The organism is Polyangium sp. 6x1 (genome assembly GCF_029946515.1).
Taxonomy (GTDB): Bacteria; Myxococcota_A; Polyangia; order Polyangiales; family Polyangiaceae; genus Polyangium.
Map to the genome: position 1 here is coordinate 1 of NZ_JARZHH010000001.1, position 57671 is coordinate 57671.

At 66.0% G+C, this 57671-nt stretch carries 44 protein-coding genes (1 of these 44 running past the window's edge); 26 read left to right on the plus strand and 18 right to left on the minus strand.

Going from position 1 to position 57671, the window contains the following annotated elements:
- Positions 1-311 precede the first annotated feature (311 nt).
- The 14 genes from QHF85_RS00005 (at position 312) to QHF85_RS00070 (ending at position 11970) form a co-directional block, all read left to right on the plus strand.
- Positions 312-578, plus strand: a complete 267-nt coding sequence (locus QHF85_RS00005; RefSeq protein WP_281324904.1) for a hypothetical protein — start codon at positions 312-314, stop codon at positions 576-578.
- On the plus strand, positions 575-2017 hold the full coding sequence (locus QHF85_RS00010) for a hypothetical protein (RefSeq protein ID WP_281324905.1): 1443 nt from the start codon (positions 575-577) through the stop codon (positions 2015-2017). Before QHF85_RS00005 ends, QHF85_RS00010 begins: the two co-directional genes overlap by 4 nt.
- Positions 2014-2472: a transglutaminase domain-containing protein gene (locus tag QHF85_RS00015; protein ID WP_281324906.1), complete on the plus strand. Its 459-nt coding sequence runs from the start codon at positions 2014-2016 to the stop codon at positions 2470-2472. Before QHF85_RS00010 ends, QHF85_RS00015 begins: the two co-directional genes overlap by 4 nt.
- 4 nt (positions 2473-2476) lie before the next feature.
- A complete protein-coding gene (locus QHF85_RS00020) occupies positions 2477-3202 on the plus strand; it encodes a hypothetical protein (RefSeq protein WP_281324907.1) in 726 nt (241 codons plus the stop codon).
- A 66-nt stretch (positions 3203-3268) separates the two neighbouring features.
- Positions 3269-3892, plus strand: a complete 624-nt coding sequence (locus QHF85_RS00025; RefSeq protein WP_281324908.1) for a hypothetical protein — start codon at positions 3269-3271, stop codon at positions 3890-3892.
- Positions 3831-5681 (plus strand): hypothetical protein, encoded by a 1851-nt coding sequence (locus tag QHF85_RS00030; protein WP_281324909.1) that lies wholly within the window; start codon positions 3831-3833, stop codon positions 5679-5681. The genes QHF85_RS00025 and QHF85_RS00030 overlap by 62 nt, the downstream gene beginning before the upstream one ends.
- 209 nt (positions 5682-5890) lie before the next feature.
- A complete protein-coding gene (locus tag QHF85_RS00035; protein ID WP_281324910.1) occupies positions 5891-6547 on the plus strand; it encodes a hypothetical protein in 657 nt (218 codons plus the stop codon).
- A 207-nt stretch (positions 6548-6754) separates the two neighbouring features.
- Entirely contained in the window at positions 6755-7039 is a 285-nt protein-coding gene (locus tag QHF85_RS00040; protein ID WP_281324911.1) for a hypothetical protein, read from the plus strand.
- Positions 7040-7080: 41 nt separating this feature from the next.
- Positions 7081-8280, plus strand: coding sequence for a hypothetical protein (locus tag QHF85_RS00045; RefSeq protein ID WP_281324912.1), 1200 nt, complete (start codon positions 7081-7083; stop codon positions 8278-8280).
- 12 nt (positions 8281-8292) lie between these two features.
- A complete protein-coding gene (locus QHF85_RS00050) occupies positions 8293-8691 on the plus strand; it encodes a hypothetical protein (protein ID WP_281324913.1) in 399 nt (132 codons plus the stop codon).
- Complete coding sequence (locus QHF85_RS00055; RefSeq protein WP_348652700.1) at positions 8688-9362, plus strand: hypothetical protein; 675 nt, start codon at positions 8688-8690, stop codon at positions 9360-9362. Before QHF85_RS00050 ends, QHF85_RS00055 begins: the two co-directional genes overlap by 4 nt.
- A gap of 52 nt (positions 9363-9414) precedes the next feature.
- Positions 9415-10113, plus strand: a complete 699-nt coding sequence (locus QHF85_RS00060; RefSeq protein WP_281324914.1) for a hypothetical protein — start codon at positions 9415-9417, stop codon at positions 10111-10113.
- An 82-nt stretch (positions 10114-10195) separates the two neighbouring features.
- Positions 10196-10513, plus strand: coding sequence for a hypothetical protein (locus tag QHF85_RS00065; protein ID WP_281324915.1), 318 nt, complete (start codon positions 10196-10198; stop codon positions 10511-10513).
- A gap of 161 nt (positions 10514-10674) precedes the next feature.
- The gene (locus QHF85_RS00070) at positions 10675-11970 is read left to right on the plus strand and encodes a hypothetical protein (protein WP_281324916.1); all 1296 of its coding nucleotides are present in this window, start codon (positions 10675-10677) and stop codon (positions 11968-11970) included.
- Here QHF85_RS00070 and QHF85_RS00075 read toward each other — a convergent pair.
- Complete coding sequence (locus QHF85_RS00075; RefSeq protein WP_281324917.1) at positions 11967-12986, minus strand: hypothetical protein; 1020 nt, start codon at positions 12984-12986, stop codon at positions 11967-11969. The genes QHF85_RS00070 and QHF85_RS00075 overlap by 4 nt on opposite strands.
- A 146-nt stretch (positions 12987-13132) precedes the next feature.
- Between QHF85_RS00075 and QHF85_RS00080 the strand changes: the two genes are divergently transcribed.
- The 3 genes from QHF85_RS00080 (at position 13133) to QHF85_RS00090 (ending at position 16124) form a co-directional block, all read left to right on the plus strand.
- On the plus strand, positions 13133-14125 hold the full coding sequence (locus tag QHF85_RS00080) for a sigma-70 family RNA polymerase sigma factor (RefSeq protein ID WP_281324918.1): 993 nt from the start codon (positions 13133-13135) through the stop codon (positions 14123-14125).
- 146 nt (positions 14126-14271) lie between these two features.
- Positions 14272-14568: a helix-turn-helix transcriptional regulator gene (locus tag QHF85_RS00085; protein ID WP_281325528.1), complete on the plus strand. Its 297-nt coding sequence runs from the start codon at positions 14272-14274 to the stop codon at positions 14566-14568.
- A 416-nt stretch (positions 14569-14984) separates the two neighbouring features.
- Positions 14985-16124, plus strand: a complete 1140-nt coding sequence (locus QHF85_RS00090; RefSeq protein WP_281324919.1) for a hypothetical protein — start codon at positions 14985-14987, stop codon at positions 16122-16124.
- Positions 16125-16179: 55 nt separating this feature from the next.
- On the opposite strand, the gene QHF85_RS49750 is transcribed toward QHF85_RS00090, so the two are convergent.
- Positions 16180-16353 (minus strand): helix-turn-helix transcriptional regulator, encoded by a 174-nt coding sequence (locus tag QHF85_RS49750; protein ID WP_348652709.1) that lies wholly within the window; start codon positions 16351-16353, stop codon positions 16180-16182.
- 200 nt (positions 16354-16553) lie between these two features.
- Here QHF85_RS49750 and QHF85_RS00095 point away from each other — a divergent pair, with 200 nt between their 5' ends.
- The 4 genes from QHF85_RS00095 (at position 16554) to QHF85_RS00110 (ending at position 23300) form a co-directional block, all read left to right on the plus strand.
- Positions 16554-16949, plus strand: coding sequence for a helix-turn-helix transcriptional regulator (locus QHF85_RS00095; protein WP_281324920.1), 396 nt, complete (start codon positions 16554-16556; stop codon positions 16947-16949).
- Between the two features lie 285 nt (positions 16950-17234).
- A complete protein-coding gene (locus QHF85_RS00100) occupies positions 17235-19397 on the plus strand; it encodes a kelch repeat-containing protein (protein ID WP_281324921.1) in 2163 nt (720 codons plus the stop codon).
- Positions 19398-19831: 434 nt separating this feature from the next.
- Entirely contained in the window at positions 19832-20206 is a 375-nt protein-coding gene (locus QHF85_RS00105) for a hypothetical protein (RefSeq protein WP_281324922.1), read from the plus strand.
- A gap of 391 nt (positions 20207-20597) precedes the next feature.
- On the plus strand, positions 20598-23300 hold the full coding sequence (locus tag QHF85_RS00110) for a hypothetical protein (protein ID WP_281324923.1): 2703 nt from the start codon (positions 20598-20600) through the stop codon (positions 23298-23300).
- Here the strand turns inward: QHF85_RS00110 and QHF85_RS00115 are convergent.
- Genes QHF85_RS00115 through QHF85_RS00140 form a run of 6 tightly spaced genes read right to left on the minus strand, consistent with a single transcriptional unit; the run spans position 23266 to position 39330 of the window.
- Entirely contained in the window at positions 23266-24435 is a 1170-nt protein-coding gene (locus QHF85_RS00115; RefSeq protein WP_281324924.1) for a PD-(D/E)XK nuclease family protein, read from the minus strand. The genes QHF85_RS00110 and QHF85_RS00115 overlap by 35 nt on opposite strands.
- Before the next feature lie 2 nt (positions 24436-24437).
- Complete coding sequence (locus tag QHF85_RS00120) at positions 24438-30206, minus strand: DEAD/DEAH box helicase (RefSeq protein WP_281324925.1); 5769 nt, start codon at positions 30204-30206, stop codon at positions 24438-24440.
- Positions 30203-31201 (minus strand): hypothetical protein, encoded by a 999-nt coding sequence (locus QHF85_RS00125; protein ID WP_281324926.1) that lies wholly within the window; start codon positions 31199-31201, stop codon positions 30203-30205. The genes QHF85_RS00120 and QHF85_RS00125 overlap by 4 nt, the downstream gene beginning before the upstream one ends.
- Before the next feature lie 18 nt (positions 31202-31219).
- Complete coding sequence (locus QHF85_RS00130) at positions 31220-33448, minus strand: hypothetical protein (RefSeq protein WP_281324927.1); 2229 nt, start codon at positions 33446-33448, stop codon at positions 31220-31222.
- Positions 33445-36288 (minus strand): site-specific DNA-methyltransferase, encoded by a 2844-nt coding sequence (locus tag QHF85_RS00135; RefSeq protein WP_281324928.1) that lies wholly within the window; start codon positions 36286-36288, stop codon positions 33445-33447. Before QHF85_RS00135 ends, QHF85_RS00130 begins: the two co-directional genes overlap by 4 nt.
- A gap of 3 nt (positions 36289-36291) precedes the next feature.
- Positions 36292-39330: a DEAD/DEAH box helicase family protein gene (locus QHF85_RS00140; protein ID WP_281324929.1), complete on the minus strand. Its 3039-nt coding sequence runs from the start codon at positions 39328-39330 to the stop codon at positions 36292-36294.
- A gap of 185 nt (positions 39331-39515) precedes the next feature.
- Between QHF85_RS00140 and QHF85_RS00145 the strand changes: the two genes are divergently transcribed.
- Together QHF85_RS00145 and QHF85_RS00150 are read left to right on the plus strand one after the other, a co-directional pair.
- Positions 39516-41783: an AAA family ATPase gene (locus QHF85_RS00145; protein WP_281324930.1), complete on the plus strand. Its 2268-nt coding sequence runs from the start codon at positions 39516-39518 to the stop codon at positions 41781-41783.
- Entirely contained in the window at positions 41780-43114 is a 1335-nt protein-coding gene (locus QHF85_RS00150) for a hypothetical protein (protein WP_281324931.1), read from the plus strand. Before QHF85_RS00145 ends, QHF85_RS00150 begins: the two co-directional genes overlap by 4 nt.
- 444 nt (positions 43115-43558) lie before the next feature.
- On the opposite strand, the gene QHF85_RS00155 is transcribed toward QHF85_RS00150, so the two are convergent.
- The 10 genes from QHF85_RS00155 to QHF85_RS00200 all read right to left on the minus strand — a co-directional run bounded on the left by QHF85_RS00155 (position 43559) and on the right by QHF85_RS00200 (position 54679).
- The gene (locus QHF85_RS00155) at positions 43559-43888 is read right to left on the minus strand and encodes a hypothetical protein (RefSeq protein ID WP_281324932.1); all 330 of its coding nucleotides are present in this window, start codon (positions 43886-43888) and stop codon (positions 43559-43561) included.
- A gap of 220 nt (positions 43889-44108) precedes the next feature.
- Entirely contained in the window at positions 44109-44741 is a 633-nt protein-coding gene (locus QHF85_RS00160; RefSeq protein WP_281324933.1) for a hypothetical protein, read from the minus strand.
- A gap of 367 nt (positions 44742-45108) precedes the next feature.
- On the minus strand, positions 45109-46296 hold the full coding sequence (locus QHF85_RS00165) for a hypothetical protein (protein WP_281324934.1): 1188 nt from the start codon (positions 46294-46296) through the stop codon (positions 45109-45111).
- A gap of 2 nt (positions 46297-46298) precedes the next feature.
- The gene (locus tag QHF85_RS00170) at positions 46299-47522 is read right to left on the minus strand and encodes a tetratricopeptide repeat protein (protein WP_281324935.1); all 1224 of its coding nucleotides are present in this window, start codon (positions 47520-47522) and stop codon (positions 46299-46301) included.
- Between the two features lie 34 nt (positions 47523-47556).
- The gene (locus QHF85_RS00175; RefSeq protein WP_281324936.1) at positions 47557-48465 is read right to left on the minus strand and encodes a sigma-70 family RNA polymerase sigma factor; all 909 of its coding nucleotides are present in this window, start codon (positions 48463-48465) and stop codon (positions 47557-47559) included.
- 100 nt (positions 48466-48565) lie between these two features.
- Positions 48566-48811 (minus strand): hypothetical protein, encoded by a 246-nt coding sequence (locus tag QHF85_RS00180; RefSeq protein WP_281324937.1) that lies wholly within the window; start codon positions 48809-48811, stop codon positions 48566-48568.
- A 13-nt stretch (positions 48812-48824) separates the two neighbouring features.
- Positions 48825-49262: an integrin alpha gene (locus QHF85_RS00185; RefSeq protein WP_281324938.1), complete on the minus strand. Its 438-nt coding sequence runs from the start codon at positions 49260-49262 to the stop codon at positions 48825-48827.
- Positions 49263-49576: 314 nt separating this feature from the next.
- Positions 49577-50515, minus strand: coding sequence for a hypothetical protein (locus QHF85_RS00190; protein ID WP_281324939.1), 939 nt, complete (start codon positions 50513-50515; stop codon positions 49577-49579).
- Between the two features lie 20 nt (positions 50516-50535).
- A complete protein-coding gene (locus QHF85_RS00195) occupies positions 50536-53313 on the minus strand; it encodes a hypothetical protein (RefSeq protein WP_281324940.1) in 2778 nt (925 codons plus the stop codon).
- A 1030-nt stretch (positions 53314-54343) separates the two neighbouring features.
- Positions 54344-54679 (minus strand): helix-turn-helix transcriptional regulator, encoded by a 336-nt coding sequence (locus QHF85_RS00200; protein WP_281324941.1) that lies wholly within the window; start codon positions 54677-54679, stop codon positions 54344-54346.
- Between the two features lie 228 nt (positions 54680-54907).
- On the opposite strand from QHF85_RS00200, the gene QHF85_RS00205 reads away from it, so the two are divergent.
- The 3 genes from QHF85_RS00205 to QHF85_RS00215 all read left to right on the plus strand — a co-directional run.
- On the plus strand, positions 54908-55510 hold the full coding sequence (locus tag QHF85_RS00205; RefSeq protein WP_281324942.1) for a DUF4291 domain-containing protein: 603 nt from the start codon (positions 54908-54910) through the stop codon (positions 55508-55510).
- A 1454-nt stretch (positions 55511-56964) separates the two neighbouring features.
- Entirely contained in the window at positions 56965-57294 is a 330-nt protein-coding gene (locus QHF85_RS00210; RefSeq protein WP_281324943.1) for an excisionase family DNA-binding protein, read from the plus strand.
- On the plus strand, positions 57291-57671 hold the beginning of the coding sequence (locus QHF85_RS00215; RefSeq protein WP_281324944.1) for a tyrosine-type recombinase/integrase. It continues 852 nt past the right edge of the window; only the first 381 of its 1233 coding nucleotides appear in the window; it begins with the start codon at positions 57291-57293; the stop codon falls past the right edge of the window. Before QHF85_RS00210 ends, QHF85_RS00215 begins: the two co-directional genes overlap by 4 nt.

Consider the following 57671-nt stretch of genomic DNA (forward strand, 5'->3'; position numbering starts at 1 on the left):
TGCACCTCCGCTACCAGAGGTGTCTTCTCCCAGAGTTTGTCCAACATCCCCGTCTCCTCCTCCACCGAGCCCTGGGAGGGGGTCAGTTTTAGTGTCGCCAGGGGGTCAGTTTTACTGACGCTCTACACAAGGTCTTCACCGTTCCGGCGAGAGGACGCCGGATCTCCTTCAAATGCGCTGTATCTGGGGCAGCCAAGCTCCACTTAGTTTGTTCTCAAACCATTCGGACAAACTAGACCGCGTGAGCCCTCGCACAACTTTGTCGTTGCAATAACTGGAAGAGTCAGGCATTCTCCAGGCCTAAGGGGATTATGAACGACGCAGAGCCCACTGCGCTCGATGGGCAGTCGTCTGCCGTCGAGCCGGATCCGCGCAACGGCACGGTCCAGACCGAACCCAAAGCGCCTGTGGCCGAGCTGCGGAGCTGGCAGCAGATCATCGACCTGTACGGGGGTGAGTGCAGGTATCAGCTCATCGCGCAATGCGGCAAGACCTTTCGATATACGGCCAAGTCCGAGAAGCTCTACTTCTCGGGCCCGGCGCGAAAGCCCCTTGGGAAAAGGAGGTCCAAGCCATGACCCAGGCCGAACTCATCGCGCCCTCGGACGAGCCCGCCGATCTCGGCGGTCATCCGCTGTTTCCTCGGCCGGAAACCGAGGTAGGTCCGGATCCGCGAAGATTCGACCTCATTCAGATCGTCCGCATCCTTCCGGACAAGACGCGGGAGGTCTGCCCGACGGCGTGGAAGGGATCCGAGCTGCGAAGCTGGCAGCAGATCATCGACATGTACGGTGGTGAGTGCTGGTATCAGCTCAATGCGATGTGCGGGAAGTCGCACAAGTACACGGCAAAGTCCGAGATGCTCTACTTCGCAGGCCCGGCACGGAAGCCCTTCGTCCAGGAGCCGCAGGCGCCCCGACCGGCGCTGGCAGCGCCTCCGATCAACCCGGCTGCGGTGCCGCCTTACTACTATGCCCCGCCTGCGCCTGCGCCCGCGCCAGCTCCCGCAGCCGCGCCAGCGATGGGGCTGGAGTTCATGGGGCTGCTCAAGGTCGTTCTCGAAACGATGCGCTCGATCCTCGAGAACACGAAGCAGCCACCACCACCACCACAGGGAAACCAGACCCTCGAAGTCGTACAAGCGATCGTCCCGCTCCTCCAGCAGACGCCGCAATCGAACTCGCTCGAATTCGTGCGCGAGCTCGTGCCGCTCCTCCGGGGGAGCGACGCCGGGAAGCCGAGCGTCGGGGCCGGGTATGAGCGAGGGATGGAGCGCGGAATCGAGCTCGCGAAGGCCCTCGGGGGCGGGAACGGCGGTGGGGACGAGTTCGGCGAAATCGCCAAGATGCTCACGCTCGTTAAGTCCGCGACCCCGCCGCCTCCTCCGCCCCCGCCGCCCCCGCCTCCGCCTTCGCCTTCGCAGGCGAATCCGTGGCCCACGGGGATGCCGGTTTCCTGGGAGGGATGGGAGATGATCCAGACCCCGATGGGGATGATCTTGCGGCAGGCCGCCGCGCCGCAGCCCGCGCCATTGCCGACCCCCGCGCAGCCCGCCGCCCCCGCGCCCGTCGAGCTCCCGCAGCTCGACCCGGTGGCGCCCGTGCGCGTGCAGCCCACGACGCCCGTCCAGTGCACGGACGGCTTGCACAATGTCGCGCCGCCGCCGAGGCCCCCGCCGCCGCCTCCGCCGCCACCGGAGCCTCCTTTCGTGAGCGCGCCGCTCCCGCCTCCTGCGCCGCCGCCGCCGCCGCCGCCGCCCCCGAGCGCGCGGCCTGAGTCGAGAACGCACAAATCGGCCAATCTCGCGCCGCACCTCACGGCCGCGGGCCTCGTTCCCGCTCCTCCGGGCCCGTCGGCCCCTGCCGACCCGCTCGGCGGTGCCGTGGCGCAGGGCATCCAGCTCCTCGGCAACAACCCCGACCTCTTCGCGAAACTCAAGGAACTCGCCTCGACCGGGTTCTCGCCCGAAGCCTTCGGCGAAGTGCTCGTCATGGCGGAAAAGGGCGGTGCCAAATGATCCGCCCGCGTATCGTCCATTTCCCCTCGAACCTCGCGAAGGCGCGGTACATGGCCGAGGGCAGCAAGCGCGACCTCCTGCTCCCGGAGGTCCAGCGCTGGGCCGCGGTGTTCCGGCGATTGCCGGTTCACGAACGCGGCGCGGCGATCCTGAAGTTCTGCCAGTACGCGATCGATTACGTCCGCGACCCGCGCCGCGAAGTGCTCGAAGACTCGGCGGTGACACTTTGCCGCGGCTTCGGCGACTGCGACGCGAAGACGCGGGTCTTCGTGGCGCTCTGCCGTGCATGCGGAATCCCGGCCCGCGAGAAGCCCGTCCGCCCCGAGCAAGACTTTCCACACATCCTCGCGGAGGTCTTCGTGAATGGGCGATGGCAACCCGCGGACCCGACCATCCTGAACTCGACGATCGGGCGTATCCCGCCCGCTTGGCTCGCGAGAACGAACTACTGGTGATGCCATGTCGAAACCACCCCTTCGATGCGCCGTCTGTCTGCGGCGACGTCCCCAGCTTTGCGGAGGTTACTGCGCATGCGGCGCGACCGTGTGGGAGCTCATCCCGCACGAGGTCCCGCCGGGCATCGTCGTGGAATCGCTCGAGGAGCGTAGCACGCCATTGCGGCCCACGCATTTCTCCGCGCTCCTCTCACGCGCGCTCGGGGGCGTCGTGCTCGGCTTGAAGGTGCTCGTGGGTGGGGCTCCGGGTGCCGGGAAGTCGACCCTTTGCGCCGAGCTCGCCGCGCAGATCGCCGCGAAGCTCGACGGGCTTGGGTACTGGCTCGACGCGGAGCAGAACCGAAACCTCGTGCAGGAACTCTTCCCGCGCACGGGTTCGTCGTCGCGACACATTCGCCTCGTGAGCAGGCGCAGCGGCAGCGGGAGCAAGGTCGGCTGGCGCGACGCGCTCCAGGCCGTCCCGCCCGACGCCGCCGTGATCGTCGTGGACTCGCTCCAACGCTGGGCACGCAGCTACGCCGAGCAGACCACGCTCCTCGAAACCGTCGCGACGGTGCGCCCCACGGTGCTCGTTGTCTCGCATTTCAACAAGGCCGGCCAGTTCGCCGGCCCCATGGGGAACGAATACGACGTGGACGCCACGGCCATCGTTCGGCCAAAGAGCGTCGAAGTGACCAAGTGCCGCTGGAGCCTTTGCCCGCGCACGATCGAGCGTCCGATGGCCTCGTAGAGCCATCGCGCGAAGCACAACCGAAGCAGGGAGAGGAGGCATTTCGGTATGCCTAACGCTATCACTTTGTCTTACGAGACCGATGAGGAGACCAGCGGCGTGCCCGAAGAGGAAGGCGCGACGCCGTTCGATGACACGGGCGATTTCTTTGATACGCTCATGGGTGGCGGAGCGCAGTTGCTCTCGTCCATCCTGGGGGGAGGAGGGGGCGCCAAGCCCAGCGGGGGCGGTGGTATCGGAGAAAGCCTCGGGATGATCGCCGGCGCGGGGCTCGGCACGCTCGCGGGCGGGGCAGGAGCTTCGATCGGCGCGAATCTCGGAAAGATGGCCGGTGGGGCGGTGGAGAACCTCGTCCGCACGCAGGTCAAGAAGAAGCCAAAGCCCGGCAAGCCGCAGCGCCAGCTTACGAAACGCGAGCGGAAGCTCCTCGCCGACGGCGAGCAGATGACGAAGCGCACCGGTGATCCGATGTATGCACAAGAGGCGCGCCTCCGCGTGTATCGCCCGGCGGAGTACAAGCGCAAGCGCGACGCGGGGCAGCTTTTGTCCCAGATCATCGCGGCCGAGTCCGAGGCGGAGAACACTGCCGGAGCCGGCGCCGCGGCGTCCTCGGCTCAACTTCGGCGCGATGACGAATTCGCCCCATCTGAAGGAGCCCGACGCGACGTACAACGATACCGCGTCGCCTGACACGAGGCCGCGCCCGTTGCAGCATGTCTCGGCCTTGCCGGTGAACGCCGCGCAACTCGCGGCGATGGTCCGCGCTGTCCCGCTGCTCCGCATGCACGATCCGCGGCTCCTGCGCGCGCTCACGGGTGACGGCGGCGCGCGCGACGTCTCCGGCGTCGATCCGACCACGGGTACGTATCACGCGGTTGCGGGCGAGACGCCGCACGGTATCACCAAGAAGCTCACGGGGCAGACTCAGCGCACCCAGGAGCTCCTCGCAGCGAATCCCGGCAAACCGGATTCGGATCCCGTGTGGAATATCCCGCCGGGATGGCTGCATTACGCGGGCGATACGGGGGCGACACTCACCACGGCGCGCAAATACGTCGTGATCAAGGATGACTGGCCGCAGAAGATCGCCTCGAAGATGGGCGCCTTCCCTGCGCGCCCGAAGTGGTGGTCCGAGCTCCGGGCCGCGAACCCGCACAAAGCCACGGAGAACGGGAACTGGACGTATCTCTACCCCGGCGAGGAGATCGGAATCCCGAACGAATGGCCGGATCACCCGCTCGCGGTCGCGGTCAATGGCACCCCTTCGCAGCCGTCCGCGCCGGGCGTCCCTGCTCCCGGGAAGACGACGACGCTCGATCCGGCCGTCGTTCCGCACACGCAGGCGCTTCTCGCGAGCTGGGCATTACGGAACCCTGGCGACTGCAACCCTTCGGACTTCGGAAGGAATCCGATGGACCTCGTCAGCGGATTCACGCCGAGGACGACGCAGGCGCTCGCCTCGTTCCAAACGTGGTGGAACAAGAAGCAGCCGACGAGGCCGCTCCCGACAACCGGAGAGCTCGACCAGACGACGTACAATGCACTGGTCGAGGAAAACAACGCATCGGGTACGCCCTTCGACAATGCGTCGAGCGGCGGAACGAAAGCGGACGGACAGTCGACGTCAGAATCCAAGTCCAGTCCACCGCCGCCGCCGCCGCCGCCGCCACCCCCGCCTCCTGCTCCCACAACCACAGGGCTGCCGGCTGGCGTGAGTGTCCAGCAGAGCACGAAGCCCGGCCATGTCCTCGTGGTGACGCCTATGGGGAGTTTCGACTTGCCCGCGACGCCGGGCTCGAAGCCGGGGACGGTGGTCGTCGACGTGCCGCTGCTCGGCAAGCACGAAATCCCGGCACCGACCGCGCCGCCGCAGCAGCAGTCCACGACTCCACCGCCCCCGCCTCCTCCGCCCCCGCCTCCTCCTGCCGCGCCTTCCGCGGGGCTGCCGGCTGGTGTGAGCGTCCAGCAGAGCACAAAGCCTGGCCATGTCCTCCTGGTGACGCCTATGGGAAACTTCGACCTGCCCGCGACACCGGGCTCGAAGCCGGGGACGGTGGTCGTCGACGTGCCGCTGCTCGGCAAGCAGGAGATCCCTGCCCCGACCGCGCCTCAGCAGAACCAATCGTCCACGCCAGGGGAGGCAGACGGCAATCCGGAGCTCGACGATAGATTCAGCGAATCTGCCAAGAAAGATATCCTGCTCTTCCTCGAAGCTTGCGATAATCCTTATCAATTGGAGGAAGTTGCGGAAGCTTACGAGCTGAGCGGCTATCCGCTTGCCGCCAAGGCGATGAGGGATCGGGCCAACGTTTTGCGGCAGCAGCAGAGCGGGGGAGGTTTCCAGAGCGGGGGAGGTTCCCCGAGCTGGGAATACTACCCTCAAACCGATACCGCTCCTTCGTCGCCCACCGGCTCCAGCAACAATGGGAGCCTTCTACCCGTGATCGCAGTTGTTGCTGCGGGTCTCGCTTTCTCGTGACGCTTCGATAGGGGGGCCGCGCCATGCCCAAGTTGCCGAAGCATTTGCCGTTCTGGTGGTGGAATTGGTGGCAACGCGAGGAGCCGCCCGCCCCAGCACCCCCGGCGCCGCCCCCCAGCTCCCCGCGACTGTTTCGGTGGTCGCACCAGGATCGGAACCTCGCCAGCGCGGGCGCTGCGGCTCTTGAAACCGCCAAGCATGGCTCGTGGATGACGCTCGGCAAGAAGCAACGTGCGCGTCAATTCCGGGCATTCGTTGTGATGTCCCTACGGATCGCACCGCTCTCGTGGCGGCCTACGCCACTGGGACAATTGGGGCCGCATCTCTACAGCACCCCCGACCGTAACGCCGTTGGTTCGGCGATTGCGCGCACGCTTCTCCTTCTCGCCCCCGGGAACCTCCGGCCGGGGTCCGACATTGTCACGGAAGAGGGAGAGCCGGCGACCGGCACGATCGAGACCGGCGTCGTTCATGTCTTGACCGTATTGCTCGTCGGCGCCGTCGCAATCGCTGCGGCATATCTCGGCAGTCTCGTTGCGCAGGCGATCCACGCCGTGAACTTCGATGACGAAGTGACGAAGCGCCTCCTCGCGGCACAGGCGCGGGCAATGGAAATACTATCCATGCACGTCGAGCGCGAGCGCGTTGCTGGCCGCGAACTGCCATTTGACGAAACGGAGAAGTCGATGCTCCGCGCCTTGGAAGACGTCCAGCGGCAGCTCGCGACCCTTCGACGGGCACCGCTCCCGTCACCGTTTCATGGCGCGACCGAATTTGTCAGAGCTTCGACCACCTTTCTCCCTATAGCAATCATCGTATTTGCTGCATTCGTCCTTCTCAACAAACAGCCCGAAAGGAGATCCTAAGGCATGGCAGAAGAAAGAGTCCGCGTCGACCGCTCTCTCGTGGCGGTCCCGCGTGCCCGGTTTCGACGCCGGGGCAATAACAGGCATTGGGCTCGCGACGTGGGGACAGGGTTCCTCTACACGGCGGGGGCTGGTGCTGTGGTCGCTCTCCTCGCGAATCTGGACGACATCCGGAACAGCAAGGAGGTGAGGAACCACTGGTGGCTCATGCCGGTCGCGCTGGTCGCGATCGGATACATGCTGCGCAAGCGGCGCAATGCGCACGCGAACGCGGTGATCGCGGTGGGCGGGGCCATGTTCGCGCTCGCGTACATGGCACAGCAAAAGGCCGCACCGGCGGCGCAGCAGCCGCCTGCTCCGGCGGGTAGCGATACCGCCGCGCCGATCGCTGCATTGCAGGGGCAAACAACGGGGTTCTGGTATCAGGCGCCGGATGGTCGGTTCCTGCGATTGCCCAACATCGTGCGGCGCGTTTCGGTTGCGAACGCGTAGACGCAATCTGAGGACCATTTTCATAGGGAAGGAACCAAGGCATGAGCAACAACAGGACGGCCCTCGATATCTTCAAGGAATCCGACGAAGGCGGGGAGACCGCCTCGCCGTTCGACGAGCTCGACGAGCCCGAGGCGGCTGGCCCGGAGGACGAGGACGGGGACAACGACACGGCCGCGATCGACCTCGAGGCCGAGGAGGGCGACACGGGCGACATCGCTGCCCTGCGCAAGCACGGGAAGAAGTTCGTCTCGCTCGAAGAAGCCCGTCAGATCCAGCGGCGGACCGGGGCGCGATGGCAACGCGCCGGGGTGAAGAAAGCGCAGAAGGCGCAGAAAACGCAACCGCAGAAGCCGAAGCCGCGCCCGAAGCTCCCCCCGAACTACGTGCCGCCGAACGACGGCGCGCGGCTGCTCTTCAACAAGTGGACGGCCCGCGACGCCAAGTTCGTCATGCGCCAGGACGGCCATTACTACTCCGTCGTCGAGATTCCGTGCAAGTGCCACGGGAGCGAGAAGCTCGCATGGCTACACATCGCGAAGGGCGAATACACGCTCTTCAACGTGGCGGTCGGCGAGTCGATGACGTTCCTCGGCAACAACGCGACCGTGACAACGAACTGGACGAATCTCCAGCGTCCCTCGAAGAACACCTACAGCGACCAGGAGTTCCTGATCCAATCGATCACGATGCAGGAGGCCGGGCTCCGGGTCCGGTACGACGGCGCCGAGATCGACAAGATCGGGGGCCTCGGCGAAGCGAAAGGCGTCCTCACGGGGCAGGCGTGGTTGTGGGACGACGCGGGCACGTTCTTGCCGAAGGAAATTTTCCATGACTTCAGCGGGGAGAACCTCCTTTACCGCACGGTGCGGCGCTCCGCCGTGGTTTACTTCCACTGGGACAAGGCTCGGACCGGTGGGAATGCCACGTCGCGCAAGGTGCTGATCGACCACTTGCGCAACGTGCCGGATACGAAGGTACGGACGCTCTCCCGGACCTCCGGAGGGGCGGCCGTCCTGTCGGTGCCGGATGGGTACGTGTTCACCGACAATCCCGAGCGAAGCGAGCACGGGGCCTTCTCGGCGATCATCCACATCCCGGAGGACATCGTGTTCCCGATCAGGCCCATCGATCTCGGGAGCGGCACGCCGCTTCGGCCGCTCGAGGTGGGTCTGTACGTGCAGCTCTCGCTCAACGGGATTGCGTTCGAGCAGCACAAGGGCTCGAACGTGGCGGTCTGAAAGGGGGATGCCATGAGCGTGGCGGAGATCGACAGCGAAGCGAGGCAGAACATCGTCGAGACGGAGCCGCAGTTCGGCCCGTCGACACATTGCATCGTGATCATGGAGCAGCCGCCGCTGATGGGGAACGAACCTCCCCCGCAGTGGCGGGTCTCCGCCACGCTCACGCTTCGCGAGAAAGTGCTCGGAAAGAACGTGGTGCTGGCTGATTTGCCCACGGTGATCGTAGGGCCGCTGATTCACAAACGGCAGGTCGTCGCGATGGCGAAGTACCCCTCACCGGTGGAGCGATGGTCGTTCCGGTTCCAGAGCGATGCGGGCCGGGCGACCGCGTTGGTTTGGCTGCATCCAGGGACGTCTCCCGTGACGGAGTGCGGGATCTTCGTGGTGCAGCACGGATTGCAGGAGTGAGCATGGTGATCGGAGCGGAACCCACCGAAGCGCCGGAGCGGGTTTTCACGACCGCGGGGTGGCTTTCGCTCAAGCACGAATACGTACCGCGCGTGATCGCGGGAGAGCATTTGCACGCGCATCCGGAGGCGAAGGCGGCGCTTGCCATCGCGGCGCGGACGTTCGTGCTCCGGGCGATGCGGGATCGGCCGACGCTGGGGCGAACAACGCCGATCCCGAGCGGAGAAGGTTTTCAGGTGTTCGCGCGAGGGGCGAGCGAAGAATGCACGGTGGCCGCCTCGGTGACGCAGGGGATCGTGTTGCGATACCAGGGGCGGATGATCCTTGCGAACCATGTTGCCGGCGCTTACTGGAAGCCGGATGGGTCGCTCGGGTCCGATCCGACGAACACCGAACGCTGGGTAACCTACAACCTCGGCAGACGAGGACGCGACGTCATCCCGACCAGGCTTTCCCTTCGGTCGCATCCTGACAACCGCGGCTGCCTTGGCCAGCACTGCGCGAACTGGCTGGCTGCGCAGGGATACGGTTACCGGACAATCCTGCGCTTTTTCTACGGGGACGACGTCGAGTTCCACGCTCTGGGAAGCGAGGAAAGCACGGGGCTCGTTGGTCGAACGCTTTGGGGTGTTCTGGCGCTCGCCATCGTCGGCATCGCGATGCGGAGGTAGGGTGGCGCTTCGATTGGTCCAACCCGGAGAGGGGCATCCGAGGCCGCTGGTCTTGGCCTTCCTCGTGGGTGGGGACCTCGATCCGAAGTTGCGGACCGCGTTCGGCCCGCGGCCCTGCATCGTCGCCGATGGCCTGGCAAAGGGGCCGATGATGGAGGAGCTGTTGGAGTTCGCCCATCATTGGGCCGGGGTGCATGAATTGTCGCGGGTCGCGTTGATTGGATATTCGGCAGGGTGCCAGCGCGTGCGGGCGCTGTGGATGTCCGGGGTTCGGGCAAGCGCCTACTTGCTCGTGGACGGGACGCATGCATCGTGGCCTCCGGCCGCGTGGCAGATTGCCTGGCTGCACGAGCTCGCGGATGAGGCTCGACGTGGGCGGATCTTGCTCGTCGCAACCCATACCCTCCAGACGTACACCGAGGAGCTGCCGAAGGGCCGCGCATTCGCGTCCACGGTGCGCGTGCTGCGCATGGCGACAGGACTGCCGCTCGACCGTGCCGGGCCTCTGGAATGGCCGGCTGTCACGCGGCAGGGGGCGCTGTGGGTTTACTCTTATGCGAGCGCAAAGGCGGACGCTGGGGCACACGCCGCCCAGTGCTCGCGCGTGCTGCCGGAGATGTGTGCGAGGCACGTCGGACCGTGGGTGAACGTCGAGCCGCCGTCGCGCGTGTCGCCAGGCCACGGCTCCCTCGGGCTCGGGTTGCTGGGTATTGCGGCCAAGCTGATATTCCAGCGTCCCGAACGCAGCTAAGGCTCGTGCGTCACTCCCTGACAAACGATGGTCTCGTTCCCTGACGAACGATGTTTCCCCGCAGTGGTAGACCTCGCCGGTTATGAGCCGCTGGCCCACTGCGCTTCTGTTGATGTTCGGCATGCTGACGACGGGCGTGAGCGTCCGCTCAAGCCTTGCTGCGACCCAGCCGCCGCTGCCACCGTCCAGCGCGACCACTCCCGAGGAGGTGGGGATCCTCGTTGCGGTGGCGATAGGCGGTCGATGCAGGTTTTCCGTCGATGACGAGCCCATCACTACAACCGAGACGCTCCGGCTGCCGCTTCCCACAGGCGTACACGTGGTCAAGTGCGGGTCGCGCACGAGGAACGTGACAATCAAGGACGGCGAGATCTCGATGGCGCTGTTCAAGCTCCGTTAATCGACCCGTTCCTGGTCCAGCGCTGGAGAAAGCGTGCCCGCTGGCGCTTGCCCTTGAGGTTTGTCCCTTCCCCTCACGGGGTTTGCCCGCGCATCGTCGACGACACAGCATCCGCGCTGCGGACCTTGCCGCGCCACGCTCGGATGCCGTACCCTCGCGCCATGGTTCGTCTCGCACGTGCAGCGCTCGTGCTCGCAGCCAGCGCGGGCCTTGCCGCGCTCACCGTCCCGGCCTGCATCATCGGTAGCATCACGGTTGGTGCCGACTGCCCCATCGACGATGACGGAAACCTCCTCATCCCGCGGGAGTGTTGCATCTGCCCCTCCCCCGAGGCGTGCCCGAACGGATTTCCGAAGGATGTAACCGTTCCCGACTACTGCCGTCCCGATTGCCCCGAGAACATCCCCTACGAGTGCTGCGAGTGCCCCAGCCCCGAGTGGTGCCCTGGCGGCGAGATACACGTTCAGGTCCCGGACTACTGTCACTCGCTCGATGGCGGCACGGACACGGGCAGCGACGGCTCGATGTCCTCGCTCTGCACGGGCGGATCGTGCGTGTCCCCTGGACCTGCGGGGTGGAAGGGGCCGACGAGCTTCTGGCAGGGATGGGACATCGAGGCTCCGTCGTGCCCGGAGGGCGCGCCGATCCTCGCGTTCGAGGGATGGACCGCGCCGCCGCCGCTCTCGTGCGGCACGTGCGAGTGCGATGCGCCCGAGGGGACGTGCAAGCTCCCCGAGACATGGACCGTCAGCTCGGCGGCCTGCGCAGATCCGGGTGGCGGTGTCAAGACAAACTTCGATCCGCCGACAAACTGGGACGGGACCTGCAACGGCGATAAGTCGATCCTCGGTGACAAGCTCTGCGGCGGCGTTCCCTGCGTCCGCTCGATCACGATCTCGCCCCCGGTGATCGAGGAGCAGCCATGCAAAGCACACCTCGTCGGCGATCCGGAGCCCAAGATTCCAAAGGCCTGGAACGGCGGACCTGAGGTCACGCTTGGTCGCGTCTGCACGAGCGAGAGCGCCCTGCCGAAGTGCACCGAGGCCAAGGGGACGGTGTGTGTCCCGACGCCCCCCAGCTTCTCCTCTTGCCTGTACCGCGAGGGGGACCACGCCTGTCCGGAGGGCTGGGGCGAGAAGGTGCTCCTCTACGGGTACGTGGAGGACAAACGTACCTGCGCGGAGTGCGAGTGCAGCGAGCCGAGCGGCGGGTTCTGCAACGTGAAGTTTCGGATCTTCAGCGACGCGGCCTGTACGATTGAGAAGGAGGCCGCCGACGTCTCGACCGGCATGACCGCTCCCTGCAAGGACCTCATGCCGGGCACGCAAATTTCCAGCAAGTCTACTGTGGTCCTCGAATACACGAAGGGCGCGTGCACGCCGAGCGGGGCGAACACGGAAGGGGAGCTCGTGCTGCTTGATCCCGTCACGGTCTGCTGCTCCGCGCCCGTTACTTAGAATGCGTACATGAGCGACCCACCGCCGGTCGTGAAGGGACGCAGCGTTTCCCACAGAGAGGGTTCGATCGTATCGAGACCCGTACCGAAGAGCGGAATCGCGACCTCGACGTCCAGGCGCACCGCGAAGTGTTCCGCGAATGGGAGCTCGACTGCGCTGCGCGCCCCAACACCAAAAAAGCCTTGCACGCCGTGGCCGACATACCACCTGTTCAGCGCCGCCGCTCCAACGGCCCCGCCCATGAGGAGCAAGCAACCAACGAACGGCGCGCGCTTCAGGCATCCCGCACCCGTCACTGTAAACGTGTGCGCCTCGACCTCGGTTGAGCCCGCAGGGAGCGTATTCCAAAGCGGCATCCACCGCGCGTCGAGCTCGAGCGAGAGCTGCGGGAGCTGCACGCCCCCCGCAACCCGGAGTCCGGGTGCCCAATCCGGCATGAGACCAGAAGATACGAAACCTCCGAGCGCCACGAAACCTCGCTTCTTCGGAGCTGGGGCTGCCGTGGGCAGCTTCGAGGACGGTGGGCACGCCGGGCACTTCGGGCATGGTGCCGGTTTGGGAGAGGGCGGAGGCTCTGCCGGAGGAGGCGTCGGGGCCTGCTCCTCCTCCTTCGGCGCCGCCGCTCGAATACGCGTCGCCGCGTCGAAGGCTGTCCAATAAAGCACCTTGAAGCAGTCGGTCTGGGGCGAGTAGTCGCGGTGATCGGTGGATACGGCGACGCCGTTCTCGTCCGAGATCGTCATATCGACCGACTTGCCGCCATCGGGGAGTCGCCGAATCCGCACGACAAGCGCGCGCGCCGCCGTCGGATCGATCGTGCTCACGGGCACCCAGTTTGTCAGGAGGGCCTTGAACTCGAAAGCATCCGAGCAACCGGGGAGCGTCCGCTCTGTCGTGAGCTCGACGCGATGGTGCGGCAGCTCGTCCGCCGCGAGGGCCGCCGACGACCAGGCTACGCCCAGGGCCGCCGCGCCAACCGCACTCCAGAAGCGCCCGAGATCGGTGTGCGACATCACGCCGTGGCCCCCTCGACGAGAAATGTGGAGGGGTCGGTCGATTTTGCCCGTGATGGATGGCGACTTGTGCCCTTTGTCTTCATGGGACCTGTGAGCACGAGCAGAGGCGGCCCCCGGTGCCGAGCTTCGACCGAGAGGTCTGGGGCATGACACGCGTCATCGACGACTGCTCGAACGAACTCGGTATCTCCAGGGAGGCCACGCTCCGGTATCGGGATGCTATGGCCGCGGTGGTTCGTTCGGTCGGAGTCGATTCGACGCATGTGATGGATATCGTCCATCATGCATTCCTGCTCGCATGTCGCAAGCCTAAAGCAGAGCGCCCCGATCCAAAAGACGAAGAAGCGTTCGGCGCATGGTTGAACACGGTCGCGAAATATGCGGCCCTGACGAACCGCAAGGAAGCATCCCGCTCGCGGGAAGTCGCGACGCCCACCGAGGAAATCGCGCGTGCAATCGATGCCCGTGGCGCGCATATCGAGAACTACGAGGCGAAGGTCGACGCGTCGAGGGTATTCGAGCGTCTGAGCCTTGACGATGGCTCCCTGCTCCACGAGCATTTTTACGAGGGGACGACGATCAGGGAGCTCGCCGCGGAGCGCGGCGTCGCGTGGGCCACGATGCGGGAGCGGGTGGATACCGTGATCCATCGAGCCCGCATTGCGGTGGATGAGCCTGCGGCGCGGTCGGGCCGCCGGCGGCGGCGCCGGATCACTGCCATCCCACTGGCTCTTTTTGGCCTGGTCGCCCGCGAGGCGCGGGCGCAGGTGGGCTCGTTCTGGGCACGGTTTGTCGGGTCTCTACACCGCACCCCTGCCCGTTTCCTCGCAGGCTTCGGAACGGCAGCCGCGATCTTCACGGGCACGCCGCACCTCAGGTCGTGGGCAGGCGAAGGGGGCGCATTCGTTGCGCGCGCGCATAGCGTGGAAGGCCGAATCCCGGACGAGCTTCCGCAGCATGCAGGCCTCGTGAGGTCGAGACCGAAGCCCCCTACCCCGGCGGAAGTGCCGAAGGCCGCGGGTCCTCGGCGTACGTTGATCGGCGGCCCGAAGACTCCGCCGGGGCGTCGATACGAGGAGCGCTCGCCCGCGCCATGGCTGATCGCGAACGCGCTCCGAGACGCCGAAACGACGAAGTAGCGCTTCACATCGATTTTGAGTTTCGCGAAACACGACTCGCCGGCCTTGGACGGCTTCGGTATGGCCGCTCCCTGCTCGCGCACAGGTGCTGGCTTGCTGCACCGTGGTCGCCCAAGGTCGACGAGCACCAGCTCGGAGGACCGCCCATGCCACGTCGACCAACGACCCATCCGCTTCTCATAGCCCTCGGCGCGCGCATCCGTGATTTGCGCCTGGATCGAGGGATGTCACTATCCGACCTCGCCGATAAAAGCGGCGTGGGCAAGGGCTCCTTATCGAGCATCGAGAACGGGCGCGTCAACGTCACGATCGAAACCTGCATGAAGATCGCCGTGGGCCTCGGGCTCCGGGTCGAGGACGTGATTCCTAGCGGCTTGGGGGATCTGGTGAGGAGCGGTCAAGAGAGCGGACCGAGGAGCCATGTCCGAAAATGCGCCGGATGATGTAGGGAGCGGCGGGTGGCAGCGCATGTATGCGACGGATGGGCGAAGTTACATGCGTGGTCGCCCGAAGCGGGGCCGACGTTGGTTCACCGGGCTGGTGCTCACTCGACGAGAACTCGCACGACGAGGACGAGTACCATCCAACTATGGCGCTCAAGGTCGTCGAGCTCTATACAAAACGCTTTCTGGAACGCTGCGCGACGAGAAAAACCCGACGACCGGCAGGGCGCGGGGGCTGGCTCGAAGAAATCGAGCGTGGTGTGAACGCTGGCGTCGATTCGGTGATATGCTCGCGGATGCGCGCTATGGGGCGTGCGTAGAGCGAGCGATACGGACGCGTCCTCCCCGCGCGCCCCCCGTCGGAATCGTGCTCGCCCGCTGGGCGCACCGCCGCCATCGTGCTGACCATCCCGGCCATGGTGAATCGCCCGATCCTGTACGCATCCATCCTCACCTTCCTCATCGCGGCCTGCGCAGCCAGCTCGAGCTCCCCAGGCACGACGGGAGGCGGAGGCGACGGCGGCACGGACACGGGCAACGTCTCGTCGAAGGGCGAGCAGGCGAACGGCGCGTGCCCGTCGTCGCCCGCCGAGCTCCACGGCACCAAGCCCGGCGGCGAGAGCTGCTCCACCTTCGCCGACTGCGCGCCCGTGTGCTGCAACTGCGCCACGAGCGGCGAGCAGTTCCTCGCCGCCGCGTGCATCGACGGCGCGTGCGCGGCGGCGGGCAACGCCTGCCAGGCCGTAGAGACTCCCACCTTCTGCGGTGGGGGCACAGGCGGCGGCGGCGCGGGCGGCGGCGGCGCGGGTGGCGGCGGCACGGGCGGCGGTCCCGTCGATCCCGAGTGCGATCCGCCCATCGACGGATGCTGGCAGACCTGCCTTGCCAACGACACCGGCCCGTCGGCCTGCGCCTCGCAGTGCCCGATCGGCAACGGCGTCGGCTGCTATGCCCTGTGCGTGCAGAAGGGCACCTCCGCCTCCACCTGCGAGACCATTTGCGGCACCGACACCCCGTCGGCACAGGGCGCCTGTTACGATGTCTGCATCGCCGACAGCACGTCGGCATCCACGTGCGAGACCATCTGCGGCACCACCACCGCCTGCGGTGAGCGCGGCTGTTACAAGAACTGCGCCGCCGACGGCACGAGCACGTCCACCTGCGAGACCATCTGCGGTACCACCACCGGCCTCGGCCAGTACGCCTGTTACCAGCTCTGCGCCGCCAACGGCACGTCGTCGTCCACCTGCGAGACCATCTGCGGCCTCGGCACCGAGTGCGCCGAGCTAGGTTGTTACGAGAACTGCGCCGCCAATGGCACCTCGACCTCCACCTGCGAGACGATCTGCGGCACGAGCTCCGACTGCGCCGTCGTCGGCTGTTATAAATTGTGCATCGCCAACAACACGTCGACGTCGACCTGCGAGACCATCTGCGGCACTTCGGCGGGGACGTGTAATGCCTGCGGGACGTCGCAGACCCCCAAGGACGCGTGCTACGCGCTGTGCGCGCACAACGGGACGTCGACGTCGACGTGCAGCACGATCTGCGGCTGAGGGAGGAACCGGGCGGGGCCCCACGCGCGGCTCCCCCAGGCATCGGGGGTTTGTCCTACTTCCGTGGCAGCCTCGCTTCGACCTCGGAAACCAGGCGCGTCATCGTAGTCCCGAGCGCCCTCGCGAGGGCCTGGACGACATTCAGCGACGGATTGCGCTTCCCTCGCTCGAGCAGGCTTATGTAGGTGCGATGCAGATTCGCCCGATCTGCCAGTTCTTCCTGGGAAATCCCCACCTCGATCCGGACTTCGCGGACCACTTGCCCGAAGATCTGCTCTAGCCCGTTGCCAGCCACCTTGACGGCCGACGGTCTGCGATTAGAGACTGGGCGTCTACAGACATCAGTCTGCAAAAGGCGCCGCCCCGAGGGATCTGGAAATCCCCCGGGGCGACTTGGCCGCAACCCCGTTACGAGCGGAGTCGCAACCCATGCCCATCATCGATCGTCCTGCCATCGCAGGGCAAGAAGGCACAGATCCGTCCGATCCGTCCGTCGAGGACACGCACGATCGAGACCCGGCCAGCGTTCCCGCTGTCCTCTCGAACGATATGCAGGAGCGCGTGCGGAGCGCGCTCGTCGCGTACGCGCAGGGGAAAACCCAGCATGCCGTGGCGGAAGCGCTCGGGTATCCGCGGGGGTACGTGGCCGCGGTCCTCGACGGCAAGCTCCACGTGACCGTCCACTTCGCGGGGCAGGTGGCGCGTGTGCTGGGGACGGACGTCAACGCGCTCGCGGGTGGGCCTGCCCAGCCTGGCGTGGGGGCGGCGGCGGAAGGTGCCCCCGAGGGAGCGGAGGGGCCGCCCAAGACCATTCCAGCATCATGAGAGCTCGTCTTCCTCCGGGTCGTAATTTCCTGTAGCGTGGTGACGTACGTAGGCTGCCAACCATCGACCAGGATCTCCGTAGGCATGCATTTCCGCCCATCCTTCCAACACATCGCCCCCGTGGTGTTCGCTGCAACGCTTGCGAGCGCGCCCTTTGGAGGGCTCGGTTGCAGCAGCGAAAGCAACCCGGACGAGGGCTTGCTCGAAAGCCTCGCGCATTCCCTGCCGACCGCCTCTCATGAAGCCACACGCCTCCGCCTTCGTTTCCCCGAGCGCTCCCGTCCCGTGCTCGAAACCGAGCAGCTCTTTGCTGCCCAAGGCGAAGCATTCGTCCGGGGCCTGCCGGCTCCCGGAAGAGCCCACTGGGGCGCGCTCGGCGTCGAGCTGCCGCGGGCATCCGATCGGCCCATTCGTATGTCCTTGCCCGGCGGCTTTTCCTTCCACGTCCGCGAGCTCGGACGCGAGGGCGAGGCCGCGCCGGCGGACCGCGCCATTGCCTATCGTCGCGCCGGGGGCACATCCTTCTGGACGCTCGCGGCCGGCGGCCTCGAGGAGTGGCTCCACGTCGAGCCCGGAGCGACGCGCGCGGGTGAAGCCGTGGCGACCTGGGAAATCGATGGCGCCGAGGTCCGGCAGGCCGTCAATGCCGTGCAGATCGTCGACGGCGAGGGCCACGCGCGCATCCAGGTGACCGCCCCCGTGGCGTACGCCGAAGGCGGAGGCGAGGTCGCCGTGCGGCTCGTGGCGCGGGGCCATTTCATCGATCTGATGGTGGACGAGCCCCCCGCTTCTGCGCTGCTCATCGACCCGTTGTGGTCGCCGGCCGGCTCGCTCCAGGCCGGGCGCGATTTACACACGGCAACGCTGCTCCAGGACGGCAGGGTCCTGGTCGTGGGAGGCTCGAGCGTGATCACGACCGGCAAATCGGCCGAGCTTTATGACCCGGCCACGAACCAATGGTCCTACACGGCCTCGATGGTCAACGCGCGCGCCTTCCACACGGCGACCCTGCTCGACGATGGGCGTGTCCTCGTCACGGGCGGGGGTCTCGGCGGCGCCTCTTCTGCGACCGTCGAGGCCTACGATCCCGCCACGGCGACGTGGACGACGCTGCCGCCCATGAGCACGGCGCGGACGAGGCATCAGTCCACGAAGCTGAAGGACGGCCGGGTGTTCATCACCGCCGGGGTGGGCACCGGTACGCCCTCCCGCGTGGCGAGCACGGAGGTCTTCGATCCGGCCACGAACACGTGGCAACCCATGGCGCCGCTCGCGCTTGCCCGCGCGAGCCACGCCGCGGTGCTCCTGCCGAGCGGAGAGGTGCTCGTCACCGGTGGCGTCGGCAACTCCGCGACCCACCTGGCGGAGACCGAGATTTACGATCCGTCCCCGAATACCTGGTCCAGCTTGCCGCCCCTCGAGACGGCCCGGGAGTCGTTCGCGGCCGTCGCGCTGCCGGGCGGCAAGGTGCTGATCTCCGGCGGTTATGGCACCGGGACCGTCGTGCTCAAGACCGCCGAGGTCTTCGACCAGACCACCAGCAAATGGTCGACCCTCCCACCCATGCTCGCCGCGCGGGCGCAACACACGGCGACGCTCCTGCCGACGGGGTACGTCCTCCTCGTGGGCGGCGCGGGGACGGTGGGCGGGCCTCTGGCGACCGCAGAGCTCTACAGCCTCCACCTCGGTGATTTCATGGGCACGGTATCCATGAACAGCGGGCGATACCGGCAAACGGCCACGCTCTTGCAAGACGGTCGTGTGCTCGTGGCGGGTGGTTTGGGGCCGAGCAACGTCCTGGCCCTGGGGGCCATCCTTTACACGGGCCCCGCGCCCTCCGCGTGTTCATCGGCGGACCATTGTCCGACGGGGTTCTGCGTCGACGGCCATTGCTGTGATACGGCGTGCGGCGACGGGGCGGCGGACGATTGCCAGGCCTGCAACGTCCCCGGCTCCATCGGCCAATGCACCCTGTTCGCGGCCGGGACCGAATGCCGCGCGGCCACGGGCACCTGCGACGCGCCCGAGGTCTGCTCCGGCGACATGGGCGCATGCCCGGAGGATGGACCGGCGCCGGATGACATCCCGTGCGACGACGGCAATGTCTGTACGCAGGCGGACGCTTGCCAGAGCGGCCTGTGCACCGGGAATCCCCTGGCCTGCGTGGCGCCCGACGAATGCCACGAGGCGAGCGCGTGCGACCCGCAAACCGGCTGCGGGAGCGCAGCCAAGCCCGACGGGACGCCTTGCAGCCTGGGGACGTGCCAGTCGGGCGTGTGCCTGGGGAACGGCGGCGCTGGCGGCGGCAGTGAGGGCAGCGGCGGTGCTGACGGAGCGGACAGCGGCGGTACCGGCGGCGGCTGCGGCACGAGCAGCTCGCCTACTGGCCCCACGGGGTGGCTGGTGATCGCTGCGTTGCTCCTTCTGCGGCGACGGCCAAGGGCGTAGGCTGTGGCGCAAGACGAACACGTCGGTTGACCGACCTCTGCTGGCACTCCCCGCAATCAATACGGCCGATCGCGACAACGCGTTCCCGTTGCCCCACTGTTGCCCCAACGTATGCACTGGAGGGTCTCGGAACGTCTCGTCGAGGTCAACTTCACCTCGCCCCCTCGATCTCGCAAAACGGCCGGGATCACCGCTGTTTTGCTGCTGATCTCCGTGTGGTTCGAGGGTGCTGCTAGAAGCTACCTAAGCCGTTTCCTAAACCGAAGGTCGCAGGTCCGATTCCTGCCGGGGGTGCCAGTAGTTCTGCAGACTTAGCTCACGTTCTTGTGCCGCCGGTCATCAGCCGTGGCCTTGTGCCAAGCGGTGAGGGGGAAACGGGACGGTGTCAAGGGCCCCCCCTGCCCAGCGGGCGAGCTGAGGAGACGACGGCGTGCGTGAGCGTCATCAACCCGGCCTGCGAGCAGGCGACCACCTATCTGCAGGTCGGCGCGAAGGCTGGTTCCACCGCTCCGACCCCGGGCAGCGAGAGGAGGGCCGGACGCCAACCGAGCATCGTGAACCCAGAGCGGGAGGATGAACGCAAGGTGAGCCGTCAGGGCCCCAGCGATGAGGGCCCGGGTGAGCATCCCGCCGTTACAGCCAAACGGGAAGCGTTTGACCTGCCGCCACATGCCGTTCCCGCCCACAAGGTTGAGCTTGTTCGAGCACTTGCGGATGCGGTCATACGTGCCTTCGGGGCAGGCGACACGCAGGGTGTGCGTATGGCGCTCGAAATGCTCCGGCGGTGCGTCGACGGGGGCGCCGTGTAGCACACGAGCAAACACGCCGCCCCACCGCGACGGAGGGCGGCACGCCTTCACTCCTTCCTGGGGTGGCGACGAGCGTCCAGAGGACGGGGACGATGCCGCCGAAGACGCCAGCGTCGCGTTCGCGTGGTCCTACGCAAGGATGTTCGCGCCTTCCGCCTCGCAGGCAGGATCCTCCCCGGGTGCTTGAGGATGCTGCGACGATCATGCGGCGCGTAGCTGCCTCTCTTCGCCATGATTCTCCTTCCTTCGTTGAGCGGGTTTTGCTGAAGCCCGCGTGCAGCAAGCTACGCCGAAGCTCTTGTAGCGCAACACGACCCAGCGTTGCATTTCGTTGCACGATCCGTTGCGTGCAACGTTGCAGAACCCATCGTGCCTCCGCTAATCTGTCGGCATGTCGCTCGATCTCGCCTCCTACCTGCAGGAGAAAGGACTGTCGAACAGGACTGTCGGGCAGCTGGTGCACGATGCGTGGAAGAAACGCGAGCCAAAAAGGCATGACCTGCCCCAGCCCAGCTCAATAGCAGTCAAGTTCGGGGATCTGCAGCGCGGCAAATCCACGTGGTGGAACAACCACCCCCAGGCGCTCGCGACATTGGCCGATCTGCTCGGATGCGCGCCCGAGGAGCTGGTCGTCCCCGCGCGGGAGGTGGCGAGTGAGATCGCGTTCGCCGAGTTCGATGAGCTTCCACCCCTGGGTCGGAATGAGGAACCTTGCGCCCTCGACGAGTACGGGTGGCTCGGGACGAGGGCATCGTACGCTTTCCAGCAAGGTGTCCACGTCTGGTTCCGTGCACCTCACGGCGCTGGCAAGACCCTCACAATCGAGTACCTGAAGCAACGCTCGTCGGGTACCGTCGCGGCCTTCACGGCGCGCAAACTCCTGGAGGTAACACGTAACGCCGAGCCAGCTATGCCCCTGGTCGTCGAGGTCGAGCTCGCTGACCCCACGACCGATCCGGGTGCGCTCCGCGAGCTCACGAGTCGGCGCACGAATACCTGTATCCTATCTCCCTTCACCAGACCTTCACTTGGGGCCCAGCAAGAGGATCGCTGGACGGATCACGAGTTCGAGGTGCAGCGTGGATGGCGCGAGCGGCTGATCCGCTGGACCCAGGGGCGCTTGCCCGAATCCGGGAAGCTCGACGTCGCCGGCTTGCTCGATTGGCTCGAAGACATCGATCCGCAGCTCGAGCTCTTCGCTACTCCCGGCGAGCTCCTCCCGGTCGTCGCCTGGTGTCATAGGAACGGGCGCGCGCCTAGCCAGAAAGAGAAGCTCGATGCGCTCGCCGATGACTTCCTCGGGCGGCTGCTCGATGTCGCTGGGCAGCGTCACCCGTTTCTACGACGGCAAGGGCGTGGACTCGTCGATACGCTCGTGAAGCAACGACTCCTGACCCTCGGAGTTCCCAACGCGGCCCTACCCCGGGATACATGGCTCGCGCTCTTGCCAACCGATGCCGCACCGACCACCCCCGCGGACGAGATACGACGCCAGGTGGAAGCGGTCGCGCGTGGACGCACTGCGCAGGCAAGGAAGAAAAGAGCCGACGAGGCCATAACGGCGCTCACGGCAGGCCGAGCAACAGAGACGGTCGATTGCCTCATCGACCATGGCGTCCTGTATACGCAGGCGAATGGTTCGCTCGACATTCACCCGGTCTGGGTGCGGCGAGGGCTCGAGAGGCGCGCCTTGACGAACGAGCTTCGAGCCGGAGATGCAACTCGCTGGGGCCTCCTTGCGGCGGACCGATCGCGACAACTTGCGGTGGATCAACTGCTGGACGAGCTATCGCCCCCCGTTCTCATCGAGCTCGCCGCGAAGGCGCTCGCGGTACCCCGCATCGACCTCGGGACCACCGCGGCGATCGAGGCTCTCTTTTCCGCGTTTGCGCGGAGAATGATCGAGGGCTGGAAACCGCCCTCCGTACATGTGCCCATCCTTCAGGCGATTGGAGCACAACAGGCCGCTCTGTTGCGCCGCGCCGTGGACGTCGAAGCGACGATTCCGCCACTACCGCTCACGCGAATGGAGGTTTACTCCAGCTGGCACGACCTCTACACCTTCGAGGCGTGGATATTCAGCTTGCACGTACCACGGCCCTTCTCCGTGGCGCCTCGATTGCGTTGGTTGCTACCCGGCTGGGCCGACGATCTTCGGCTTGCGAGCGCCCCGCAACACCTCTACTACCGGAGCAGGGATTTCGTTCGACACCTCCCTCGGCATGCGCAGAACCCAGCCGATCTCGGGTGGATCGCGAGGGAGGTGCTGAGGCGCTGCAATGACGAAGAGGCCCCGGAGCAGGTGCCCGACGTTCTCCTTCCCTGGCTCGTGATCGATGGCCTCCCGTGCGGCGCCAAAGCACGACCTGAGCATTTCACAAAGATCACGCAGTGGGGGGCCGGTGAGACGCTAGCGGACATCGTCCGTGGCGAGGGCGCAGAGCTACACGAACGATTGGTCATCGAGCTCTGGCCCTACGTCAAGGCGCATGCCAATGGCCATCCGGTATGGGCCCTCCTCCAGCAGCAGAGCCGCGCACCACGGTTTTTCCAGACTATCGCTCATCACCTCCCACGCGAGATGTTCGAGCAGGATCTCGCCGAAGCAAAGCTCGACATGAACGAAGTCGAACACCTCGGCAGCCTTCCTGACGACCTTCGGCGGATGGTCCTGCACGCAATCGCGAGGCGCATCGGCACCACTCCCGGTGCGGTACCCATGCAAACGGAGAAATTCATCGATTCCCTCGGGCTCGACGATGTAAATCTCCTCGTGCAGTTCACGTCCGATCTGTACTCCGTCGGCAGCGCTGCGGCGCGCCGTGTCTTCGAGCTCGATCCAGTACGTGCGCTCGCGGAAGCGCGAGCTGCCCTCGAGCATGACCTCAAATCCGCGGGGATTTGGTTCTACGCAGCTCCCCCAAAGCACTGGAGTGTCCTTCTCGACATGCTCGAGTCCTACGGCGTCGAGCGGGTCTCCTGGGCGCCGCGCTGGCTCGCCCGAAAGCTCGCGCATGCAGGGAGCGAGGCACCGCGTGTGTTCCGGTTGCTCGACGCCGCTACCCCACTCGGAACACCTCGGCCGCCCTCGTAATCTGAACGGCCGGCCCATCCCCTTCCCGCTGCGCATTCACGATCCGAACCCGCTCCCCCACCACGAAAGGCTCGTGCATCGCGGCGACGTCCTCCTCGCACACCACCGCAATCTCGCGCCCTCCGGGCTCTCGCCCGATGAACCCCCCGCGGTTCATCACGCTCTGCACGACGACCTCCACGTCGACTCGCGCCCCCTTCCCCCCTCCCCCGTTCGCCTTCGACTCCCAGTACACGTCGCAGAGCTGACGTACCCCGCACCCGCTGCAATGCGGCCCCAGCTTTGCCGCCGCCGGATGCGCCGACAACCCCTCCTGGTAACGCCATATCTTCTCCTCGACCTCGCGCTCTGCCGACACGAGCTCCGCCTCGGTCAAGGGCCACCGCTCGACGTGCGCCCCGTAACGCAGCTCGATGGTCGCCGGCAAGTCGCCCGTGCTTCGCCACCACATCAGCGCGTAGAGCCGGAGCTGCTCCCGGTACTGCGGCTGCGGGGCTCCGGTCTTGAAGTCGAGGACCGTCGTCTCGCCGCCCCGGCGCACGAGCAAGTCGATGAATCCCCGCAGCGGCAACGACGGGTGCCGGACCTCTTCCTCGGAGAGGATCCCTGAGAGCTCGAGCACCTCGCGCCGCGAGAGCGCGCTCGTCCCCACGTCGGCGCTTCGAGCCGGACCGAGGGCGAGCGTCGACGCCTGTCGCCCCACGGCCATGTACTCCTGCCGGAATGCCTGCGCGATCTTGTTGTAGATGTTGTGCGCCGTCGATTGAATCCGAAAGCCAGCCGCGCGTGGGTTCGATAGGGCCCGTTGGTCGAGCTCTGCTATCCGCTTGCTTGCCGTTCCGCGGATGTCCACCTTCGCGACCGCGGCGCGAAAGGCATCTGAGCCGATCTCTGGGTATCCCGCGATCGCCATCGCGCGGAACAGCTGGCTCAGGATCTCGTGGACCAGGACTCCCACATCCGCCGGCTCGCTCGGCCTTTCCGGGTAGCGCTGGAGAGCCTCGTACCTGGATCGCCCGAGCTGCCACTGGCGGAGGCATGCCGCCATCTGCTTCATGCTCGAATAGCTGTAGGTCTCCGGCGGACCTGCCCACTCCGTCGGCGCCGTCAATCGATAGAATGCGCGGGCGTCCATGCTCAACCCTTCTCCACACCCAGATCTCGGCAGGCGCGTGGCAGATCGTTGAGCAACTTGAAGGTATCCAGCGCCACGACGGGGACCATGTGACCCTGGGCTTCGTCGAGCACGCGGGCACCGATCACTTCGTAATCGACCAGAGGATGATGGACGTCCACCCAGACCCAGTCGCCCGAGATCCGTACACGGAGCGGCACGGGCGCTGTCTCCGTCGCTCCGGTTTCGAATTGGATCCCGCGCAGCCTCAGGAGGTCGCAGAGGGGTCGGATTGCGACGGCGGCCTCCTCCGCGGTCACCGATGGCTCGATTCCTTCGAGTACGTACTCGAGCAGGGCAAGACCGAGATGCCGGTCGAGCGAGCCGTGCAGCATCTGGTTCCCGTAATGGCGCAGGCAGCGATGGCAGGACGTCGCGCAGTCGCAGCCGGCCAGAAGCTCGCGGGCGTCGAAGAGCACGGTCTCGATGAATCGTCGCACCTGGTGCGTGTATCCGGCGCCTCCTGGGAGGAGGTCGTAAAGGTAGAGATCCGCCTCCCTTGTCACTTCCCCGGGCACGGGGTTCCAGTTGCCAGCGAGCTCGCCCTCGTCGATCTGGAGCGTTCGCGACGCCGCGAGACACAGGGCCTCGACGAGCGACGTCAAGGCCATCGCGCCTGCGCGCCCCGAGTGTTTCGTGTCCACCGCGCACTTCATGGGCGGCGCAAGGACCACGCGGAGGAGGAGCACGTCCGTCGGGAATTGATGGCCCAGGTAGAACGGGCCCACGGCGGAGCCCGTGCATTGACCGCCCTCCTCGGTCGGGTGCTTGTGCACCTTGGGATGGCCGTCCTTTCCGACGAGGCGTGGCGTCGTGAAGCCCGGACCGAAGACCGGTTCGGCCGAACCGCAGGAGGGGCAGATGTAGAAGCCCCGGTCGCCCACGCCCTTGTTCACCACGACGAGCGTCTCGGCGCGGGAAAGGAGCCGGAGACGACCCCCGTAGAGATCCTTTTCCCATTCCCTCACGGACTGCACTTCGATCTTCGCCGGCGTCGACATGCCGGCGTAGGTGATCGCACCGCCGCGGTCGATCTCTCGCTCCTTGTTCACGTCGGGGGCGAACCCTTCTGGGCGCACGAAATCGAGCGTCGCGAGCTGGGCCTCGCGGCAGACGGGGCAAGCGGGCTGCGCCCGGGTAGCGCGATCGAGCGTGACGAAGCCGCAGGATTTGCAGGCGGTATACGCGCGCGCCCGCGCCAGCACGTCACGCACGCCGGGCGGGTATGGTGAGTACAATGCCGCCGACTCGAACCGGAACTTGTCGATGGTGAGGGTTCGTCCTGGTGCGTACTCCGAGAGGGCGATCTGGAGATCGCGCTGCGGGCTGTAGTCGAACCTGCGCTTCCACGCCTTCGCGCCGGGCCTCCGGGGCTCCGGCACCCAAAAAGAAACGGTATCGGTGGGAAACGCATAACGGGGGAGGATGGCCCGATCGATGAGCGTCTGCAGGAGCTGTTCGTCGAGCTGGAGATCGAGCGCCGCTCGCCCCGCCTCGTCGAGCTCCGAGACTTGTGCCGCGAGCTCCACCGGAAGATCCCGGTGGAGCCGCTCGATGAGCCGATCGATGGCCCCGCCGACCGCGCGCTCGGCGCGCGTGCTCTTCTCGAAGCCGTGGCTGTAGGTCGGGATCCACGCGACGAGCTCGTTCTGGAGCCGCTCGCGGTTTTCCCGCAGCCAGACGACGAGGCGTGCGAGGGAGCAGGGCTCGCTCGGGTTCAAGAAATCCTTCACTGTGCCGAGCGACGCGAAGAGTTGGTACGACCGGCCGCCCGGCGCGACGTTCTCGTGGAAGAACCTCTGGACGAGAAACGCGTTGACGTGCCTTTCGAGGACCTTCTGGTTCTCCACGTAGACCACCGGAGGGCGCACGTCGCCCGAGATGATCTTCTCCGGGTGCTCGTAATACCAGGCGTCGTGAGAGCCGCCGTGCGCGTAGGTGATCACCGAGGCGATGGTCCGCCCACGCCGCCCGGCGCGCCCGGCCCGCTGCTGGTAATTCGCGACGTGGGGCGGCACGTTTCGCAAGGCGACGCCGGTCAACGCGCCGATGTCGATACCGACCTCCATAGTCGTCGTACACGAGAGCACGTCGATCGGCGGTTCTCCCTCGACGCGCACGTCCTGGAAGCGGAGCTCGTACTTCTCGGTCGTCGAGAAGGCGTCATCGTCGTTCAGGCTGGAGAGCTGGGCGGTATGCTCCGCGGTTGTCAACCCGAACGGCTCCACGGAGTCGCCCTGAAGCGCGCGCTCCACCTGATCCCGGTAGAACCCGTACCTCGCGTCGAGGTAGAGCTCGTCGTCTGCCGCGACCATCTTTCCGCGGCATTCCGTGCATCGGTCACGGACGACGTGCACGTCGAGCCGGCTGCAGCTCGTGCAGCGCGACCAGCGCTCGTGGATGCGCGGGCGCAGGATCAAGAGCTTCGGCTGCAAGTAATAGGCGTCGTTGAGCAGCAGGAGGAACCCTTTGCTCCTCGCGAGCGTGACGAACCATGCCGTCACCTTCCTCGCGCCCTCCTCGCCGATGGTCTCGTTCAACCATTCGGCGAAGCGAATGGGTACGAGGTCGTTCTTCGCGTCGAGCCGGATGCCCTCGGGCCGCTCCCAGGGGTCGCCGAGCTGGCTCAGGCTCGCGCCCGGCGGCAGGAAACATCGGCGCTCGAGCTGCACGCGAATCCAGGCGCGGAACATGCGCCGCACCTCGTCGTGGGAGAAGCCCACGTCCGGGAAGTCGTCGAAGATGTAATCGACGGCGGGCTCCTCCTCGACCGTCGCGAGGCCCATGGCCTGCAGCGAGAAGTAACGGTCGGTGAGCTCCGCGAAGAGGCTCTTCGCGTACGAGAGCGTCGGTTGCAGGATGTTCTGCGCGCTGTGGTGCAGCAAGGTCTCGAGGGAATGCTCCTTCGCGCGGCGAAGCTCGTCGTGAAACTCGGTCTCGTCGGCGGCAGGGAACGGGTCGATGCTGCGCTCCGTGCAGACCTTGAGGAGCGCCGGGAAAATGCTGGCGATCCCGGGCGGCCTCCCGATCTTCGCGAGCTCCCCCGCGGCAAGCAGCAAGACCTGCCGGAATGCGTCCCTCGAATGGCTCATCTCGAGCGCGGGTGCGAGCCGCGCCGCGCGTTGCCGCCCGTCGCTGAAGACGAGCACCTTCCGGCCACGGTTCGGCAATGTATCGTCGCGCTTCTGCGGCGGCTGCTCCGCGAATTGCGCCTCGATGAGCGCAGTGAAGGGCTGCTCTCCGCGCGTTTGCAGATCCGTGATGAACGCCTTGCGCAGCACGTTGAGAGGCAAGCCAGGGGGCTGGCAGAGGGGGCAGCGCGCGAAGCTTCCAAGGCGACGGCCCGTCTCTCGATCGCGCGGGAGCCAGATGCGCCGCACACGCGCGTGCGAGGCGTCGGCCGGCGAGACGAGGTGGCCCGTCGTCAGGTGAATCGCGGCTTCCTCCACACCCTCCTCGTTGCGCGGGCGGGTCGGGAGGATCTCGATCGTATCGAGGTCCCCAGCGGCTTCACCCCACAAGAAGCGCGCGGAATCGAGTTTGCCATTCTCGACACCCGCGCGCAGGTACGCGCCTCCGCAGTTGCGGCACGACGCGAGCTCGAGCACCCGCGCGCCACATGCGTCGCAGAGAGCCCGGGGCGCCGCGAACAGTTTTCCGAGCGGCGCCTCCTCGCCCGGGCGTTCCTGCCGGCCGCTGCAATGGGGATCGAGACACGCGTAAATGCCCGCGATGCCGCGGAACATGAGGTGGATGCGCGTCGGTAAGAGGCTCGCGTCTTCGGGCGAACGGCGCGCGAGCGTGCCGAGCGAGAGCAACACCTCCGTGGCCTTGCGGCGCGCTGCGCTTCCCGGAAAAACCACGTCGGAGAGCTCCGCGAGGGGGCGCGCCTGCTCCGACGTCGCGGCGATCACCTGGTTGACCCACGGCCTGCCCGAGAGCGCTCGCAACAGGCGGCGGGGGATTTCGCCGGGCGAGGGGCACGGATCCGTGTCCCCGAGGTGAGCGAGGACCGGCGCGACGGCATCGACGAGCGCCTCGGGGCCGAGATCCCCCGTCAGCGCCGTGAGCGGCACGCGCGCGAGCACGTCCGCGAGCGCGGCGTCTCCCGGAGCGACCGGCGAGGGCCGCTCGCGCTCACCGAACACGACCTCGAACCCGTCGGGCGATTTGCCCGTCAGGTCTGCCGCGAACCTCCGCGCCGTCTCCTTCGCGTCCCCGCCGCCGAGCGAGGCGCTCGTGCAGATCACCGCGATCTTCTCCGGTTTGTCGATGACGCCCAGCCGCGAGAGCAACCGTCGCAGAAGGAATGCCACCTCCGCGCCCTTGGCGCCCCGGTACATGTGCGCCTCGTCGAGCACGAGCAGGAGCCGCGATCCGGGCTGCTCGAGCCAGGCGCGCGTCTCGTCGAACATCGGCCGCTCGAAGGGGCGCGCGAGCATGTATTCGAGCATCGAGTAGTTCGTGACGAGCACGTCGGGCGCGCCCCCCTGCCCCGTCTCCGGATCACGCACCATCTCGTGCCGCGTGAAGAGCTCGCGATCGTCCGGGCCCGTGCGAAGCCGCTCGTCCCACTTGTGCTTCGTGTAGGATTGCCCCTTCTTTTTCCCGGTCTTGTACGCCGCCTTTTCGGCCTTGTCGGCTGCGAGGAAGGCTTCGAGGTCCTTCGCGGGAAATCGCCCGAGCTTCTTCAGCTCGGCCCGGAGGGCTTCCGGCATTTCGAGGTATTTTCGCAGCAGCGGCTCGACGCGCGCGCCGTCCTTGCTCCCGTCGCGCGGCCCGGCGTAGGGCGTGCGGCTCGTGTACATGCCGAACAGCGGGTGACGCCGGCCGGGGCCCAGGCCCCGAAACTCCTGCATCACGGCCGCGCTTCCGAGGAGCAGGCGCAGGCGCGAGAGCTGGTCGTTCACCAGCGCGTTCATCGGATAAAGAATGAGGCCACGAATGGCCCTCCTCTCGAAGCTCTTCGGGCGCCCCGAGGCCTCCTCGTACAGGCGCGCGAGGAGCGGCAGGAGGAAACACTCGGTTTTTCCGGAGCCCGTACCCGTCGCCACCACGAGGTCCCGGCCCTCGCCGAGGAATGCCTGGAATGCCTTGGCCTGGTGGTCGTAGATGCTCGGAAAGAGCAGCGTGCGGTCCGCGTCGTGGTCTGTCCTCGCCTGCGAGAGCCGCGTGAAGAGCGCCCCTGTCGCGGCGGGCAACCCGAGGTCACCGTACGTGCCTCGAAAGACCCGATACCGCGGGGTTGTTTCGACGAAGGGGTCCTGCGCGAGGAGCTTGCCGTGCTCGGCGGTCTCGAGGAGTTGGCGGCGGGATTTGATGAGGGTCGCGTCGCTCAGGGGATAAGCGCTCTCGATGTAGCGCCGTAGCTGCCGGCGGAGCCTCTGCGCGAGCCGCGTCGGCGTGTACTTCTCCTCCTCGTCGTGGCTTTGGGGCCTCTTCCAGGTCACCACCGCCGGCGCCGTGGGCGCGAGCTCGGGCTCCGGCTCGGGCGTGAGCCACTTGCGTAGGGCGTCGGAGAGCGGCCCCTCGACGCCGCGGAATGACTCGGCGAGCGCAGGGGACTTCGCGTCGAGGAAAAGCGCATCCAGAAACGCCGGGGTCGCCGAGCGGATGCCGGTGAAATCGAAGACGTCATCCGGATGAATCTTGCGCTGGAGGAACTCCGCGTCCCCCACGTTCTGGAGAATGCCGCCCTCGTCGGCATATTTGCTCATCCGGAACGTCGTCACGAGACCTCCTCGACCACGACGCCGAGCTTTTGCCCCAGCATCACGCGTGCGTCCTGGAACATTAGTTCGTCGAGACGTACCCGCCTCGGGCCGCTCAGCATCTCGCCCACGGCGGCGAGCCAGCGATATTCCGCGGACGGAAGCAACACGGGCAACATGATCTCCAGGGCCGAGCCCACGCGCGCCGCGGACAAACGGACGGGGGTGCCAGCCTTTTCGGCGAGCACGAACGTCGCCCGCCTCGCATCGTCGCCGGAGAGCGGCACGATCTCAGGTTTTCCGCCGACCACTCGCGCCCATCCGTATGCGCGCCATCCGCCCGTCTGCCGCGCGCGCACGAGCGCCGCCTGCTCGCCGAGCGGCGTGCTTCTCCACCACTTCTCCGGGCGGGTCTGCTTCGGCTCTGGCGCGAAGACTTCGAGTCCGTCCCATGAGATGGCGCTCGCGCGATCCTCGAAACGCACGGCCGCATCGATCCGCGCCTCGAGCTCCGCGAGGAACCGATCCCGGGCGGGCACGCGATCGAGCCCTGCCCACCGCGCCACGTCCACCACGCGCCCGCCCATCTCCTCGACGAACCTTCGCACGCGCTCGTCGTCGTCCGTCGACAAACGCCTCGGCAAACCCCCGAGCGAAAGGCCGAGCGCCGTCCGCACGTCGCCCGACGGCAGCGTCCCCGCGATCATCCACCTTCCCGGCCTGAGCAAGACGGCTCGCAGCGGCGCCCACGCCACCTCGCCTCCGGGTCCCGCGGCGACGTCTCCCACGCTTTCGAGCGTCCTCCGCGTCTCCGCGACGTCCTCCTCCGTGACACCGAAGCGCGAGAGCAGCGCGAGCACACGCGCCTCGAGCACCCAGCGCAACGTGTGCCCGAGCGCGAAGAGCTCCGCACGCATCACCTCCGCGATGACCTCGGGCGTGCGGCCCGGCGAAACGCCGTAATGAGCCGCGACGTGGGTCTCGTACGCTTCGGGCGAAAGCAGGGTGAGGGTCATCGTCGTACCCGCGGGTTTTCAGGCGTGAAACTGGTAGATGAATTCCTCGAAGCGGGCGAGGAGGGCTTCGTTGAAGACCGTGCGAGCGCCCGTCTCGTCCTCGAAGAGGGCGAGGAAGTTCACGGGCGGTCGTGGGAACACGCGGCCTCGCTCCCAGAGCGCCCAGGACAAACCATCCGTTAGGACGACCCGCGAGAGGCCCTCGCGCTGCGCGAGCCTCGCCCCGACGTCGCGTGCCGTGCCCGGCGCACGCGTCTCGAGATCCGTGCCACGGGGGCAAACGATCAATGCCGCGACACGCTCCACCGTGACCCCATGCCCCTCGCGAACTGCGGTATCCAGGACCAGGGTCGAGAGCGGCCGCAACGGGAAGTCTTCCCCGTCGTCGAGGAGTGGCGGGGTCTCCGCCACGCGATATCGAAGCAGCCGGCAGATCGGTTCGATCCAGATCGTGCGTAGCAACGAGACGTCGATCGTCGTCTTCACCGACCGGGCCCGCTGCTCGAAGAGCCGTGCGAGATCGCCAAAGGTCGCGTGGATGCTCGGCCTTCGATGATGAAGGAGGAGAAGACGCCCGAATTCGCCGAAATCGAGCCACAGATCCCCGAGCCAGTCCGACGCTCGATCCGCCTCGACTTGCTTGAGCAAATCGGCGACGGGCACGACGCCTGCACGATTGGCGAAGAGCGGCTGCAAGACCCGGGAGCGCTCGCCTTCCCACCGCGCGCCGATACGGAAAAGCGGCGGAGCGGTAATCCGCAAGTTGCCCTCGTCGAGCAAGGTCATGTCGACGTCCTGGACGACGTCTCCGTCGATGGCGATACGCTTCTCCCCGAGCTCGACCACGGCCTGGGCCCCCGTCAATCCCGCGCCTCGGCCTGCGCGCTCATCCACCTCGAAGAGCAGCCGCTCGGGCTCGCGCGTCATCTGGACGGAGAGCACGTCGAGCGCATACCGGCCAGGCGGCAGCGGGCCGACCTTCACCAGGAAATCGCGCCCGGAAGGCAAGGCGTGGCGGGTCTGTCCCGAGGGCCCTGCCAGGAACAGCACGAGATCGCCCGGTTCGTGCGTTTCCACGCCCCCGATCTGCACGACGGGCGCATCCTCGGGCCGGAAGCAGGCATATCGCTCCCCGCCGCGCCCTTCGCGATATTCCCGCGCGGCGACGCCGACGAAATCCAGGTCGAGCGTCGTCTTCGCCGTCACGAGGTTCAGGCGGAGCAGGCGCGCCGAGAGCTCGGGGGGCATGGGCTTCGGCAGGGTGAGCTCGAAGCAGCGCCATTCTCCGGGCAATTCCTTCACGACGAATCCGGCGTCGACCTCGAATCCCGGCGGCACGAGGATCCGGTACGTTCGTCCTGGCGAGAGGATCGCTCCCGTGAGGAGCTGACCTTCCCCGTTCGCGTCCACGCGGAACGCGGTCGCGCGCGCGGTCGTGAAGCCGGGCAACATGAGCGCGGCGAGCTCCGGGCCGAGCTCCTCGTCGTAGATGCCCGAGGTGAAGCGATATTCGACCGAGGAAGGAGGTATCTCGATCCGCATCTTGCCGCTCCGCAGGTTCGACGCGAGCACGCTCCTCGTGTGCTCGCCGGAGACGACATCCAGCGTCTTGACGAACCCCGGCAACCCGACGAGCGGATTCGTGACGATGCAAAGCGACTCATTGAGCTCGAAATGGGCGCTCCACCCGCTCGCCTTGACCGTGGCCTCCGCCGCCTGGCCCGGGGCGAAGAACGTCACGATGGCGGAGGTTTGTCGTTCGAGGATCTTGTCCACGGCCTCGACCGACGCGAGATCCCGCGGCTTCGGCCCTGGGGGCGGCTTCGTCATTTCGCGGACGAACAGCGGATCCACGAGCAGCGGGATCGTGTACGGGACCGGGGGCGGCGGCGGTGGAGGCGGGGGCGGCGGCGCAGCTGCAGGCGGTGGTGGTGGCGGCGGCGTAGGTTCGAGCGGCAAGCCGAGCTGCGGTCGCTCGGCGCTCGCCCTGGCCTTGAGCAGCGGGAACTCCTTGAGCAGCGCGATGGCCTGCTTCGTGAGCGCCTCGATTTCGGCATCGTTCGGCAGCGCGATCGGCCCAGCAAGGGCCTCTTCCACGGCGTGCGTGCCGCCGAGGGTGTTCACGAGCTTGTTCAGCACGTTGTGCCGGCGCAATCCGTCGATGCCCCGCGCGCGGGCGATCCGCGCGAGCACGAGCGCCGCGTCTGCGCGAAAGCTTTCGAGTGTCCGCTCCGGCCCGTGGCTCACGGTGCCTTGTACACCTTGAGGACCTCGTCCCCGTAATGGTTGATCACCTTGATCGCGATGAGCCCGCTCTTCGGCGGATCGAAGGGCCGGCTCTTCGTGGTGTAGAGCGAGGACCAGGTCTCCTCGTCGATCTCGGCCTTGAGCGCGCGCTTGAGTTTTTCGTACGGGTCGTTCGCGCCGGTGAAGTAGGCGTGGCGGACGAAGAAGCTATCGCCGCTGTAATCGGTGTCGATGAACCAGCAGGCGATGTCGTCCGTCGTGTGGCTGCGGATCTCGCCGGTCGTCGGGTCGTAGACGTCGAGGCCGCGGATCTCGGCGACGTACTTGCCGTCCTTGGACTTCTCCAGCCGGATGTCGGGCTCGCCGAAGACCATGAAGAGGTTGCCCGCGCCGGTCTTCTTGAGGAGCGCGTCGCCCATGGCGAGGTCGGGGTTCATGCGGGAGAGCAGGACGGTGATCGCGCCGGGCGTGGGGCCGCCGGGTTTTCCGGGGGGCGGCTCGGAGCCGTTGGGAGAGATCTCCTTGGCGGCCTCGAAGGCGTGGGCGTCGAAGGCGAAGCCGCAGACGACGACGAGGTCAAACTTGCCTTTGCGGGCCTCCTCGGCGGCCTTCTTGACCTGCTCGGGGCCGACGGTGCCGTGCTCGGGGCCGATGGAGATGGCGGCGCGGCGGATCGCGCCCGACTTGTGCTTGTATTCGGCCTCGGCCTGGATCCAGGCGCCGGGGAAGGGATTGAGGCGCTCAAAGACGAGGCGCTCGTTCTTGACGGTGTTCTGGACGCCGGCCTTCTTGAGGTTGTCGAGGATGGTGTTGACGAACGAGGTGACGGATTCGCCGGGGGACTCGTGCCGGGAGAGCTTCAGGCTCGCGTCGAGCATGCGGTGGGGGGAGAGGCTCTCGACGGTGAAGGGGCCGGAGACGCGGATACGTTTCGGGTCTTCGTAGGGTTGGTCGTAGAGGATCTCGCTCTCGGCGCGACGGGCGATGGAGGCGTCGATTTCCTTTTGGCGGGCGCGGCGGAGTTGCCACCATTCGGCGTGGCAGGCTTTGGCTTCGGCGGACCAGGAGGGGGCGGCCTCGCGGGGGATCTCCCACTCCTGCCACTTTTGTTTCAAGAGCTTGTTGAGTTTTTCCCGGAGGGGTTCGAGCTTTTCCTCGAAGCGGGCGTGGACGGGGTCGATCTCCTCATCATGCGCAATGGAACCGAGCATGATATGAGGAACGCGCTTATACACGAACCCCGCGCGAATATCCCCCCGCACATCCCCACCGAGCGGAGCCGCTCCTCTAATTTCGGCCTCCTTGCGTACTCCTTCATGCGAATCAGCGAGCAGGTAATTGGGGTACCTCGCCGAAAGAAGCCGAGCTCTGGCCAGGGCAACAGCGACTCGACTGGTATCGATGGTAATCCATCGGCGCGCCCACTGCTCAGCAACGAAGGCCGTTGTCCCAGAACCACAGGTCGGATCCAGGACGAGGTCCCCCGGATCGGTGGTCATCTGCATGCAGCGCGTTATCACCTTCACGTTGGTTTGTACAACGTAAACCTTTTCGCGAGCGTCAAATCCCCACTTTGTATCTTCCCAAGTGTTTCCAATCGCGGCAATTTCAAAGTCGCTCATATAGCGAATGTACGAAAGCGACTCCTTTCGCGGCAGCAGGCGCCCAGCTTTCGCCAGCCTGTCGAGCCCCTCCAGCGTCGTCTTCCAGTTCGCATTGGAACCCGGGTGAAAATCCCGACCCTGATACCGAAATGGCACAGTCGTGTTTGTACGAAAGCCTTGAGAGGTCAAAGGGCTGGGGCGGAAGAGTGACCACCCGGATGGGATCTTGCTGGGGTCTTCCAGCTCTTCCGCAGTGAGAGCGCGACGATCACCGTCGATGTTGATGATCTGCCCGTACTCGGCCCCCAACTCGTTTCCAATGGACTTTTCGGCGTATAGCTGATGAAACTTTACTTGTGACTTCTCCTTTGCATACCAAAGTATGTAGTCAGAAGTGCATGTTAGGAGTGCCGATGTCTGGCTGCTTGTTGTCTTGTAGCTGATGAGCGAGCAGAAGTTTTCGGATCCGAAGATCTCGTCGAGCAAACACCTCACGAGATGAACGTTCTCATCTCCGATTTGCACGAATATGCTTCCACTATCATTCAGCAGATCGCGGGCTGCTGCCAAGCGATCGCGAAGGTAGCCCAGATAGGAATGGATTCCGAGCTCCCACGTGTCTCGAAACGCCTTGATCTGCTCGGGTTGCCGAACGAGATCCTCCGCCTTCCCATCCTTCACCTCACGCTTTCGCGTCGAAACCTGCCAGTTCGACCCGAACTTGATCCCATAAGGCGGGTCCATGTAAACCATCTGGACCTTCCCCTTGAGCCCCTCCTTCTGCGCGAGCGACGTCATCACGACCAGCGAATCCCCCAGGATCATCCGGTTCGTCCACTTGTCGTCGTGCTTGTAGAACTCGATCTGCTCCTCGAACTCCCGCTGCGCGCCAAACGCGCTGCCGAACAGGTCGAGCTGCGGCCTGTTGCCCGAGGCACGGGCGCGCAGGTCCTCGATCAATGCCTTCGGCATGATCTTTTCCTGGATATAAATCGGCACCACCGGCACGGCCAGCGGCTTCCGATCCTGCTCGTCCTTCCCCTTCCAGACGAGCTGCGGATCCAGCGTCGGATCCCGCGGGTAGAGCATCGTCTCCGGCGTGTCCTCCTCGTCGGAGACGAGCTCGCTCATCTCCCGCGTCGGGATGTTCTTCCGGGCGTCCTTGTGCTCGAGCGCCTCGATCGGCGTCTCGCTATCGCCCGCTGCCTTCCCGCCGCTCTTCTTCCGTCCCGCCATGACTCAGCTCTTCCCTGCCGCGAGGCGCTCCAGCGCCTGCCGGATGACGTTCTTCGCGTTGTAAGGATCCGTGATCTCGAGAAAAACCCAGCGCCCGAACGCCCCGTCGTGGTTCACCGCCGGGATCCACATCCGCTGCGCCGTCTCGACCTTCGCTGCCTTGTCCTGCTCCCGCTGGCCCGTCACCTCGAGCACGGCGTGGAATTCCCCGAGCGCAGGATGCCGCATGCGAACGATGAAATCGGGGTAATACCGCCGCTCCAGGCCCTCGATGCTGTACGGAATCGTGAAGCCGATGTTGTGGTTCTTCACGTACGTGAGGACCTCGTCCATATCCTCGAGCGATTGCGCGAACTTCTGCTCCCATGCCTCCGTGTCCGCGACCACATGCGTCACGTGGCATTTCTCCGCCCGCGTGAGGTAGGTCGGACGAGCCGTCAGGAAATCGACCCCGTCCGTCGAGCCCAGCGCGCCGCCCGGATGGTACACGGGTAAAACCCGCGCCTCGCCCTCGTGCGCCGCGACGATCGAGCGGTAAATCTTGTCCGCCGCATCCGAGCCGAGCTGCGACCAGAGCAAGAGCTGCTTGAACGTATCGTCGTGGAGGTCGACGCAATCCGCGAGCCAGCGCTTGGCGATTTCGAGCACATGCGGGAAGAGCAGTATCCGCGGGCTGTCTTCGCCGTCGCGGAAATACCGCTCGACGACGCGCCGCGCGAGCCAGAAGGCGATCTCCTGCTCCCGCCGCGAGCGCAGATGATCGAGCGTGTGCATCTCGCTCTCGCCCATGATCGACGAGAGCTCCGTCTGCGTCGGCGTGTCCCGCGTGGAGAGGACCATCTTCGCCTCGTCGCCGAACCGCGCTTCGAGCCGATCCGTCGGCAGCTCGAACCGATACCCCACGACCCGCGGAAACGTGATCCGCGCGGCCGAACGCTCGGGCAGGGAGCGGACGTGCGTGCGCGGTTTGTCGTCCGGCAAGGGCGTGCTCGCGTCGCCCATGGGGATGAACCGGAACGGCACGCCGTAGACCTCGGCATACTCCGGGGAAAACATGCCGTCCTTGTCGACCTGGTAACTCATGCGACGCAGCCCGCGGCCGATGACCTGCTCGCAAAGGAGTTGCGTCGTGAAGGCCCGGACGCCGAGGATGTGCGTGACCGTGTTCGTATCCCAGCCCTCGGTCAGCATCGAGACGGACACGACACACCGCACGCCCTCGCCGAGCTTGCCGGGTTTGCCCACGGTGTTCATGACCTCGCGCAGGAGGTCGCCGTCCGTGATCTGCTCGGCGTCCTTGCCGGGGTGCATGCGGCGGTACTCGCGCTTGAAGTCCGCGATCTCGTGCGCGGCGATGCGCTTGAAATCGTCGCTGAGCGCCCCGCCGGATTCGAGCTCGGCGCTGTCGACGAGGATGGTATTGGGCCGCCCGATCCAGCGCCCGTCCTTCACGTTGCTGAACAGGGAAAACCTGCCCGGCGCGACGATCGTGCTCCCGTCGGGCCCGGGTTTCTCGTACCCCGCGATGTACTGGTACACGAGCTGCGAGACGGCCGTGTTGTTGCAGACGACGATGAAGACGGGCGGCGTGCCGGCGCTGTGCGGGCCGCGCGTGGATTCCCAGCGTCGGTAGAGTTTTTCGTAGTTGGAGTAGAGGCTTTCGAGCGCGCCTTCGAGCTCCTTGGGCAGGACGGGATCCCTGCCCTCGGCGTCCTTCGCGGCCCGCTTCTTCGGGAGCGCGTCGCGGATGTGCGGCCAGAGCTCGCGGTAGATGGGCTGCTCGCTCTTCAGCGAGTTGTCCGAGACGGGGACGCGAGGGACCTTGACGACGCCGGCCTCGATGGCGTCGACGAGCGCGAAATCGGAGACGACCCACGGGAACAGCGTGCCCTCGGAGTAGCCCGATCCACGCAGGAAAAACGGGGTCGCGGAGAGGTCGAACACGGCGCGGACGCGCTGCTTGCCCTTTCCCGTCGCGACCGCGCGGGAAGCATCCTTGCGGCCGAAGTGACGGTGGACGTGCTCCAGGCCCGAGATCCAGATCCGGGCCTCCTCCTCGCGCGCTTCGACCTCCTTGCGGTCCTCCCCGGAGATTTTCTCCTCGGTGGGTTTGCCCCGGTAACAATGGTGGGCCTCGTCGTTCAAGACGACGACGTCGTGCCGCGGATCGAGGTCCGCGCATACGCGGCGTACCATTTCGGCCGGGGTCTCCGTGAACGGGCTCGGGACACCCTCTTTCTTGAGGAGCTCCTTCGTCAGTTTCGGCGCTTCGATCTTCTCGCGGAGCTGGAACGCGTGGTAATTCGTGACGACGATCCGGAGCTGCCCGAGCGATTCGCGCAGGTCCGCGGGGACGAGGTCAAGCGCCTGATAGTAGTTGCCCGGGTTCTGGGGCTCGAGCACACGCAGGCGATCACGAATCGTGATTCCCGGGGTGACGACGAGGAAGTTCGAGGAGAACGACTTCTTGTCGGGATTGGCGAGCTTGTTGAGGCCTTGCCACGCGATGAGCATGGCCATGACGACCGTTTTCCCGCTCCCCGTGGCCATCTTGAACGCGAGCCGCCAGAGGAGGGGGTTGTGCGCGGCCTGGGCCTTCTCCAGGCTGTTCTCGCCGAACTTGTCGCCGAGCGCATGCGCGGCCTCGAAGAGGTAGATGGCCGTCTCGACGGCTTCGAGCTGGCAAAAAAAGAGCTTTTGCTCCCGCTCCTCGCGCCGCCAGTGTTCGAGCAGGTGCTTCGTGCGGCGCTCGACGTGCAGATATCCGCCCTGGCGCCACCTGGAGACGCGCTCGCGCAGGCCGTTCACGAGGAAAATCTCGTGCCGCTCCTCGGGCTCGAGGCTCAGCTCGAGCTGCTGCTTCCCCTTCTTCGGCTGCGGGATGGGGATGAAGTAACTCGAAGGCCGGCGACCCTCGACGATGGTGTCGGTGATCCCCTCCGCAGTGAACTCGAAGTGCCTCGTGGGCTCGGCAAAGGGGGTGTTGAGGATCGGGTTCGGGATGAGTCCACGCCCCCGGGAAACCGTCGTCGCTCGCGTCACCGGCCAGCCTCGCCCTTGCCTGCTCGGCCCCCAAGGAGGCCATCCAGCCCCGCCACACCAGGAGCCCCCAGCGTGTCGTGGGGACGGAGTCTCTTGCGAAACGTTGGTCAAGTCAACGGTTTCGCGAGCGAGGGTACAGACGCAGGGTTCCCAACCGGCCTGCCTGTGCGTTACCGTCCCTCTCCATGCTCCTCGATCCGACCCTCGCCGATGAACTGAAGCGCGAGCACGCACGGCTCCTCGAAGACGGCACCCTGCACCCCGAGGTGGTGCTCCGGCGCTACTACGACACGTTCGCCGCGAAGTTCGGCCCCGCGGCGCTGCGACGGCTCGATGGCGTCGATCTGCTCGAGACGCTGCACGCGCACGGGAGCAAGGACAGCCTCGTCTACTGGCTCGAGTTCAAGAACGACGACGAGTTTCCGGCAATCTTCGGGAGCATCGCAGGTGGCAGCGCGCTCAAGTTCGGGCTCTACCGGCGCAAAGAGACGGGTCAGTGGATGACCGGGAGCCCACAGCAGCAGCACGAGCTATCGCTGGAGGATGCGGTTGCGATGGCGCGCCGGAACCGGGATCAGCTCCTCGCCGCGGCCGAGGTGCTGGAGCGGTTCAAGACGCGTGGTGGAGGTGATTACGAGGCACTTCAGAAGGATGTCGACAACGCCGCGCCCGACATCGCCGAGACGGCCTGGGGGCACAAGTACCTGAGCTTGCTCTTCCCTGATGTGCTTGATGACTATCACGCGCCCACGTACCAGCGTTTTCATCTCATCAAGCTGCTCCAGAAGCCCCCGCTCACGGAAGGCCGTTATTCCGCAGCTAGCGTGTTCGTCGCCATTGCCCGCGAGCTCGGGATCCCGCTGAACCACCTGTCGCGACTCCTGAACGAGCGGGATGGTTCGCCCCACTGGTATTACCGCGTGGGTACGACGTTCAAGGAGCGACGGGACGAGTGGCCGGCGATGCGCGACGGCAAGTTCGTGGCGATCGGCTGGCCCAGGCTTGGGGATCTATCAGCTATCGAGTACAACCAGGCAGGCAAGGATCGCGTGAAGGCTCTGCTGGAAAAGCATTACCCGGGCGACGCGCGAGCCCTGGGACGAGCCGCAAACCAGATCTTCAAGTTCGTCGCGACGATGAACGTGGGAGATCTGGTGCTCGCGGCCGACGGCGAAATGGTCCTCGGGATTGGCAGAATCAAGGGCGATTACCAGTATGCGCCGGGAGGCGAGTTTTGCCATCGGCGCCCGATCGATTGGTTGTCGCTCGAGGAGTGGAAGATGCCAGAGCGGGATGGACTCATGACGACGGTCCACCTGCTCTCGAAGCCGGCCGTGCTCATCGAAGCAGAGCGCAGGGTGCAGAAGAAAGTCAAAATTCCGGTCGGCAGCGGAAATGGCGGGAAACCGCCTGAGCCACCTCCGCCTCCGCCTCTCGACGGTACGCCCGCCCGTATCGAGGAAGTGCTTCTGCGCAAGGGCCAGGTCATCCTCTACGGCCCGCCGGGTACGGGGAAGACGTACTGGGCGCTCCGCACGGCGACCGAGCTCGCGGCGCGCTCCTGGTTCGGGCGATCCCACGACGATCTGACCGATAAGCAGAGGGCCGACCTCCGGGCGGCCGTCATGACGTGCACCTTCCACCCAGCCTACGGCTACGAGGACTTCCTCGAAGGCTTCCGCCCGGTCGAGCGCGAAGGCGCGCTCGGATTCGAGAGACGCGACGGCGTGTTCAAGCAGCTCTGCGACGAGGCACGCAGGCACGGAAAAAACGTCTACCTCGTCATCGACGAAATCAATCGCGGCGACATCCCCCGCATCTTCGGCGAGTTGCTCACGCTGCTCGAGAAGAGCAAGCGCGGCCTGGAGGGGACGCTGCCCCTCTCCGGCAAGCCCTTCGCCGTGCCGGAGAACGTCTTCGTCATCGGCACGATGAACACCGCGGATCGCTCGATCGCCCTGCTCGACGCCGCCCTGCGTCGACGGTTCGGCTTCGTCGAGCTCATGCCGGATGGCAGTGTGCTCGGTGACGCGGTGATCAAAGGGCTCCCGCTCGGACGGTGGCTCACCGAGCTCAATATGCGGATCCTCCAGTACGTGAAGCGAGATGCACGCAATCTGCAGGTCGGACACACGTACCTGATGCACGGGAACGGCCCTATCTTCGATATGCGGCGCCTCGCGCAGGTCGTGCGCGATGACCTGATCCCGCTGCTCGAAGAGTATTGTTACGAAGATTACGAGGCACTGGAGAAGATCCTCGGCCCGAGCCTGGTACAACGTGAGCGTCGCCGGATCGATGATTCACTGTTCCGGCCCGGCCGCGAGGATGATCTGATCAAGGCGCTGCTCGCGCCGACGCCCGAGCTGGAGACGACAGCCGCCGCCACGAAGTCCGCACAGGAGCCAGAGACCGAGGAGGAGGACGAGGACGAAGCGGGCGGCGTGTCGTGAACAGCTCGATTGCGGTCCATTTGAAGGAGTGGGAGCGTCGAGCGCCCGGAGAGGCCCCCGACGATCCGCTCGCGGGTCTCCGCCTGTCGAGCTCTTCCGATCGGGCGCTCGTCACGCGGCTCGCGAGGGAGCGTGTGCTTGTCGTGCGTGAGCTCGCGCGAGGCCTCGAAATCGAGACGACATCGTACGTCGGCAAGATCCGCCTCGATACGCTGACCCTGAACATCTCGCCGAAGCTCGGCGGCGAGCTCTTTGCGCGTCTGTTCCGCTACGCCTACCGCCTCCGTGATCTCAGGCCCATGCCCACGGCTTCGTTCTCGACAGGTGGCAGCCTGTTCGAGGATCTCCTGCCGACACAGCTCCTCGCCGAGGCGGAGGTGCTCTTCGCCCGAGGGCTCGATCGACGGTACGTTTCAATCGACGAGTCGCTTTCGAGTCCGCGCGGACGCATCGACATGAGCCGGATCGCCCGGGAAGGCGGGGTGATCCGCGGGAGCCTGCCCTGCAGGCACCACCTGCGCCTTTCGGATTGTCTGTTGAACCAGGTGCTCCTCGGAGGGCTCCACCTCGCTGCGGGGATGGCCCTGAATCCTGCATTGAAGGTCGAGCTACGGCGGCTCGCCGATGTCCTCGCCGTCTCGGTTCGAGCGCGCCCCTTGCACCGGCAGTTCGTCGCGCAGGCCGAGCAGGGGCTCGATCGAATGGCAGCCGCGTACGCGCCGGCCTTGACGATCATCGGGCTCCTGCTCGATGGCGAGGCGCCGGCGCTGGAGGACACGGAAGAGCCCCTCGTGCTCCCGGGATTTTTGCTGGACATGAATCGATTCTTCCAGCGACTCCTGGGCCGATTTCTCGGGGTGAACCTGCAAGACTGCCAGGTCGTGGAGGAGCAGGCACTCGAGGATCTGATGCGCTACGCGCCAGGAGAAAACCCGAAGCGACGGCGATCCCCGCGACCGAGACCCGATTTCGCGGTGAAGACGCCCGACGGAAAGCTGTTGCTGCTCGACGCGAAGTACCGTGACCTGTGGCAGCGGGATCTGCCACGCGATATGTTGTACCAACTGGCGCTGTATGCGCTCAGCCAGCCGCGCGGTGGGAGGGCGACGATTCTGTACCCGACGACGGCGAACGAGGCGCAACCGGCCCGGATCGAGATCGGCGAGCCGCTGGGCGGGTGGGATCGGGCGTCGATCGTGCTGCAACCGGTTCATCTCGGGGAGCTTGATCGGGTGATCGCCGGGGGACGGGGCACTGCGCGGGAGAGGCAAGCGCTCGCTCATGGGCTGGTTTTCGATACGCGCGAGAAGACGCTTCTTCGGGCGATTTGAACTGGCGGGGCTGGTCCGTTTGGACAATGTAGCGGCGTGATCTCCTTGCTGCCGATCGGAAGGCCTGCGGGGAGCACGTTGGTGCACTGCTCGCTGAAGGACGCGATCGGGTCGTCCGAGAGGAGCTTCGAACACGCGGCATCCTCGAACGTGCCGACGGGCGCGCTGCACGCACATGCTGTGCACTCACGTCGTTCGATCCAGCCTTGCCGCTCGCTCGTCACCTCGTAAACGACGAACCGCTCGCCGTTGTCCCAGCCCGCGGGGCACGCGTACTGCCGTCGCCAAGCTTCTACGTACCATGAAGCGACGGTGCTCTAACCTACCGCGAGCCCCCTCGCTTCCGAGGGGGCTCGCACGAATGTTTGTCCGTGGGGTGCTCGGCATTTGCCCCGACAGCTGCGTGGCACGGCGATCGTGTGATCGTTGATGGCCATTCGGCGCCTACTTCGCTCGCGCTGCGAGCGTCAGATTGAACGCCGTGCGGTGGAGTTCCTGAACGATGCGCGCGGCTTCCTTGTCGGTGAGGGCGTAACCACTGAACTCTTTGCGCCCTTCAGGATCGATCGCCCCCTCCTCGACATACACATATCCGTCGCTACCGAGAGCGAGCCGCTGGAGGCAAGCCCAAAGGAGCAAGCCGCCGATGCCGTACTGTTTTCGTTCCTCACTGGTCAGCGCATAGCCGACGAAAACGTGTCGGCCTGCAGGCGGAGCGTCCTCGAAGCGGACGTACATCGTGCCATCGCTGGCGAAAGCAAGCTCGGTTTCCATGCGTCAACCTCCCTCGAAAAGCTTGGCGAGATCGGGGTCATTCTTCACGAATCGGATGAGCTGCGCGCAGCAGCAGCAAGTTGCGTGTGTGGCTCCGCGAAAGACGCCTGGAATCACGAGCGTACAGAGCGCGCGCCACCCTTCGCTCTTCCGTTTGATGCGGCCGATGATCTGCCCCGCCATTGTAGATCGTAACCGAAGGCGACAGGGCGCAGCCTGATCACAAGGGAACCCGAAGCAGCACGCGCTCGACCCGCGTCGTGCCTCCCTCCGTCGTTCCCGTGAGCATGACAATCCCAGCAGCCTCCAAACGAGTCAGCGCCGGCACGAGCGTCCCCGAGTACGACAATTCGGGAAGGCGGTCTCGCAAACGTGCGATAGAGACGAACCCCTCGGCATCCGGCCGCATGCGCGAGAGCGCGAAGTGCAAGAGCCCCTCGGCATACGCGTCGTCCCCGAGCTTCCGGAGTACCACCGCGTAATTCGCGACGTATACCGCGGCGTTCTGGTACGGCCGCGCTGCGCGCACGATGTCGAGGAGGAGTTGCTCGCCTCGTTCGTCATGCGCCATGGCGCCCACCGAGACGGGGGTCGCCGTCATGGACCGCGGTGGCGGAAGCGGGGGCAGACGATCCGCGAGGCGGGCCTTGCGGAAGCGCTCGCGCACGCTGCGGAGCGCGGCCCCGAGCGCGGCATGGGCACGGCTCCACGCCGACGGCGTGTCCACGACGGTATCGCGCGGCGGCTCTGAATGCGCGACGGAGACGCGTGTTCCGCTCGCCGGTGGCAGCGCCGCGCGATCCATCACGGTCGTCGCGACGTCATCGTCATCCATGTGCGGTGCGACGCTCATGCGTACCTCCAGGAAGTCACCGACCCGAGGCGGCTGCGTCGCGTGGAGCGTGCGCGTATGGGGAAACGCTGCGCGGCGCAGCCGGCTCGGAGCGGTGACAAACGACCGGCAGAAGAGGACGATGGAAGCGAGAGGTGCTTGCCCAAACGCGCACGCCCCCATCGCCCTCTTCTGCGGGCCGTTTATCGGAAAACCCGCCCGAGGCCGAACACGGCGCCTTTTCGTTTACGAGGCCAGGAGGACCGTGTTCGGCTCGGGCAGGAGGGGCGGGCGCCGCACGAGAGCAGCAATCCGCACCCCTCGCCCACGCCCTTGACCGACCCCCGAATTTTGTTCGCTGATTTTTCGAGAAAGGTGGGAGCTTTTCCTACTCGGCGAACTCGAACGGCGGGAGGCAGCAGAACGTCACCACGTCGGCGGGGTCTTCCGAGGCCGCGCCCGTAGGCTCGCCTCCCGTCGCAAGGCAGATGCCGGGGAGGTACGCGAGGTCCGTGATCGCCTTGCTCCCGAGCGCTCGGCCCGGCGGGTAGACGTTCGTGCATTGGTCTCCGAACGAGGCCACGTCAACCGTGTCCGCCCCGGCTTCGCACGCCGCATCGCTGTAAAACCGCAAATTGCCAAGGCACGCGCTCCCGACGGGGCTACCGCCGCACTCGCATGCGGTGCAGCCGCGCGTGTCGACGGGCACCTCGCCGTAGAGGTAGATGGGGTCATAGCCGTCGTAGTTGCCGGGACACTTGTCGTGCGTCCCCCTGAGCGCGACGCACTGGAGAAACGGGTACGGCAGGTCGTACATGCATCGGTGCGTGGACGTCTCGCACGTGCCCTCGCGCTCCTTCGCCTCGCAAGCGAGACCGATCCACTTCCAGTCGGTCGTGGTCGTGAAGCTGGCCGGCTTCGTGATGGACGGACACGCCTCGCTCGTCGGGCCGGGGAGCGGAGAGGCGTAGACGGACTGCGCGCAAGGCTCGCCGCCACAATCAGCCCCCGCCGGCAGGGCGTTCGTGCTGGTGCACGAGCCGTCCCAACCGACGGGTCCGCCGAAAGGGAGCGCGGGCGCTCCGTCCTCCGCGCACGTGCCAGCGCGGACCTCGAGCGTCTCGGGGACCTTGGTGCACGCCCCCTCGGAGGCCGGGCACGTGCACGGCTCGCAGGCCGCAGGGGGCGCGTCGAGGTACGCGAAGCGTCGGTATTTCTCGAAAAACTCCACGTCGTGGCCGTAGCCGCCCAGCTTGCGCGCCTCGTCGCAGTTCGCGGGCGCGAGCTCACGCGGCCCATACCAGAGGAGCATCGGCGTGCGCGGCCAGTCCCCGGCCGACTCGCTGCTCGGCTCGGGGACGCAGCGGCCGGGGCATTCGATGGCTTGGGGATCCGGGTTTGGCGCTGCGTCGCTTGCGTCCGCGTCGTCGGCAGCATCGGTGCCGGCGTCAAGACACTCGGGTTCCGGGAACGGTGCCTCCGGATCACACTTTCCGATCACCGCCGAGTCGGGAGCGGAGCACGCCGCGCCCGTCGCGAAGGCGAGCGTGAGCGCTGCATAAAACACTCGTTGCATGGCTAGAACTCCCATGTCGCCCCGATTTGCGTGCCGATGAGCACGGGCGGCTGCTCGACGAGTCTGGTTTGTCCAACGATAACCTGCAACCCGCTCGTCAGCCCGAGCGCATCGATGCTCGCCTTCAAGGCGACCGAGCGTCCGACGTGCAGCTCGGCACCGATCCGTCCCCCCACGCCGGGCTTGACCAACGTCGAAGACTGCTCCTCGTAGCTCGTGCGCGAGAACTCGATATTGATCACACCGATATGGCCAATTGCGCAGCCATAGAGCCACCGCCAATGCCCGCACCCGCTCACGATCCCGCCCGCCGTCATTGCCGAGATCGGTCTGTCCGCTACTCCAGCCGTCAGCCACGCCGCGCGCCCCTCGAGCCCGAGCGACACATACTCGTTTGCCCTCCAACGACCTTCCGCCACGATCCCCACCGCCGGCATCCACGACGCCACGCCGAAGACGGCGACCGGCCCTCCTCCGATCGACCAGCGTTTTTCATCGGACTTCTGCGCGGGCCGCGGATCCTCGTACCCCCACGGATCCTCTTGCTTCGGGAGCTTCGCATCGCCCCCAACAACCACCCGCTCCACCTTCGGCGGGTCCTTCTCCGGTTCGTACACCGCTGGCGCAGGTGGCGCAGGCATGGGCAGCGGAATCAACGTGACCGGGAGCTGCTTGTCCTCGCGCTTCTTCACGGTAAACGGGACGATCGCCTCCTCGTAGCCGTCGAGCGTCGCGCGTAGCTCGTGCTCTCCCGTGCGCATGAAGATCCAGAAGGACGAGCGACCCACGCAGTTCTTCGGTTTCCCGTCGATCGTCACGCGCACGCCCGCATGGGAGAGGAGCACCTCGATCCAAGCGCCCGCGTCACGCGCGACTTCGTGCGCCTCGAAAAACCGTTTCCGCTCGGCCGGCGTCGCTTTCACGGCGAGCTGGAGGGCGTCCAGGAGATGGTCGGTCGCCTGCTCGGGCTTGCCGAGCTGCACGAGAAGGACACCGAGCCGGCCGGCGATGAGCGGATCCGGCCGGAGTTTGAGCGCCTGCCGGTAGGCCGCGACTGCGGCGCGTGGACGGCCCGCGGCGGCCTCGCGATCTCCCAGCGCTGCGAACGCCTGAAATCGCTGCTCGTCGGTGCTCTCATCAGTCTCGTCGGCATCGTCGTCAGCCTGCGCCCACGCGGGCGAGACGAGGCCAACGACGATCGCGGACACTGCGGCGAGCCGACGCATACGCTTGGATCCTAGCGCGTTCTCGCAAGCGGTTCTAGAGGGACCAACCTCTCCCCTCCGTCACGGAGCGCTCCGAATCCTCGCTCTCGCCTGCGTCGGTGGCATCCGGCGCTTGGGGCGCACGGGGACGCGCGGGGCGAGATGTTCGCAAAGGTTCTGCGGGATTCGGTGACCGCGACGGCGCGGATGCACTCGGGAGATCGTCGGGGACAACGAGCGCGGCACCGGTGGCGAGACCCGCGAGCACGTGCGCCGTGCCCGCGAAGGAGGCTCTCACGCGGGCCAGCTCCGGCTCGGGGCAGTGCATGCAGGCGAGCGCGAGGATGATCGGGCCGGACAGATGCGCGGCACGGTGGATGCACTCGTAGGCGCTGCGCATCGAGACAGCACGGCGTAGCCGCACGAGCAGCACGCCAATCCAGTCCTCGCGCTCCCCGAGGTGGTAGCGAAGGTGGTCGATGGCGGCGGATCGCCTCGACTTCACGGTTCCGATCGAGATCCGAAGCCTCTCCGCGGTCTCCTCGTACGAGACGTCCATGAGGTCGACGAGCACGAACACCGCGAGGTATCGCTCAGGCATGCTGCTCATCGCCGCCGTGAGCTTGGTTCGGGCTTCGGCGAGGAAGGCGTCCTCCTCGGGCGTCCGCCCGCGGCCCGCCACCGGCTCGGCGTCGTTCGTGTCCGCGGAGAACAGGCGCCGCTCGCGCCGCTCTGCGCGGCGCGCCTCGCGCTCGACGTTCTTCGCAATGCCGAACGTCCAAGGGCGAATGCCGTCCTCGTGGGGCACGTAGGAGGGGAGGCGGGCGAACGCCCGCGCCATCACTTCCTGGACTCGATCCTCGGCTTTCGGGGCTCGTCGTCCCCGGCGCACAAAACGGGCGAGCTCAGGGCAAACGGCAAGTAGTTCAGTCCACAGTTGGGAAAGTTTGGCAGGACGCTCCATGCGCGCCCCATGATCGGGGAGGCGATTTGGTTCGCAGAAATCGACCGTCGCGTGTCGATGTCTTCCGATCCCCGAAAAACGCGTCAAGTCGATGGGTTATCTACCATGGCGGGGGCTTGTCCGGCAAGACCGTCCACGTGCGCACGACGCCCCCGAAGCCGTCCTCGGTGTGCGGCGGGAGCAAGGCCACGAGCAAGCCCCCGGGCCTCGCTTCGGCGATGCGCGCGTGCAAGACCGCGGCCCGGTGCATGGCGCCGCCCTCACGCGGGGCCCGGACCGTGGGGAGGCCGAGCTGCGCGCAGTTAGTGGCCGCGTCGAGCCGGGCACACCGTTCGAGGAGGCCCAAGTCGACGGCTGCCCTATTTCGTGCCAATCGTCCGTTTCTTTGATGCCCCCGCGTCACCCCGCCACTTTACCCAGGGTTCGCAGACCTCCGCGCTGAGCACCTCGTCCCGCTCGATCCTGCAGGTCCGCTGCTCCGTGGGTGCATACGCTCGACCATTGAACTGGTAACGAACATGGATGCGCGTCGAACCGAACGAGAGCAAGCCTCCGTCTCGCTTGGCCTTGTACGTTGCCACATCCAAGTCATGCATCCCTTTTGACTTCGATTCGAGTGCCTCTACGCCGAACTCCAGCCCATGGATGACGCCGGCAAAGTGGCCACAACTTTCGCGAACCACGTACAACGCATGGAAACAATTCTGGGGAAGCGTGCAGTATGCGGGTGCGCTGACTAGGAGATCCTTGGTCCCGTCACCGTCGAAATCGGGACCGACGACGACGGTGGGGATCATGTCCTCCGCAGACACCAATGGGTCCGCGTACTCCAGAGGCGGGGGACCGGGGTTCGCACATGCACCCGGATATCGCTCCGGAAGGGCGGCCAGGGGCGGCCCAAGGCGGTCCTTCCATGCGTCCTCGGGGCCGGGGGGGGTGGGCGGATATAGGTGCTCCCAAGCAATTCGCCGTTGGTGCTCGAGCAGGCGCTCCGGCACCTCGAACACCATGTGATGGGCGCTCGATGAGGACGCAGAAACCTCGCCGGATGCGGGCGAGCGCGAACATGCCATGATGAGAAGGCAGCACCAAAGGAGAAGGTGGTAACGTCTCACCGGTAGAGACTCGTAAACCATGTTGGCGGCTTTCCACCAGCCACCTCGTGTGGCGCCTTGTGCATATCGAATATCCGGACCGTAGGCTCCGGGTCTCCGCGGTGGTTGTACGTCATCCATTCCGAGTTCCGAATGGCCCAGAGCCACATCGGCTCGCCGTACCTTCTCCGCGTTTCCGTTTTGACTATCGCGCCACCTTGGCTGACCCAAAACTCCAATCCGCCGGAATGTTTCCTTGGCAAAAGACGAGCAGCCGTTACCGGGACACCCAGTTGGATGGCGATGTCCCGCGCGATGCCCGGGTGCGTCTGGTGCCAGCCGAATCGCTTGAGGTAGGCGTCCACCTCACGATCGTAGTGTCTCGACTCCGGCAGTTGCCCGAACTTCGCATGCACCGCGCCCGGATTACACCCCCAGATGTGAATATAGGCGCCTGGCGCGAACATGCTGCTCAATTGCTCGTTGGCCTTCCACCTCTTGTGCTCGTAGTCCGGCCCCCCATTCTTCATGGGTAGAACCGACAAAGTGCCCGTGATCCACGCGTCCTCGGCGTCGAACGCTTCCAGAAGCGCCTGGTCATTGCCGACCGCTCGCGCTCGCGCATTGAACGCCATCGCGCGCTTTCTTATTCGGTCACCTTTCTGAAAGTCCATGGCGAGCGACAGCATGGAGGTCCCCCCATGACAGCAGATGTGCAGCTCCTTGATGCGCGCATCCGGTCCGCCGAGACCCCGTAAATCATCCGTAGCACCGCGCAGAATTCGCCAGTAGTTCCAGCTTTGAATCGCTGGGAGCACGTTTAGCGATGGATTGCGGTTCTTCGACATGCGTGCGATCGTGTTCGCGACGAGCTCGAACTGCTTGTTGGTGTCCCTGCCCGTGTCGAAGTCGATCGTATCCACCGGATCGCCGCTGTACCCGAAGAACGTCACCACATACTCTTTCCCCATACCGCTCACGGCCCCCCGCCGACGACCTTCTGCGTAAGCGCGACGATGAATCCCTCCAGGGCATCCACGAGCGGACCGAGCTTCGCCCACGCGCCGCTCTCCGGCTGGAACGCGGGCGGTGCGAACACGCCTTCCGTCGGCGCGCTCTCCCCGACCTTGATGTCCACGCCGCTTGTCGGCGTGTACTCGTACCACGAGCCGATGAGGAGCCCCTCGGCCGCTTCCGTGGCCTTGTCCGGGTCCACCTCGTCCGGGTTCGCCGGCACGATGCCGGGGTAGTTCGTCTTGGCGTAGTTCTCGATCTCCTCGGCGATCGTCATGTACGCGTGATCGTCCGGCAGCGTCGCATCGATCGCGCCTGTCGCCATGAACGTGAGGAACGCGCGCTCCCACCCAGGCCGCACGGGCAACACGACGCGAGCCGCACCCGAGCGCAGGAACGCCTCGTGCACCGGATCGCTCGCGTGCAGGCGCAGCCGATCGGCCCACGTGCTCGCGTGCGTCCAGAAGTACGGGTACAGGAAGTAGTTGAGGTTCTCCCACTCGATCGCCTGGTGCACGAAGGATATCAGGCGGCCGTGATGCAGCACCACAGGTTGCACCTCCGGCAGGACTGTCCCGTCCGCATCGTAGAGCGGCCCCACTACGGCCGGCGCGAAGTCGATCTTCGACCCGAAGAGCCACCGCAACACGCCCTTCATGAGCTCCTCGCGCTCGAGCTTGCGCAACGTGAGCGCGTCCATCTGCTCGAGCTGGCCGAGCAGGTGCGCGCGTCGCGCTTCGAGCATCTGCCGGCGTTCGAGGTAAGCCTTGTTCGCCGCTTCGGCCAGCGCGTTGAACGCGGAGAGCCGCCACGCGTTCTCGGCCTCGGGCCCGAGCTGGAACCACACCCGCACCGAGGCGAGCGCGAGGCGAACGTCGGTCGCGTACACGCCGAAGACGATCTCGGAGATCGGCGCGTTCCCGTCGTGCAGCTTGTGGGCGACGACGCCAGGGAACAGCGACTCGGGATCCTTGGAGTACGAAAGCCCCTTCCCGTGGAACGAGTGGAACGTGTAGCCCTCGGGCACCGCGACGCGCAGCTCGTCGACGTGGTCGCGGTTCGGATCGTCGGCCGGGTACGGGCCGAGGAGCTTTGCGCCTTGCACGGCCATGACCAGCGGCGGCGGAGGCTGGACGGTCGCGCCGTACTGCTCGGCCAGCGCGCGCCAGTTCGTGCGCGTGACGCTCCCCGGCGACAGGTCGAACGTGAAGCCCTTCTCGAGCTCGACGTCGAGCTGCCAAAGCTCGCGGTAAATGCCGAGCAGATCGACGGCAGGCTGCGGGATCGTGAGGTCGTATGTGAGCCGCACGCCGTAGCGCCGCAGATCGACGCGCCACTTGCGGAGGAGCTGGTAGTAGTCGTAGCGAACCGGATGGATCGGGTCGGGGTTCTTCACCCATCGCACCGTCTGGTCCTCGACGTGCGTCTTCTTGGCGAGTCGGAAGCTCGTGCGGTGCTCCTTCCGGGCTCGCGCGGACGCCTTCTTCGTGAGCGTCTGCGAGTGCGAGAGCGACGCCTTGCGTGACGACATGTCCATGTCCGACGCGCCGAACGAGGTGGCGACGGACGTGTTCATCGGACCGAGCCCGCCGCTCCCCGTGACGGCCACGGAAAACGCGGTCGAGTGCATTCGCTGCGTCTCGGTGGCTTCGGCCATGTCCGTCTTGTCGACGACGCCGCGCTCCGAGTAGTCCTCGAACTGGTCGGCGACGAGCTTGTGGAACTCCTCCTCCGTGTTCGACCATTCTTTGTGGACGATCGCGACGCGCTCGCCGGGTGCGAGGGGTAGCGAGTAGAGGAGCTCGCCGTGCTCGATGCCCGCGGGCGCGTGGCTCAGGCGTTCGAGATGCAGGTAGCCGATGGGCGACAACGGCGAGCGCGGTGGCTCCGGCCGAGCGGCAGCGAGGTCTTCGAGCTGCTTCTTCTTCCCGACGAGAGCTTGCCATTCCTGCTCGAACGTCGGCGAATTGGCCTGGAGGCCGAGCGACTGAAGCGCCGAGCGGATAGATTGCTTGTGCTCTTGGGGGACGTGCGCGCTTCCCAGCACGGCGCGGATGCGCAAGCCGCGTGATTGCTGGTCGAAGGCAGCCCCGCGGAGGAACAGCGCGTGCACGCCCGAAAGCAAATCCGCATTCGATGCTTCGTCATCCGCGAGGGCCGCGCCCGACGGCAACTTCGCCTCGAGCTCGGCGAGGAAGGCGTCACTCAACGACTGGATCCCTGCACGGAGGCGCTCTTCCAGAAGCGCGCGGTCCTGTTGCTCCAGCATCGACATCAAGCGTCGTACCCGCTCCAGTTTGGCCTGCTCCGGATCAGCCGATACGGTGTCGGCTTGCGCAAGGGCCTCCGCGTCTGCCCACGCCGTCTCGGCGGCAGCGAGGGACGAGCTAAGGGCCGTGAGAGCGCTATTAATCGCCGCAATCCGGTGAGAAATGAGCGCTTGGACAACGACGTGGATTGCTTCCTTGCTGCCTTGCTCGCGGATCGCCGTCGAAAGAGCGAGTGGATCCGTCGCGCCGAGGGCTGCGGCGAGGCGCTTCTCGGACTCCCCCTCGACGTGGCCGACGAGCCACCGTACCTCGTCGGCAGAAGCGGCGAGAGCATGCAGAATGGCAGCTTGCTCGGTGACGGACGGTCCGGGATCCGACAACGTGCGCCCGTCGCTGCTTTCTCGGCGGACATCGATCGCGCAAAGCGTGGTCTGGAGACGGACGCGCCTGGAGTTGTCGAGGGTAGCCATCGTGGACCTCTATCGGATGGATGGGAGAACAGGCCGCCTGCGCGGGATGAGGGTGCGCCGAAGGGCAATCAGAAACGCCGACTGCTAGCCGGCTATGCCCAGCGCCCGATCCGCCCGTACCTGGTACCCGGATTTTCTACCGGCGACGGGGCGAACGTGGCAAGGGCAGCGCGGGGACGGTTCGGTCTGATAATGTCCTACTCCTGCGAAGCCGAGTAATTATTAACAAACCCGGGGTGCTAACACACGGCACCACGGGTGAACTGAGCAACAAATCTAGGGGCGGCGGCGCCGTTGCGCCGCGTACGACGGCGGGGCTCTTCCCTACCAAGAGTGGACACTCGGTACGAAGCAGAGAGCGGGGGATCGGCTGTGCGCGTGACGTGCGCCACGTGGACGTGGCAGCGTGGGGACGCGCCTCGGATTCCACGCTCGGAGAGCGGAAGGATAACCACGGGGCCACCGCGGCCGGGGCAGCGACCGGGGACGGCACGGAGGCCGAGCCTCGTGCGCACGCGAGTAGACACGCCCCATGCTCGATGAGAAAATGGGGCAGAAAAACTCATGGATACGAAATCTAAATGGCTGATCTGGATCTCTGGCTCAGAGCCAGTTTGATGCTGTTTCCTATCTGGATCCACATCCGGCGCGCCGCGCTCACCATTGCGCTGACTGTCCAGCGACCTCGTTTCTCGGCGCGTTTAACGGGCACCTGGAGGGCTTCGCCGCGCGGTGATGGGTGCGGGTTACGGCGTGAGCGGATGCTCCAGGATTGTCACGGACGAGGGCGGCGGGTCGGTCATGCACCGGGACGCGAAGCTCCGTCGCAAGCTGAGCGACCAGCCGCACCCTTCTAAGCTTTTTTAACGACCGAACGCTCTTTAGCTGCGCCAGGAAGGAGATCTCAGCAAACGCAACCCTCAAGTGGTGTCTTACGGTGGGCTGCCAGTAAAAGACCTCCTTCATTGGATGGACAGCGCACCCCCGGTAGTGCTCCTCTTGTAACCACGCCGCGAACCGCGCCGACCCCTCACGACTTGCCGGCGCCGCGCGCCGCGAGTTCACGCCGTAGCTTCGGCAACTCCTTCTTCGGCCCCCTCCGAACGAGGTCCGCGATGCGCGCACGCTCGTCGTCCTCGGGAAACGTGCACAGGTCCATGGCGAGCAGATCGAGCCCGCGCGCGATGCGCTCCAGGGTCTCGATGGTGATCGCGGCGAGCCCGTGCTCGATACTCGAAAGGTGGCCTTTCGAGAGCTGTCCGGCTTCTGCGACCTGCTGAAGGGACAAACCTCGTTCGAGGCGTAGGTCGCGGATACGGGCGCCCACCTTGGCGGCGCCGGGAGAGGGTGTCGTTCGTCTGGGCATGACCAGCTTGTACCACGACAACCATCCGTGGACAAACATAACGAAGGAGCAGCGTGCACGCGCGAGCTCGTGCTGGCACAGGCGGTACGAAGCTCCAGCCACGCAAACCGGCTTGTCCCGGGCTGTGCAGAGAGTACAACGCAAGCCACGTGGACTTGGACGTCCGTTCGCGTACTTTTCCCGCATGTGCAGCTCCGCCCCGAGGACTGGGGCGTCCAGCGTTGAACCATGACCGCACCGAAGCCCTACGAACTTCGCGCCGACTACGACACCAAAACAATTACCGTGTACCAGGCGTACTCCCCGCAAATTGCGACGGCGGCGCTGGAGCACGGTCGGTTCGTGGCACCGTTCTCGTTCAACCGGATGACGTGGATCAAACCCAGCTTTCTCTGGCTGATGGCACGGAGCAACTGGGGCGCCCGGCCGGGTCAGGAGCGCACGCTTGCCGTGCGGATCACGCGAACGGGCTGGGAACGAGCGTTGGCCCTCGCCGTCCCGACCGATCCCCAAGCGCCCGGCTACGGAAGTTATGATCGCTGGCGCGCCGCATTTGATCGCGCAGCGGTACATGTTCAGTGGGATACGGAGCGGTCACTCCACGGAGCCGGCCTCCCCTACTACAGCATCCAGGTCGGGCTGAGCAGGCACGTCATCCGGGAGTTCGTCGACGAGTGGATCACGGAGATCGTCGATCTCACGGAGCGCGTCCGAAAGATGAGGGACTTCCTCAACAGCCGGCAGGTCGACAAGGCGCGGCGCCTCCTACCCCGCGAGGCGGTTTACCCGTTGTCTCCAGAACTGCGCAGGCGCATCTGCGCTTCGGAGTAGGGTCGCGTGCAAGGCCACCGGCGAGCCACCAAGTAGCCCGCCGTGGTGGCTCACGACCTCGCAGGGCGGTCGCCACGACCTGCTCCCCGGCGTGCGCGGTGGGCGACGCGGTAGCGTCTTGCTTGCCGGCCTCCGAGACGCTCCCGCGACGTTGGACGCAGCGTCCGAATCCTGCGGCGTCATGGTCGGCTTCGGCGCGCGACATCCCTTGCCACCTTCGCCGGGTCGCCCTCCCCCGCACCGCCCCCCGGCAGCGCACGCCACGGTCACGCCGTCATCGGCACGCCCGGCCATGCCCCGCGCGACGTCGACCCGTGACCGCGAACTGGCCCTTCCATGGAAAACCCACTGCATTTCCCATGGCGCCTCCATGGCCGAGCCATGGCCCCCTCCATGGCTCGGTAGGCCGGTAGTCATATGCCCTTGGGACATCCACGCGCATGTGCCACACCGCACCAATTCACCCAGGACAACGCAACTCAAACCACATTCATGGGTTCGTCTCGACGATCGACGGTGGGGCATCTGCGATCCACCCCGACATCCGAAGCAAAAAGTGGATCGATTTCATGGATCACTCGAAGATCGACCCCTTGATTTCAAGGGTCGACTTGGAGATTTCCGTGTGTTGAGCAAGAAATTCGCACGTTCTCGGCTTCCGTCAGCCTACGTTGACGGCTCCAGATGGTGAGGTACCATCCCGCCGTAGGTGCCTCGATCGGCCGATTCGGCCACCGCTATTCCGTGAAACATCCTCGGTCGCCAGTTCGGGGGATGAAATCGAGTAAAAAGTGGATCGATTTTACGGACTGTCCAAATTTCGACAGCCGTGAAACAGAGGTTTCCGAGACGCGCCTTCGAAAAGTGCCGGGTCTCGAGTGGAAAAGTGGGGCTTTGGTCTGGGTTGTGCACGCAGCCCACAAATGTGAACTAATCAACCAGAATTAAGCGCCTCGGAAGCCGCTTTCAGCCCTCCAAGTCTGGGCCTGGGTTTGTCTTTCTTCAGAACGCTTCAAAACCCGGCTGATTTTCCGTACAACCTCGATCCCGGCAGCCGTGAAACAGGCTCCGGAGCGATGTCGCGCCAAAACTGACGAAAAAGTGGGTCGAGCAGTGGCCGTACTCGGATCCGGAAGCCGTGAAACAGGCATTTCGCGCACAGCGCCCTCGCCGCGACACAAAAAGTGGATCGCTCGCATGGACCTCCCGCAATCCGACCCTTCTCAACCAAGGGGGTCCGTGCAGGATCCCGCAGCGAACACGGCAAATCGATCGACACCTCGCAAACCGTTGATTTAGTTCACGAAATCCCTTGGCGCATCGCCCCGACGGAGATAGGCTGCCATTGCTGGACGTCGCCTACGCGCGCAGTGCAGGGCGACGCCGACTTCCTTCGTGGGGCTCCGATGGGCGGAGCTTCAGGGGAGGGTTTTGTCGAAAGGAGCGCCGGGACCATGCACGATCGTCGTGCCCAGCTCGAAGCCATGCGCGCGCTCGTCGAGGCAGAGCTCGCCAAGCTTCCTCTTTCGTCCGAGTCGAATCATCCACCACCGTCATCCGTGCCCGCATTCATGACCGTCGAGGAGTACGCGAGGCGGATCCGGGTCCGGCCGGCGACGGTCCGGCGCATGGTGCGCGAGGAGAACCTTCCGCACGTGAGACCGAGGCCGCGGTTGATCCGGATTCGGGTGCGGGATGCGGACCAATGGGTGGCGGCGCGAGCGTCGGGCGCGCTCGCGAGGCGCAGGGCCACGGTGGAGGCCCGGAAGGGGGTGGTGCCATGAGCTTGCCGAAAGGGACGTCGCTCTTCTGGCGGAAGAGCAAGAAGCGGTGGGTGCTGAGTTATGCGGATCCCGTGCGCGGGCAGCCGCAGAAGGTTCTGCCGAAGGAGATCGTGCGGCAACGGGACGCGGAGACCTGGGCATTCGAATGGTTGCGGGTGCAGGGGATCCGGCCGGACGTGGTTCTCACGCAGCGGCGCGAGGAGGGGCTCTCGGTGGCGGCGTGTGCGGAGAAGTGGATCGCGTTGCGGACGAAGGACAGCCGGGTCGCGCCGGCGACGTTGACGAACAATCGGCTGCACCTGGACAAGTGGATACTGCCTCGGTTCGGGACGAGGGCCATTGCGGGGCTCGAGGTGCCCGAGCTGCGGGCGTTCATC

Excerpts from the sequence above, each read along its gene's own strand:
- QHF85_RS00005 (WP_281324904.1), top strand. The coding sequence starts at position 312 with ATGAACGACGCAGAGCCCACTGCGCTCGATGGGCAGTCGTCTGCCGTC.
- QHF85_RS00010 (WP_281324905.1), top strand. The coding sequence starts at position 575 with ATGACCCAGGCCGAACTCATCGCGCCCTCGGACGAGCCCGCCGATCTC.
- QHF85_RS00015 (WP_281324906.1), top strand. The coding sequence starts at position 2,014 with ATGATCCGCCCGCGTATCGTCCATTTCCCCTCGAACCTCGCGAAGGCG.
- QHF85_RS00020 (WP_281324907.1), top strand. The coding sequence starts at position 2,477 with ATGTCGAAACCACCCCTTCGATGCGCCGTCTGTCTGCGGCGACGTCCC.
- QHF85_RS00030 (WP_281324909.1), top strand. The coding sequence starts at position 3,831 with ATGACGAATTCGCCCCATCTGAAGGAGCCCGACGCGACGTACAACGAT.
- QHF85_RS00035 (WP_281324910.1), top strand. The coding sequence starts at position 5,891 with ATGACGCTCGGCAAGAAGCAACGTGCGCGTCAATTCCGGGCATTCGTT.
- QHF85_RS00040 (WP_281324911.1), top strand. The coding sequence starts at position 6,755 with ATGCCGGTCGCGCTGGTCGCGATCGGATACATGCTGCGCAAGCGGCGC.
- QHF85_RS00045 (WP_281324912.1), top strand. The coding sequence starts at position 7,081 with ATGAGCAACAACAGGACGGCCCTCGATATCTTCAAGGAATCCGACGAA.
- QHF85_RS00050 (WP_281324913.1), top strand. The coding sequence starts at position 8,293 with ATGAGCGTGGCGGAGATCGACAGCGAAGCGAGGCAGAACATCGTCGAG.
- QHF85_RS00065 (WP_281324915.1), top strand. The coding sequence starts at position 10,196 with ATGAGCCGCTGGCCCACTGCGCTTCTGTTGATGTTCGGCATGCTGACG.
- QHF85_RS00070 (WP_281324916.1), top strand. The coding sequence starts at position 10,675 with ATGGTTCGTCTCGCACGTGCAGCGCTCGTGCTCGCAGCCAGCGCGGGC.
- QHF85_RS00080 (WP_281324918.1), top strand. The coding sequence starts at position 13,133 with ATGACACGCGTCATCGACGACTGCTCGAACGAACTCGGTATCTCCAGG.
- QHF85_RS00085 (WP_281325528.1), top strand. The coding sequence starts at position 14,272 with ATGCCACGTCGACCAACGACCCATCCGCTTCTCATAGCCCTCGGCGCG.
- QHF85_RS00090 (WP_281324919.1), top strand. The coding sequence starts at position 14,985 with ATGGTGAATCGCCCGATCCTGTACGCATCCATCCTCACCTTCCTCATC.
- QHF85_RS00095 (WP_281324920.1), top strand. The coding sequence starts at position 16,554 with ATGCCCATCATCGATCGTCCTGCCATCGCAGGGCAAGAAGGCACAGAT.
- QHF85_RS00110 (WP_281324923.1), top strand. The coding sequence starts at position 20,598 with ATGTCGCTCGATCTCGCCTCCTACCTGCAGGAGAAAGGACTGTCGAAC.
- QHF85_RS00115 (WP_281324924.1), bottom strand. The coding sequence starts at position 24,435 with ATGGACGCCCGCGCATTCTATCGATTGACGGCGCCGACGGAGTGGGCA.
- QHF85_RS00125 (WP_281324926.1), bottom strand. The coding sequence starts at position 31,201 with ATGACCCTCACCCTGCTTTCGCCCGAAGCGTACGAGACCCACGTCGCG.
- QHF85_RS00135 (WP_281324928.1), bottom strand. The coding sequence starts at position 36,288 with ATGGCGGGACGGAAGAAGAGCGGCGGGAAGGCAGCGGGCGATAGCGAG.
- QHF85_RS00145 (WP_281324930.1), top strand. The coding sequence starts at position 39,516 with ATGCTCCTCGATCCGACCCTCGCCGATGAACTGAAGCGCGAGCACGCA.
- QHF85_RS00155 (WP_281324932.1), bottom strand. The coding sequence starts at position 43,888 with ATGGAAACCGAGCTTGCTTTCGCCAGCGATGGCACGATGTACGTCCGC.
- QHF85_RS00160 (WP_281324933.1), bottom strand. The coding sequence starts at position 44,741 with ATGAGCGTCGCACCGCACATGGATGACGATGACGTCGCGACGACCGTG.
- QHF85_RS00165 (WP_281324934.1), bottom strand. The coding sequence starts at position 46,296 with ATGCAACGAGTGTTTTATGCAGCGCTCACGCTCGCCTTCGCGACGGGC.
- QHF85_RS00170 (WP_281324935.1), bottom strand. The coding sequence starts at position 47,522 with ATGCGTCGGCTCGCCGCAGTGTCCGCGATCGTCGTTGGCCTCGTCTCG.
- QHF85_RS00175 (WP_281324936.1), bottom strand. The coding sequence starts at position 48,465 with ATGGAGCGTCCTGCCAAACTTTCCCAACTGTGGACTGAACTACTTGCC.
- QHF85_RS00185 (WP_281324938.1), bottom strand. The coding sequence starts at position 49,262 with ATGATCCCCACCGTCGTCGTCGGTCCCGATTTCGACGGTGACGGGACC.
- QHF85_RS00195 (WP_281324940.1), bottom strand. The coding sequence starts at position 53,313 with ATGGCTACCCTCGACAACTCCAGGCGCGTCCGTCTCCAGACCACGCTT.
- QHF85_RS00200 (WP_281324941.1), bottom strand. The coding sequence starts at position 54,679 with ATGCCCAGACGAACGACACCCTCTCCCGGCGCCGCCAAGGTGGGCGCC.
- QHF85_RS00205 (WP_281324942.1), top strand. The coding sequence starts at position 54,908 with ATGACCGCACCGAAGCCCTACGAACTTCGCGCCGACTACGACACCAAA.
- QHF85_RS00210 (WP_281324943.1), top strand. The coding sequence starts at position 56,965 with ATGCACGATCGTCGTGCCCAGCTCGAAGCCATGCGCGCGCTCGTCGAG.